The organism is Variovorax sp. P2_H12 (assembly GCF_056403395.1).
Genome location: NZ_JBFUFO010000018.1, coordinates 111,595 through 167,130 on the forward strand (window position 1 = coordinate 111,595; position 55,536 = coordinate 167,130).

The window sequence follows — 55,536 nt, forward strand, 5'->3', positions numbered from 1 at the left end:
GCTACGGGCTGCAGCGCATCGTGATCAACCGCGCCGGCCACGGCAAGGACGAGAACATCCTGCTGGTCACGCTCGGCATCGCGATCGTGATGGAGAACCTGGCGCTGCTGTTCTTCAAGTCGGACACGCGCAACATCGACACCGCCTATTCGCTCAGCACGGTCGCCATCGGCCCCGCGATGATCGCGGTGCCCAAGCTGGTGGCCTTCGCCGGTGCGCTGGTGGTGTCGGCGCTGCTGTTCTGGGTCATGGGCCGCACCGACCTGGGCCGCGCGATCCGCGCGGTCGCGAAGGAGAAGGAGGGCGCCAAGCTGATGGGCATCGACGTCGACCATGTCTACGCGATGAGCTTCGGCATCGGCCTGGCCTGTCTCGGCGCGGCCGCCTGCTTCCTGCTGCCGGCCTACTACGTGAACCCGCAGGTGGGCGGCGGCTTCGTGCTGGTGGCCTTCACGATCGTGGTGCTGGGCGGCATGGGCAGCTTCGTCGGCGCGCTGATCGGCGGCTTCCTGGTCGGCGTGGTCGAGTCGCTCGGCGGCCTGTACCTCGGCGAGTCGCTGGGGCAGATCGGCATCTTCGCGATCTTCATCGGGGTCGTCTTGTTTCGGCCGCAGGGCATGTTCGGAGCGAAGGAATGAGTGGTCCACGTCAACTGGTCGGTATTGCGCTCTTCACGGTGCTGGTGGCTTGCGTGCCGCTGGTCAGCCACTCGGGCGCGACCCTCAACTTCGTGATGATGGCGCTCTACGCCACGCTCATCGCGCAGGCCTGGAACATCCTGGGCGGCTTCGGCGGCCAGTTCTCCTTCGGCCATGCCCTGTTCTTCGGTTCCGGTGCCTACATCCAGGCGATTGCGCAACTGCAGGGCGGCATCAATGCCTGGGTCGCGCTCGGACTGGCGGTCGTCGGTGCCGCCTGCGTCGGCTTGTTCATCGGCGCGCTGACCTTCCGCTACGGGCTCAAGGGCTCCTACTTCGCGCTGGTCACGCTGGCGTTCGCCGAGGTCTTCCGCATCGTTGCGCTGTCGGTGCCCTTCACCGGCGGCGGTGTCGGCCTGATGCTGCCGCTGCGCGAGGCGCCGTCGAACCTGCAGTTCGCCTCGCGCGCCGGCTACCTGTGGGTGGTGCTGGCCTTCGTCACGGCGGCGCTGCTGGTCAGCTGGTGGCTGCGCAACGGACGCTTCGGCGCCTGGCTGCAGGCGGTGCGCGACAACGAGGACGCGGCGCGCGCGGTGGGCGTGAACCCGTTCCGCGTGAAGCTCGGCGCGATCGGCATCTCGGCCGCCTTCATGGGCGCGGCCGGTGCGTTCTACGTGCAGGTGTTCCAGTACATCGACCCCGGCATCGCCTACGGCCCGGCCACCTCGGTCGAGGCGCTGGTGGCGGCCATCGTCGGTGGCGTCGGCACCTTGTGGGGCCCGGTGCTGGGCGCGGTGGTGCTGCATCTGCTCGCCGACCTGACGCGCAACCTGTTCGGCGAGCTGCCCGGCATCAACATGGTGATCTACGGCACGGTGCTGGTGCTGATCGTGATCTTCCTGCCGCGCGGCATCGCGGGCCTGGGGCTCTCGGTGCGGCAACTGTGGGCGCAGGCGTTGGGAGGTCCCCGTGGCTGAACCGCTGCTCGTATTGAATGGCGTCTCGCGCTCCTTCGGCGGCCTGAAGGCGGTGCAGGACGTGAGCCTCTCGGTGTCCGAGGGCAGCCTCACGGCGCTGATCGGCCCCAACGGCGCCGGCAAGACCACGCTGTTTGCGCTGATGTCGGGCTTCTTGAAGCCCGATGCCGGCACGGTGCGCTTTGCCGGCCAGGACATCACCGGCCGCGAGCCGCATCGCAACGCCATGCTCGGCATGACGCGCACCTTCCAGATCGTGAAGCCCTTCGCGGCCCAGACCGTGCGCGAGAACATCGCGGTCGGCGTGCACCTGCACGAGCGCAGTCGCGGCGCGGCACTGCGGCGGGCCGATGAAGTGGCGCAGCGTGTCGGGCTCGCGGCGCAACTCGACAAGCCGGCCTCCGACCTCACGGTCGCCGGCCGCAAGCGGCTCGAACTGGCCCGTGCACTCGCCACCGAGCCGCGCCTGCTGCTGCTCGACGAAGTGCTCGCCGGCCTCAATCCGCAGGAGATCGCCGAGATGATGCCGGTGGTGCGCGGCATCGCCGACGGCGGCGTCACGGTGCTGATGATCGAGCACGTGATGCAGGCCGTGATGAACCTGGCCGAGCATGTCTGGGTGCTGGCGCAGGGCCAGCTGATCGCCGAGGGCAGTCCGGCCCAGGTGACGTCGAACGACAAGGTGGTCGAGGCCTACCTCGGCCACGGCACCGCGGCGCGGCTGCGCAAGGCGGCGGCCGCGAAGGGAAATCACGCATGACCGCCTTGCTTGACATCCAGGGCCTGCGCGGCGGCTACGGCCGCGTCGAGGTGCTGCGCGGCGTCGACCTGCAGGTGCATGCCGGAGAGATGGTCGCGCTGCTGGGCAGCAATGGCGCCGGCAAGTCGACCTTGAACAAGATGGTCTGCGGCCTCTGCCCGGCCTGGAGCGGCAGCGTGCGCTTCGACGGCAAGGACCTGAGCGGCGCGCACTACCGCGAGGTCGTCAAGGCCGGCCTGATCCAGGTGCCCGAAGGCCGCAAGGTGTTCCCGAACCTCAGCGTGCTCGAGAACCTCGAGCTCGGCTCCTTCACGCGGGCCCGCGAGCGCCGGGCCGCGAATCTCGACAAGGTGTTCGACATCTTCCCGCGCCTGCGCGAGCGCATCCGGCAGAACGCCGGCACCATGAGCGGCGGCGAGCAGCAGATGCTGGCCATCGGCCGCGGGCTGATGGCAGAGCCCGTGCTGCTGATCCTCGACGAGCCTTCGCTGGGCCTGTCGCCGCTGCTGGTCGAAGAGATGTTCACGCTGATCCGGCAACTGCGCGACGGCGGCCTGGCCGTGCTGCTGGTCGAGCAGAACGTCGGCCAGTCGCTGGAGATCGCGGACCGCGCCTACGTGCTGGAGAACGGCAGCGTGCGCTTCTCGGGCGCGCCGGATGACCTGCTCGGCAGCGACGAACTGCGCCGGGCCTACCTGGGCCTGTGAGCGCCGCCCGGATTGCCTTGTGAAACCCTCGGAGTGATCCAATGAAACGCAGAGACATCCTGATCGCATCCATGGCCGCACTGGCCGGCGCCGCCCAGGCCCAGGTCGGCAACGCGCCCGTTCGCATTCTGGTCGGCGCGCCGGCCGGCGGCTCGACCGACACCATCGCCCGCACGCTCGCTGCCGGCATGGGCCCGGTGCTGGGCCGCACCGTGATCGTCGAGAACCGGCCCGGCGCCGGCGGCAATATCGCCGCCGATGCGGTCGCCAAGGCGGCGCCCGACGGCAACACGCTGCTGATGAGCTTCACCAGCCATGCGATCAACGCCTCGCTCTATCCCACGCTGCCCTTCGACCCGGTGAAGGACTTCACGGCACTGACCTGCGTCGCGACCTCGCCGTCGATCCTGGTCGCCCATCCGTCGGTGCCGGCGAACAACGTGCGCGAGCTGATCGCGCTGGCCAAGGCGAAGCCGGGCCAGCTCAACTTCGCGATCGGCGCGCTGGGTTCCTCGCTGCACATGGCCGGCGAGGCCTTCAAGATGCAGTCGGGCGTGTACATCGTCAACATCCCGTACCGGGGCACCGCACCGGCCGTGCAGGACGTGCTCGCGGGCCAGGTGCAGCTGATGTTCGCGGCGGTCGGCAACGTGCAGCAGCACATCCTGGCCGGCAAGCTCAAGGCGCTGGGCGTGACCTCGGCCCGGCGCCTGCCCGAGTTCCCGGAGCTGCCGGCCATTGCCGAGACCCTGCCCGGCTACGAGTCGAGCGCCTGGTTCGGACTGTTCGGGCCGGCGCACATGCCGCCCGAGCTCACGCGCCGCGTCGCCGACGCGGCGCGTCAGGCGATCGGCGAGCCGGCGATGCGCAAGCGTTTCGCCAGCGAGGGCGTGATCCCGGTCGGCAATACGCCGGAGCAGTTCGGCCCCTTCGTCCAGAGCGAGATCAAGCGCTGGGCCCAGGTGGTCAAGTTTTCGGGAGCCAAGCCGGAATGAGCACTTCGACTTCCATCCAAACGGCTGCGCCGCCGCAAACGCTGGCGCAGAAGCTCATCGCCCGCGCCTGCGGCCGCGAGGCCGTCGCGGTGGGCGAGATCGTCACCTGCGCGGTCGACCTGGCGATGTTCCACGACTCCTCGGGTCCGCGCCGGCTGCAGCCCATGCTCGAGGAGCTCGGGGCGCAGCTCTGGGACCGCTCTCGCATCGTGCTGGTGATGGACCACTACGTGCCCGAACGCGACGACGACTCGCGCCGCATCGTGCGCATCGCGCGCGACTGGGCGCGCGACCAGCAGCTGCCGCACGTCTACGACAGCCAGGGCATCTGCCACGTGGTGGTGCCGCAGCACGGCCACATCCGCCCGGGCATGCTGTGCGTCGGCGGCGATTCGCATTCGCCCACCGGCGGCGCCTTCGGCGCCTACATGTTCGGCGTCGGCAGCACCGAGATGCTCGGGGTGGTGGTCACCGGCGAGATCTGGCTGCGCGTGCCCGAGACGATCCAGATGTGGTGGGACGGCGCGCTGCCCGCCGGCGTCACCGCCAAGGACATGATGCTGCACATGCTGGCGCGCTTCGGCATGAACGGCGGCCGCTACCAGGCGGTCGAGTTCTGCGGCCCGGCGGTGCGGGCGCTGTCGATGCAGGAGCGCATGACGCTGTCGAACATGAGCGCCGAGCTCGGCGCGCAGGCCGGCCTGATCGCGCCCGACGCGATCACCTCCGCGTTCCTGGCCGAGGCCGGTGCGCCACCGGTGGATACCGCGCCGTGGTTCACCGATGCCGACGCGGCGTTCACGCGCCACCGCTTCGACGCCTCCATGCTGGAACCCTATGTCGCGGCGCCGCACAGCCCGGCCAACGCCCATGGCGTGAGCCACTATGCCGGCACGCCCATCGACGTCGCCTACATCGGCGCCTGCACCGGCGCCAAGCTCGACGACCTGCGCGCCGCCGCGCAGGTGCTGCGCGGCCACAAGGTCGCCAGCGGCGTGCGGCTCATGGTGGCGCCGGCCAGCCTGCGCGACCAGGAACAGGCGCGCGATGAGGGCGTCCTGCAGGTGCTGCTCGATGCCGGTGCCGAACTCCTTCCCACCGCTTGCGGCGCCTGTTCCGGCTACGGCGATTCGATGGGAGACGACGTGACGGTCATCTCCACCACCGCGCGCAACTTCAAGGGCCGCATGGGCTCGCCGAGCGCGCAGGTGTACCTGGGCTCGCCCTATACGGTCGCGGCATCGGCGCTGCGAGGCCACATAGCGGATCCGCGCGAGGTGCTGCAATGAGTAGCCACGCAACGCACCGCGTCTGGCGCCTCGGCGCCGATGTCGACACCGACGTGCTCGCGCCGGGCCACGCGATGAAGTACGGCATCGAGACCATCGCGCAGCATTGCCTCGAATCCGTGCGTCCCGGGTTCGCGCGCGAGGTGCGCGCCGGCGACGTGATCGTCGCCGGGCCCAACTTCGGCATCGGTTCATCGCGCGAACAAGCCGCCGCCGTGCTGGTGCACCTGGGCGTGGACGCGGTGATCGCGCCGTCGTACGGCGGGCTCTATTTCCGCAATGCCTTCAACCTCGGGCTCCTGCTGCTGACGTGTTCCGAGGTCGAGTCGTTGAAGGACGGCGACCGCGTCGCCCTGGACGTGGCGCGGCCCTCGGTGTCGATCCCCGGCGGCCGGACACTGACTTGCGAACCCGTGCCCGATTTCCTGATGGACATGGTCCGCGCGGGCGGCCTCCTGAAGCAGCTCCGGCAACGCTTCGCCAAAGAAAGAACCGAACCATGAACGATTCACCGATCCCCTCGATGGACCCGGTCACGCTGGCCGTGCTGCGCGGCCGCCTGGAGCAGGTGGCCGACGAGATGGACGCGACGCTCTATCGCAGCGCCTTCAATCCGATCATCGCCGAGGCCCATGACGCCTGCCACGGCCTCTACGATGCCGCGAGCGGCGACACGCTGGTGCAGGGCAAGTCGGGCCTGCCCGTGTTCGTCGGCGCGATGGCCTTCGCGGTGCGCGCGACCGCGGCCGCGGCGGCGCCGCGCGGCGGCATGAAGGACGGCGACATCTGGATCAGCAACGACCCCTACGACGGCGGCACCCATGCCAACGACTTCAAGCTGGTGCGGCCCTTCTTCCGCGACGGCAATCTCTATTGCTACATGGCCTCGGCCGCGCACTGGCATGACGTCGGCGGCGCGGTGCCCGGCAACTACAACCCGGCCGCCACCGAATGCTGGCAGGAGGCGGTGCAGATCCCGCCGGTGCGCATCGTGCGCGACGGCGTGCTCGACCCCGACGTGCTGGCGATCCTGCGCGCCAACACGCGGCTGCCCGAAAGCCTGTGGGGCGACCTCAACGGCCAGCTCGCCGCGCTCGAACTCGGCGCCAAGCGGCTGCACGGCCTGCTCGACGAATACGGCGATGCGCTGGTGCTGCAGGCGATGGGCGAGCTGCGCAGCCGCGCGCTGCGCCTGATGCGCTCGCACATCGCCTCGCTGCCGGACGGCCGCTACAGCTTCGAGGACGTGCTCGACAACGACGGCATCGTCAACGAGCCGCTGACCATCGCGCTCGACATGACGGTGGCGGGCGACCGCCTGCTGCTCGACTTCTCTCGCACCTCGCCGCAATGCGCAGGGCCGGTGAACATCTCGCGCGCCACCGCGATCGCGGCCTGCTACGTGGCGCTCAAGCATGTGTTTCCCGATGTGCCGGCGAATGCCGGCGTGCTCGACGCGGTCGATTTCCTGATCCCCGACCGGCTGGTGATCAGCGCCGAGCGGCCGCGTCCGGTCGGTGGCTACACCGAGACCATCCTGCGCATGATCGACGTGATCTTCAGCGCCACCGCGCAGGCCGATCCGTCGCGCGCCGTGGCGCAGGCCTACGGCACGATCAACGCGCTGTCGATCGCGGGTCACCGCAGCGACGGGCCCCGCCGTGGCCAGCGCTGGGTGATGTTCAGCTTCTTCGGCGGCGGCCACGGTGGCCATTCGGGCGGCGACGGGCTCTCGCATGCCAACGCGCCGATTTCGACCGCGACCATCCCACCGCTGGAAATCCTCGAGGCCGCCTACCCGGTGCGCTTCACCGAATGGGCGCTGCGCCCCGGCTCCGGCGGCGACGGCCAGTTCCGCGGCGGCCTGGGCGCGATCTACGAGATCGAGCTGCTCGAGAAGGAGGCCGAGGTCTATGTCTTCGGCGAGCGCGGTAGTTCGCCGCCCAAGGGCATCGCGGGCGGCGGTTCGGGCGCGGTCAACGTCTTCAGCTACGAGAACGACGGCGCCTGGCACCGGCCGCCGATGGTGTCGAAGATGCACGGCATCCGGCTGGCGCAGGGCGAGCGCCTGCGGCTCGAGACACCGGGCGGCGGCGGCTGGGGCGCGCCGGCACGGCGCAGCGCCGCGCAGCGCGCACAGGATCTGGCCATGGGCTATGTGAACAACGGCGAAGCAACGGACAAGAAGGCCGCGCAATGACAGCAGCAGCACACACGGAAAAGGCCCCTGGCCGGCTGGTCGTCGGCGTCGACGTCGGCGGCACCTTCACCGACCTCTTCGTGCTCGACGAGCACGAGGGCACGGCGCGCATCGTCAAGGTGCCGTCGACCCGCGGCGAGGAAGCCCGCGGCTTCATGAACGGCGTGGCGCGCGTGGCCGATTCGGCTTCGGCCATCGCGACCATCGTGCACGGCACCACGGTCGGCACCAACGCGCTGCTCGAGCGCAAGGTGGCGCGCACCGGCATCATCACCACCCGCGGCTTTCGCGACGTGCTCGAGATGCGCCGACGCGACCGGCCCGAGACCTGGGGCCTGCGCGGCAGCTTCGTGCCGGTGGTGCCGCGCGACCTGCGGCGCGAGGTCGACGAGCGCGTGCTGGCCGACGGCACGCTGCACACGCCGGTCGACCTCGACCAGGTGCGGGCCGAGGCACGCGCGCTGCTGGAGGCCGGCTGCGAGGCGGTCTGCGTGTTCTTCATCAACACCTACGCCAACCCCGAGAACGAGCGCCTCGCGGTCGCCGCGGTGCGCGCGCTGTGGCCGAACGCCCATGTCACTTCGGCTTGCGAGGTGCTGCCCGAGATCCGCGAGTTCGAGCGCTGCTCGACCGCCACGCTCAACGCCGCGCTGCAGCCCGTGGTGGGCAGCTACCTCGAACGCCTGGAATCCGACCTGCGCGCGCAGGGCTTCGAGGGCGAACTGCTGGTGGTGCAGAGCAACGGCGGCGTGATGTCGCGCCAGACCGCGAGCGACCTGCCGGTGCGCACCGCGCTGTCGGGCCCGGCGGCCGGCGTGATCGCCTGCGCGGCCATCGCGCGCGCGGCAGGCTTTCCGAACGCGATCACCGGCGACATGGGCGGGACCTCCTTCGACGTCTCGCTGGTCGCCAACGGCGAGGCGGCGCTGGCGGCTCAGACCGCGATCGAATTCGGCATGGTGATCCGCTCGCCGATGATCCAGATCGAGACCATCGGCGCCGGTGGCGGCTCGATCGCCTCGGTCGACGCCAGCGGCATGCTGCAGGTCGGCCCCGAGTCGGCCGGCAGCATCCCCGGGCCGGCCTGCTATGGCCGCGGCAACATGCGCCCGACGGTGACCGATGCCAATGTGCTGCTCGGCCGCATCGCCGCCGACCGGCCGCTCGGCGGCGGCTTGCTCGCGGCGCTCGATGCCGAGAAGTCGTTCCAGGCCATCGACGCGCATGTCGCCAAGCCGCTGGGGCTCGACGTCTACCAGGCGGCGGAGGCGATCCTCACGGTGGCCAACGCGCGCATGGCCGGCGCGATCCGGCTGGTGTCGATCGAGCGCGGGCATGATCCGCGGCGCTTCGCCTACATGCCCTTCGGCGGCGGCGGTGCGCTGCATGTGTGCGCGATGATGCGCGAGGTCGGCGTCGCCATCGGCATCGTGCCGCGCTACCCCGGCGTGACCTCGGCGCTGGGCTGCGTGATCGCCGACATGCGGCACGACGCGGTGCAGACCCTCAACCGCCCGCTCGACGAACTCGATGTCGCGCAACTGGGCCGGCGCATCGCCGAACTCGCCGAGGCCTGCCAGCAGCGGCTCGATTCGTCGGGCGTTCGCTTCGACGAGGTGCGCGAGGTGATCGCGCTCGACATGCTCTATGCGGGCCAGACGCACACGCTGCCGGTGCTGCTGCCGGCAGCCACGGCGCAAGCCTTGACGCGTGAAGCCATCCGCACCGCCTTCGAGTCCAGCTACGGCGCTGCCTTCGGCCGTGTGCTCGACGGCATCGGCATCCGCGTGATGAACCTGCGCTATGCCCGCATCGGCGTGCGGCCCAAGTTCGATCTGGCTGTGCTTGCGCCGGTCGGCGAGGGCAGCAGCGCGCCGCTGGGTACGCAGCGCGTGTTTCACGACGGGCAATGGCGCGAGGCGCTGCGCTATGCGCGGCTCGAGCTGCCGGTCGGCGCACGCATCGACGGGCCGGCGATCCTCGAGCAGGCCGACACCACCGTCTGGCTCGAACCCGGCTTCCAGGCCGAGGTCGATGCGCACGGCAACCTGCTGGTGAGGCTGTCGTGAGCGCAGCGCCGGTCCGCGGAGCGACCACGGCGCTGGTCGTGATCGACCTGCAGAACGACTTCCTCGACGGCCAGGGCGCCTATGCCCGCGGTGGCGACAGCAACCCGCCCGCGCTGCTGCTGCCCGACCGCGTGGCGACCGTGGCGCGCGCCCTCAAGGCCGCCGGCGGGCTGGTGGCGGCGAGCCAGTTCACGCTGTGGCCCGATGCGGCCGGCGAGCCGATGGTGTCGCCGCACCTGAAGGCGCTGCGTCCGTACCTTCGAAAGGGCGATTTCGCGCCCGGCAGCTGGGGCCAGGCGAACGTCGACGCGCTGGCCGGCCTGGTCGACGTCGCGGTCAGCAAGGTCGCCTACTCGGCCTTCTTCAACACCCAGCTCGACTGGGTGCTGCGCCGCGCCGGCATCGACACCGTGGCGGTGTGCGGCATCGTCACCAACGGCGGCGTGGCGAGCACGGTGCGCGACGCCCACATGCGCGACTACCGCACGCTGGTGCTGGCCGACGGCTGCGCGGCCTTCGGCGAGGAGCGGCACCAGACCTCGCTGGCCGACATGCGCAACGTGGCCGAGGTGGTGGACTGCGCGGCCTTCGTGCAGTTGCTGGCATGACGATTCAATCGGATAGGGGTCCGGTGCGCCGCATTCGACGTGCTTCGCACATCGAGGCCGAGATGCACGTGCCGGTGGCGATCATCGGCGCCGGCGCCTGCGGGCTCACGGCGGCGCTGATGCTGCACGACGCCGGCATCGAATGCGTGCTGCTCGAGCGCGATGCCGTGCCGAGCGGCTCGACCGCGCTGTCTTCGGGCTTCATCCCCGCACCCGGCACGCACGCGCAGCGCCAGAAAGGAATCCAGGGCGACAGTCCCGCGCGCTTCGCGGCCGACATCCAGGCCAAGGCCCACGGCCGCGCCGCGCCGGACCTGGTGCTGGCATATGCCGGGGCCATCGGGCCGGCACTCGATGCCCTGCAGGCCAGGCACGGCCTCGACTGGATCGTGCTCGACGGCTTCCTCTATCCCGGCCACAGCATTCACCGGATGCATGCCCTGCCGCAGAAGACCGGTGCGGCACTGATGGCGCGGCTGCAAGCGGCGGTGGAAACGGCAGGCATCCCGGTGCTGACGCAGGCGCTGGTCGACACGCTGTGGTGCGACGACGCCGACCGCGTGATCGGCATCGGCTACCGCCGTCCCGATGGCCGCGAGGAAACGCTGGCTTGCGACGCCCTGCTGCTGGCCTGCAACGGCTTCGGCGGCAATGCGGCGATGGTCCGCGCGCTGCTGCCCGAGATGGCCGAAGCGGCCTTCGGCGGCCATGTGGGCAACGACGGCAGCGCCATTCTCTGGGGCCAGGCGATCGGCGCCCGATTGCGCGACCTCGGCGGCTATCAGGGGCATGGCTCCTGGGTCACGCCGCAGGGCGCGCTGATGTCCTGGGCCGTGATGATGGAAGGCGGCGTGCAGATCAACCGCGAGGGCCGGCGCTTCCACGACGAGACGCAGGGCTATTCCGAAGCCGCGGTGCATGTGCTGGCGCAGCCAGGCGCTGTCGCCTGGAACGTGTTCGACGCGCCGTTGCTCGAACTGGCGCGCGGCTTCCCCGATTTTCGCGAAGCGGAGGCTGCGGGCGCGCTCAGGCGCTGCGACACCGTGGCCGATCTCGCGGCCTGCATCGGCTGCGATGCGGCGACGGTGCAGTCGACCCTCGATGGGCTGCAAACCGGCGTGCCGCAGTCCGATGGCCGCGTCGTCCAGCGCGCGCTGGCCGCGCCGTACTTCGCGGTCAAGGTCACGGGCGCGCTGTTCCACACGCAAGGCGGACTCGACATCGCGCCGGATGCGCGCGTGCTGCGGCAGGACGGCTCGCCGCTGCCGAACCTGCTGGCGGCCGGCGGCGCCGCGGGCGGCGTCTCGGGCGACCAGGTCTGGGGCTATCTGTCGGGCAACGGCCTGCTGAGCGCAGTCGCAGGCGGCTCTATCGCGGCGCGCACCGCCGCCGCGCTGATCAAGGAAAGGAAGGCATCCCATGGCCGATGAATCATTCAAGTCGCGCCTCGCGCGCAACGACATCGTGCTGGCGCCGGGCGTCTACGACGCACTCAGCGCCCTGGTGGCGGAGCAGGCCGGCTTCGAGGCGCTGTACCTCTCGGGCGCCTCGATCGCCTACACGCGGCTCGCGCGCTCCGATGTCGGGCTCACCACCTTCACCGAGGTGGAGGACACGCTGGCGCGCATCACCGAGCGCGTCGGCCTGCCGGTGATCGTCGATGCCGACACCGGCTTCGGCAACGCGCTCAACACCCAGCGCACCGTGCGCGGCTTCGAGCGGGCCGGCGCGGCGATGATCCAGATCGAGGACCAGGGGTTCCCGAAACGCTGCGGCCATCTCGACGGCAAGACCGTGGTGCCCGAGCGCGAGATGGTCGGCAAGCTGAAGGCGGCGCTGGACGCGCGGGCTTCCGACGCCACGCTGATCCTGGCACGCACGGACGCGCTCGCGGTCGAGGGGCTCGACGCCGCGCTCGACCGCGCGGAGGCCTACCTGGAGACCGGCGTCGACGCCCTGTTCGTCGAGGCGCTGCGTTCGCCTGAGCAGATGGATCGGGCCTGCAAGCGATTCGCGCACCGCGTGCCGCTGCTGGCGAACATGGTCGAGGGCGGCAAGACGCCGGTGCAGGACGCGGATGCGCTGCAGGCGCACGGCTTCCGCATCGCGATCTTTCCGGGCGGCACGGCCCGCGCGGTGGTGCATGCGCTGCAGGGCTACTACGCGAGCCTGCAGGCGCATCGCACGACGCTGCCGTGGCGGGATCGGATGCTGGACTTCGATGGACTCAACGAAGTGATCGGGACGCCGCAGCTGATGGCGCAGGGCCGGCGGTACGAGTGAGCCGCGCGCCTGCGGAGCAGGACCGTGCGCATGAGACGACGTTGAATGCCGGCCGCGCCGCCGGTTGCCGCCCCGCGGCTGGGCCGCCCGCGCCGACGCGGCGCGGGGACCGGACTCAGGCCGACATGTCGATCACCACGCGGCCCTGGATCTGCCCCTTGTGCATGCGGGCGAACACCGCGTTGATGTTCTCCAGCTTCTCGGTCGACACGGTGGCCTTGACCTCGCCGCGGGCGGCGAACTCCAGCGATTCCTGCAGGTCGAGCCGCGTGCCCACGATCGAGCCCCGCACCGTGATGCCGCGCAGCACCATCGAGAAGATCGGCAGCGGGAAATCTCCCGGCGGCAGGCCGTTGAGCGAGACCGTGCCGCCGCGGCGCACCAGCCCCAGCCCCTGCTCGAAGGCCTTGGGCGAGACCGCCGTGATCAAAGCGCCATGCGCGCCGCCGATCTCCTTCTGCAGATAGGCGACCGGGTCGGTGGTGCGCGCGTTCACCGTGACGGCGGCGCCGAGCTTCTTCGCCAATTCGAGCTTGTCGTCCTCGACGTCGATCGCGGCCACGTTCAGGCCCATGGCCCGCGCGTACTGCACCGCCATGTGGCCGAGCCCGCCGATGCCCGAGATCGCGACCCAGTCGCCGGGCCGGCAATCGGTGACCTTCAGGCCCTTGTAGACCGTCACCCCGGCGCACAGCACGGGCGCAATCTCGACGAAGCCGATGTGCGCCGGCAGGTGGCCCACGTAGGCGGGGTCGGCCAGGGTGTAGTCGGCGAAGCCGCCGTTGACCGAATAGCCGGTGTTGGTCTGCGCTTCGCACAGCGTCTCCCAGCCGCCCAGGCAGTGCGTGCAGTAGCCGCAGGCCGAGTGCAGCCACGGCACGCCCACCCGGTCGCCCTCCTTGACGTGCTTCACGTTGCGGCCGATGGCGGCCACGAATCCCACGCCCTCGTGGCCCGGGATGAACGGCGGATTGGGCTTGACCGGCCAGTCGCCTTCGGCGGCATGCAGGTCGGTGTGGCAGACGCCCGAGGCCTCGATCTTGACCAGGATCTGGTTGTCGTCCGGCACCGGCACCGGCACTTCTTCCAGCGTGAGCGGCTTGCCGAATTCGCGGACCACGGCCGCGCGCATCGTCTTTGGAATCATCGAAAAGTCCTTTCGTCTTCAGAAAAAACCCATCGGGTGCTGCGATTCGCTCACCAGCAGATTCTTGGTCTGCGGGTGGTGGTCCAGCATTATCTTGTGATTCTCGCGCCCGATGCCCGATTGCTTGTAACCGCTGAATGCCGCATGCGCCGGGTATTGGTGGTCGCAGTGGGTTCACATCCGCCCGGCCTGGCCACGCGCTTCAGGGCGCGCTCCATGAAGCGGTCGTCGATCGAGCGCCACTGCCCTCGGGCGGCCTACACTGGCCGCCTTTTTCAGCCAGTGCGTCTGCCATGAGAACCACCCGCCGTTCATTTCTTCTGTCTTCAGCGGCCTTCGGCCTCGCCGCCGTCTGGCCCTTCGCCGCCCACGCCGACAACCGCGACACCCAGCCGATCCGCCTCGTCGTGCCCTTCGGTGCCGGCGGCGTCGCCGACCTCACGGCCCGGGTGGTCGGCAAGGCGATGGCGAGCCAGCTCGGCCAGCCGGTGGTGGTCGACAACCGCCCCGGTGCCGGCGGCGTGGTGGCCGGCACGACGGTGGCCAGCGCGGCGCCGGATGGCCTCACGCTGCTGCTCATGAGCAACGGCACGGCCGTAAGCGAGGGCCTGTTCCAGCGCCTGCCCTTCGACACCCGCAAGGACTTCGCACCGATCTCGCTGCTGGGCTACTTCGACCTCGCGATCGTGGTGCCCGAGGCTTCGCCGCTGCGCAGTCTGGAGGATCTCGTGGCGGCGGCCAAGGCGCGGCCCGGAAAACTGAACATCGGCACGGTCAACATCGGCAGCACGCAAAACCTCGCGGCGGAACTGTTCAAGAGCCGGGCCGGCATCGACGTCCAGGTGGTGCCCTTCAACGGCACGCCGGCCGTGGTGACGGCGCTGCGCAGCGGCCAGATCGACGCCGGTGTCGAGATCCTCTCGCCGGTCATGCCTCAGATCTCGGGCAAGGCGCTGCGCGCGCTCGCCGTGATGGGCGAGCGACGCAACCCGGCCCTGCCGGCCGTCGCCACGGTGGGCGAGGGGGCCGGGCTGAAGGATTTCGACGTGCGCTCCTGGAACGCGCTGGCCGCGCCCGCCAGGACGCCGCGCGAGCGCATCGACCGGCTCAACCGCGCGGTTCGCGCCGCGCTGGCATCGGCCGAAGTGCAGCAGCAACTGGCGGCGCTGAACGTGCAGCCGCGCGCCGGCAGTCCCGAGGAACTGGCCGCGCTGCTCGACGGCGAGATCCGGCGCTGGAGCGGCGTGATCGCCGCCGCCGGCATTCCGCGCCAGTAGTTTTTTCAGATGAGGACAGACATGCAACTCGAACACATCGGCCTGATCGGCTATGGAGAGGTGGGCAAGACCTTCGCGCTCGGCCTCAAGGACAAGCCCGGCGTCCGGACGGTGGGCGCCTGGGACCTGAAGTTCATCGACCCGGCGCGCCAGGCGAGCGAGCAGGCGCACGCGGCGCAGGCCGGCGTGGTGGCGCACCCGTCCATGGGCGCGCTGTGCCAGGCCAGCACGCTGGTGATTTCCGCCGTCACCGCCTCGAACACGCTGGGCGTGGCGCAGGAGGCGGCGCCGCAGCTGCGCCCGGGCACCGTCTTCCTCGACCTCAACTCGGCCTCGCCCGGGACCAAGCAGCAGTGCGCGGCGCTGGTCGAAGCCGCCGGCGCGCATTACGTCGAAGCCGGCGTGATGACCTCCGTGCCGCCTTACGGCATCCGCGTGCCGATGCTGCTCGGCGGCGAGCGAGCGGCCGCATTGGCCGAGGCCCTGTCCGCCTGGGGCCTGGACACGAAGGCCGTGAGCGAGCGCCTGGGCGTCGCCAGCGCGATCAAGATGAGCCGCAGCGTGATGATCAAGGGCCTGGAGGCACTGGTCATCGAAAGCTACGCCACGGCGCGCGCCTACGGTGTGGAAGACCATGTGCTGCCGACCCTGCAGGAGACCTTCCCGAGCATCGACTGGAGCCGCCAGGGCGCCTACTTCTTCAGCCGCGTGGTGCAGCACGGCCAGCGCCGGGCCGAGGAAATGCGGGAAGCCGCCAACACGGTGCGCGAGGCCGGCTTCGCGCCGACCATGACGGCGGCCATCGCCGACAAGCAGCAGTGGGTGGCCGACCAGGCCAGGGCCGGGGTGTTCGACGGGCTCGACGCGCAGTCGCCCTGGCAGGACTACGCCGACCGCCTGCTGGCCGCGCGCAAGGACTGAGCCCCCACGCTCGTCACTTCGTGTACTCGCTGCCCCCCGAGGGGGCGCGGTCCGCCTTGGGGCGGCCCGGCGGCGGACTGAGGCCTTTTCAGCCCTTGAGAAGGGACTCGCCGGTCTTGCGGATCAGGTCCAGCGTCGCCTGCTGCGTCAGCGTCGCGCGCCGCAGCGCGCTGACCGCGGTGAAGACCGGGATGCGCAGCGGCGGCGACACGATCTCGCGCAGGGTGTAGGCCGAGGGGTTGATCGAGCGGATCACCGCGTTGCGCGACAGGATCGCGAAACCGGCACCGTCGGCGACCAGGTCGAGCATCGCCGACACGCCATCGATCTCGAGCGCCACATGCGGCGTGCAGCCGATGCCGGCCATCTCGGATTCCACGTACATCCGGATCGCATTGGGCCGGCTCGGGATCACCAGCGGCAGCCGGGCCACCTCGGCCAGCGCCATCGGTGCCGGCGGCGGGTCTTCCTGCAGCCCGGGCGGGCGGCGCCCGACCAGCAGCAGCGACTGCTCCAGCAAGCGCTGCACATCCAGCCCCGGCATCGGCCGGGCGTCGTAGAGCACCGCGATGTCCAGTCCGCCGTGCAGCACCTGGTCCTGCATCGCGGTCGAGAGGTTTTCGCTGATCGACAGCTGCGCCTGCGGCATCTGTTCGCGGAAGGCGCGGGTGAGAGGCACCGTCAGCACCCGCGCGATGCTGGGCGGCAGGCCGACCGCCACCCGGCCGGCCAGCGAGCCGCGCACGCGGTCGAGCTCTTCGCGGGCGCGCTCCACCTGATGGAGGATGCCGCGCCCATGGGCCAGCAGCACCTGCCCGGCCTCGGTCGGCGTGGCGCCGCGGCCATTGCGCACCAGCAGGTTCTGCCGCAGTTCGACCTCGAGCAGGCGCACCTGCCGGCTCAGCGCCGGCTGCGCCACTTTCAGCGCCACGGCGGCACGCGTGAAGCTGCCCAACTCGGCGACGCGAACGAAATACGCCAGCTGTTTCAGGTCCACGGGGCTTCTCCAGGCTCAGCCGCTGATGATATGCCGATTTGTTCTAGCTGCTAGTGGCTTATGGCAAATCTCGCAGGGCCATACCGCCGCAAAATCCGCTCAATCGAGCCGGCCGCACCGGCATTGGAGACAAGGCGAAAAGCATGCAGAAGACCGCGATCAAGGGGATTTCGTCGATGGCCACCCGCCAGGTGCTGGCCGATCTGGTCGCCGCTTTCGAGCAGCGCTCGGGGGCCTCGGTCACGATCGAATCGGTCGGCGGCGTCGATGCCGCCAAGCGGGTGCTGGCCGGCGAGCCCTTCGACGTGGTCGTGCTGGCTTCCGACGCCATCGACAAGCTGATCGCCGCCGGCCGCATCGAGGCCGGCAGCAAGACCGACCTGGTGCGCTCTGGCGTCGCGGTGGCCGTGAAGGCGGGCGCCCCGCATCCCGACATCGGCTCCGAGGAAGCGCTGCGCAGCGCCGTGCTGGCCGCCCGCAGCCTCAGCTATTCGACCGGCCCGAGCGGCGTCGCGCTGGCCGCGCTGTTCGAGCGCTGGGGCATCGCCGAGCAGATCAAGGCGCGCATCGTGCAGGCGCCCCCGGGCGTGCCGGTCGGCACCCTCGTCGCGCGCGGCGAGGTCGAGCTGGGCTTCCAGCAGCTCAGCGAACTGATCCATGTCGAGGGCATCGACCTGCTGGGCCCGATGCCGCCCGCGATCCAGATCGTCACCATTTTTTCCGCTGGTGTCGGCACCGGATCGGCCCAGGCCGAGACCGTGCGCGCCATGCTGGCCTTCATGGCCTCGCCCGAGGCCGACGCCGCGAAGCGCGCGCAGGGCATGGACCCGGCCTGAGCCACCCGTACCAAATCGCAGGGATCATGAAACAAGCAAACAACACGCCGCTGGACGTCCAGGCGTTCTTCAATTCGCAGGGCTTCTCCGGCTATCAGTGGCTGATCTTCGGCCTGTGCTTCCTGGTGGTCCTGCTCGACGGCTTCGACACCGCCGCCATCGGCTACATCGCGCCTTCGCTGATCGGCGAGTGGGGCGTGTCCAAGCCCGCGCTGGCGCCGGTGCTGAGTGCGGCACTGTTCGGGCTGGCAGCGGGCGCCCTGAGCGCCGGCCCGCTGGCCGACAGGTTCGGCCGCCGGGCGGTGCTGACCGCATCGGTGCTCGTGTTCGGCCTGGCGAGCCTGGCGTCCAGCTTCGCCGGCAGCCTCGAGGGCCTCACGGCCCTGCGTTTCGTGACCGGGCTGGGCCTCGGCGCGGCCATGCCCAATGCCGTCACCCTGACCAGCGAATACTGCCCGGACAAGCAACGCTCGATGCTGACCAACGCGATGTTCTGCGGCTTTCCGTTGGGGGCGGCTTTCGGCGGCTTCCTGGCCGCCTGGATGATTCCGCATTGGGGCTGGCGCAGCGTGCTGCTGCTGGGGGGCATCGTGCCCGTGGTGCTGGCGCTGCTGATGCTCGTGGTGCTGCCGGAATCGGTGCGCTACATGGTGGCCCGGGGACAGCCGAGCGAACGCATCCGCCGCGTGCTGGTGCGCATTTCCGCCACGGCCGCAACGGCGACCTCCTTCGTCCTGACCGAGCGGCAGGCCGGCCCGGTGGCGGGCAGCGGGCTGGCGCTGGTGCTGGGGCGCAGCCACCGCATCGGCTCCTTCATGCTCTGGCTGGCTTACTTCATGGGCCTGGTCATCTTCTATGCGCTGATCAACTGGATGCCGATCCTGCTCAAGGACGCCGGCATGGATCCGCACAAGGCCGTGCTGGTGGCGGCGCTGTTTCCGCTGGGGGGCGTCGGTGCCGTGTTCTGCGGCTGGCTGATGGACCGCTTCAATGCCAACCGGATCATTGCCGTCGGCTATGCGCTGACCGCCCTGTCGGTCTACCTGATCGGCCAGACCGTGGGCAACGACGGCTGGCTGGTGGTGATGGTGTTCGTCGCCGGCACCATCATGAACACGGCGCAGTCGTCGATGCCCGCGCTGGCCGCGGTCTTCTACCCCACGCAGGGCCGGGCCACCGGCGTCGCCTGGATGCTGGGCATCGGCCGCTTCGGCGGCATCGCGGGCTCGTTCCTGGTGGCCGAGCTGGCGGCCCGCAGCCTGGGCTTCGACCGCATCTTCACCATCGTGGCCATTCCGGGCCTGATCGCCACCGCGGCCCTGGTCGTCAAGCAGTGGGTGCATCCGCAAGCCCCTGTGGGCCGGAGCCTGCGCGACCCCGCCGCGGAACCCGTGGCCCATTGAACCCCTCACCGTCATCGACCTTTCAGTCCCAGGAGCACACGACATGATCATCGACGTCCACGGTCACTACACGACCGCCCCTGCCGCACTCGGCGCCTGGCGCGACCTGCAGATCGCCGGCCTCAAGGACCCGTCCAAGGCGCCCAAGGCCAGCGACCTCCAGATCAGCGACGACGACATCCGCGAGACCATCGAGAGCAACCAGCTCAAGCTCATGAAGGAGCGCGGCTCCGACCTGACCATCTTCAGCCCGCGCGCCAGCTTCATGGCCCACCACATCGGCGACTTCGAGACCTCGTCGACCTGGGCCGCGATCTGCAACGAGCTCTGCTATCGCGTGAGCCAGCTGTTCCCCGACCACTTCATCCCGGCCGCGATGCTGCCGCAGTCGCCGGGCGTCGACCCCAAGACCTGCATCCCCGAGCTCGAGCGCTGCGTCAAGGAATACGGCAATGTCGGCATCAACCTGAACCCCGACCCGAGCGGCGGCCACTGGACCAGCCCGCCGCTGAGCGACCGCCAGTGGTACCCGATCTACGAGAAGATGGTCGAGTACGACATCCCCGCGATGGTCCACGTCAGCACCAGCTGCAACCCGGCCTTCCACACCACCGGCTCGCACTATCTCAACGCCGACACCACGGCCTTCATGCAGTGCCTGACCTCGGACCTGTTCAAGGACTTCCCGACGCTGCGCTTCCTGATCCCGCACGGCGGCGGCGCGGTGCCGTATCACTGGGGGCGTTTCCGCGGTCTCGCGCAAGAGCTCAAGAAGCCGCTGCTCGACGAGCACCTGCTCAACAACATCTACTTCGACACCTGCGTCTATCACCAGCCGGGCATCGACCTGCTGAACACCGTGATTCCGGTCAAGAACGTGCTGTTCGCATCGGAAATGATCGGCGCGGTGCGCGGCATCGACCCGACCACCGGCCACTACTACGACGACACCAAGCGCTACATCGAGTCGAGCAAGATCCTGAGCGATGCCGACCGCTTCCAGATCTACGAAGGCAATGCGCGCCGCGTGTTCCCGCGGCTCGACGCCGCCCTCAAGGCCAAGGGCCTCTGACCCCCATCTAGGAGACATGACCATGTACGAACTCGGAGTCGTCTATCGCAACATCGAGCGCGCCGACCGCGCCACGGCCGATGCCCTGGCCAAGCTCGGCTCGGCCACGGTGCACGAGGCCATGGGCCGCGTCGGCCTGCTCAAGCCTTACATGCGGCCGATCTATCCCGGCGTGCAGGTGTCGGGCACCGCGGTCACGGTGCTGCTGCAACCCGGCGACAACTGGATGATGCATGTGGCGGCCGAGCAGATCCAGCCCGGCGACGTGGTGGTGGCGGCGGTCACGGCCGAATGCACCGACGGCTATTTCGGCGACCTGCTGGCCACCAGCTTCCAGGCCCGCGGCGCCCGCGCGCTGATCATCGACGCCGGCGTGCGCGACGTGAAGACCCTGCAGGAAATGAACTTCCCGGTCTGGAGCCGCGCGATCTCGTCCAAGGGCACCATCAAGGCCACGCTCGGCTCGGTCAACATCCCGGTGGTCTGCGCCGGCATGCTGGTCACGCCCGGCGACGTCATCGTGGCCGACGACGACGGCGTGGTCTGTGTGCCCCGTGCAATGGCGGCCAAGGCGCTCGAAGCCGCCGTGGCGCGCGAAGCCAACGAAGGCGCCAAGCGCGAGAAGCTCGCCTCCGGCGTGCTGGGCCTCGACATGTACAAGATGCGCGAGCCCCTCGAGAAGGCCGGCCTGCGCTACATCGACTGAATCCCTTTCTACCTCTTCACCTGGTCCCAACATGCAAGTCACACGACGCTTCCTGGCTCAACGCGGCCTCGCCCTGGCCGCCGGCGCATTGACCGCCGCCGCGCTGCCGATGGGCGCCTTCGCCCAGCAATTCCCGACCAAGCCGGTGCGCATCATCACGCCGTTCCCGGTCGGCGGCGGCCCGGACGGCGTCGCCCGCCTGGTGGCCGACAAGCTGTCGCGTGCCTGGGGCCAGCCGGTGGTGGTGGAGAACCGCCCGGGCGGCAACGGCTTCATCGCCATCGACGCCTTCAAGCGCGGCGCCAAAGACGGCACCGACATGGTCGTGCTCGACAACGTGCACCTGGCCGCCTACCCGGCCCTGTTCAAGAAGCTGCCCTACGACCCGGTGAAGGACTTCGACACGCTGCTGCCGCTGTTCAAGACCTACTTTTTCTTCACGGTCGCGACCAACAGCAAGTACAAGACCGTCGGCGACATCATCGCGGACGCCAAGGCCAACCCGGGCAAGCTCAACTTCGGCTCCTGGTCGATCGGCAACCCGGTGCACCTGGGCTCCGAACTGTTCGCGAGCACCGCGGGCATCAAGATGGAGCACGTGCTCTACAAGGAAACCACCCAGCTCTACACCTCGGTGTCGACCGGCGAGCTGGCCTTCGCGCTGGGCAGCGCCGCCACGGCGGGCCCGCTGCAGCGCGCCGGCAAGCTGCGCTTCCTGGCCGTGACCGCGCCGCAGCGCAACGCCAGCTTTCCGGACGTGCCCACGGTGGGCGAGTCGGGCGGCCCGAAGGGCTTCGAGGTCACGGGCTGGAACGCGATCGCGGTGCCGCCGGGCCTGCCGCCGGCGGTCACCGACAAGATCAAGAAGGACATCGAGACCGCGCTGGCCAGCCCCGACGTGCTGGAGAAGTTCAAGAGCTTCGGCTATGAACCCTTCCCGCAGACGCGCGACCAGTTCAACCAGTTCGTCAAGGCCGAGACGCAGCGCTTCGGCGACGTGATCCGCAAGGCGAACATCTCCCTGGATTGAGACCATGACCGCATTCACCAAGACCCCGGGCTGGCTCGACTGGTACGCGGGCCCCTCGAAGCCCCGCTTCCAGGTGCCGGCCGGCAGCGTCGACGCGCATTGCCACGTGTTCGGCCCGGGCGACCAGTTCCCCTTCGCGCCCGAGCGCAAGTACACGCCCTGCGACGCCTCGAAGGACCAGCTGTTCGCGCTGCGCGATCACCTCGGCTTCGACAAGAACGTGGTCGTGCAGGCCACCTGCCACGGCGCTGACAACCGCGCCATGGTCGATGCGCTGAAGGCGTCGGGCGGGCGCGCCAAGGGCATCGCCACGGTCAAGCGCAGCATCAGCGACGCCGAGCTGAAGGAACTGCACGAGGCCGGCGTGCGCGGCGTGCGCTTCAACTTCGTCAAGCGGCTGGTCGACTTCACGCCCAAGGACGAGCTGCTCGAGATTGCGAACCGCATCGCGCCGCTCGGCTGGCACGTGGTGATCTACTTCGAGGCGGTCGACCTGCCCGAGCTGTGGGACTTCTTCACCGCCCTGCCGACCACGGTGGTGGTCGACCACATGGGCCGCCCCGATGTCAGCAAGCCGATCGACGGCCCCGAGTTCGAGCTGTTCCTGAAGTTCATGCGCGAGCACACCAACGTCTGGAGCAAGGTCAGCTGCCCCGAGCGCCTGTCGCTCACCGGCCCGAAGGCCCTGAACGGCGAGCAGGCGGCCTACCAGGACGTGGTGCCCTTCGCCCGCAAGGTGGTCGAGAGCTTCCCGGACCGCGTGCTGTGGGGCACCGACTGGCCGCACCCGAACCTCAAGGACCACATGCCCGACGACGGCCTGCTGGTCGATTTCATCCCGCAGATCGCGACGACCGCCGAGCTGCAGCGCAAGCTGCTGGTCGACAACCCGACGCGCCTGTACTGGCCGGAGATCAAGTAATGTCGCTCGAGAAACCCTACAAGGACGTGCCCGGCACGACCATCTTCGACGCCGAGCAATCGCGCCTCGGCTACCACCTCAACCAGTTCTGCATGTCGCTGATGAAGGCCGCCAACCGCGAGCGCTTCAAGGCCGACGAGCGGGCCTACCTCGACGAATGGCCGATGACCGAGGCGCAGAAGCAGGCCGTGCTGGCGCGCGACCTCAACCGCTGCATCGCGCTCGGCGGCAACATCTACTTCCTGGCCAAGATCGGCGCCACCGACGGCAAGAGCTTCCAGCAGATGGCCGGCAGCATGACCGGCATGACCGAGGAGGAGTACCGCGACATGATGATCCACGGCGGCCGCTCGATCGAAGGCAATCGCCGCATCGGCGAGGACGGCAGCGCGCAGGCGCATCGGCAGCCGCAAGGCGCCGCAGGCAAGAAGGCAATATGAAAAGCCCCCACGCTCATCACTTCGTGTATTCGCTGCCCCCCGAGGGGGCGCAGGCCTCCTTTGGGGCGGCCCGGCAGGAGACCTGACATGGCACGCATCACCGCATCCGTCTACACCTCGCACGTGCCCGCCATCGGCGCCGCACTCGACCTCGGCAAGTCGAACGAGCCCTACTGGCAGCCGCTGTTCGCGGGCTACGACTTCTCCAAGCAATGGATGAAGGACAACAAGCCCGACGTCGTGTTCCTGGTCTTCAACGACCATGCCACGGCCTTCAGCCTGGACATGATCCCGACCTTCGCGATCGGCACCGCCGATTCGTACCAGCCGGCCGACGAAGGCTGGGGCCCGCGCCCCGTGCCTACCGTGATGGGCCATGCGCCGCTGGCCGCGCACATCGCGCAGAGCGTGATCCAGCAGGACTTCGACCTCACCATCGTCAACAAGATGGACGTCGACCACGGCCTCACGGTGCCGCTGTCGCTGATGTGCGGCCAGCCTGAGGCCTGGCCCTTCCCGGTGATCCCGTTCGCGGTCAACGTGGTGCAGTACCCGGTGCCCAGCGGCCGCCGCTGCTTCATGCTGGGCCAGGCGATCCGCCGCGCGGTCGAGTCCTTCGACGAGGACCTGAACGTGCAGATCTGGGGCACCGGCGGCATGAGCCACCAGCTGCAGGGCCCGCGCGCCGGCCTGATCAATGCCGAGTGGGACAACAAGTTCCTCGACCGCCTGATCGCCGACCCCGACGATCTCTCGAAGATGCCGCACATCGACTACGTGCGCGAAGCCGGCTCCGAGGGCATCGAGCTCGTGATGTGGCTGATCGCGCGCGGCGCCATGTCCGACGTCGCCGGCGGCAAGCCGCCGAAGGTCGCGCGCCGTTTCTTCCATGTTCCCGCGTCCAACACGGCCGTGGGCCACCTCATCCTGGAGAACCAATGACCAAGACCATCAAAGTCGCCCTCGCCGGCGCCGGCGCGTTCGGCATCAAGCACCTCGACGGCATCAAGAACATCGACGGCGTGGAAGTCGTCTCGCTGGTCAGCCGCGAGCTCGACAAGACGCGTGAAGTGGCGGCCAAGTACGGCATCGGCCACGTCACGACCGACCTGGCCGAATCGCTGGCGCTGAAGGAAGTCGATGCCGTGATCCTGTGCACGCCGACGCAGATGCATGCCTCGCAGAGCATCGCCGCGCTCAAGGCCGGCAAGCACGTGCAGGTCGAGATCCCGCTGGCCGATTCGCTCAAGGACGCGCAAGCGGTGGTCGACCTGCAGAAGGAAACCGGCCTGGTCGCGATGTGCGGCCACACGCGCCGCTTCAACCCCAGCCACCAGTGGGTGCACCACAAGATCAAGGCCGGCGAGTTCAACATCCAGCAGATGGATGTGCAGACCTACTTCTTCCGCCGCACCAACATGAATGCGCTGGGCCAGCCGCGCAGCTGGACCGACCACCTGCTGTGGCACCACGCGGCCCACACCGTGGACCTGTTCGCCTACCAGGCCGGCAGCCCGATCGTGAAGGCCAATGCGGTGCAGGGCCCGATCCATCCGGCGCTGGGCATTGCGATGGACATGTCGATCCAGCTGCAGGCGGCCAACGGCGCGATCTGCACGCTGTCGCTGTCCTTCAACAACGAAGGCCCGCTGGGCACCTTCTTCCGCTACATCGGCGACACCGGCACCTACATCGCGCGCTACGACGACCTCTTCACCGGCAAGGAAGAGCCGATCGACGTCTCGAAGGTGGACGTGTCGATGAACGGCATCGAGCTGCAGGACCGCGAGTTCTTCGCCGCCATCCGCGAAGGCCGCGAGCCGAACTCGAGCGTGGCCCAGGTGCTGCCCTGCTACCAGGTGCTGCAGAAGCTGGAACAGCAATTGGCATGAAGCACCCCCGATGCGCCTGCGGCGCCCCGAGTCGCCGCCAGAGGCAGCGGCTCTTCGGGTCCGTCCAAGCCTGCCCATGCAGGCTTGGAGCCGCGGACCTCAGCCCCTCGAGGGGGCGATACCGGCGGCCCGGCAAAGCCGGTTCCGCGGTATCCCTGGACTTGGGGAGTGACGGTTTCGGGCGTCGCGGGTCACGCGATCGCGTGCTGGAGCACTAGGATGAAACACGCTATGCACAAGCGACAACTCGGCCCGTTTTCGGTCAGCGCCATCGGCCTGGGCTGCATGAACCTGAGCCATGCCTACGGCGTGCCGCCGTCGGCGGCGCAGGGCGAGCGGCTGCTGCTGGCGGCGCTCGACGCCGGCGTGACCCTGTTCGACACCGCAGCGCTCTATGGCTTCGGCGCCAACGAGGAGCTGGTCGGGCGCGTGCTCAAGCCTCACCGCAGCGCCTTCACGCTGGCCAGCAAGGGCGGCATGGCCGGCGTGCGCGGCGACGACGGCACGGTGCGCCGGGTGATCGACGGCCGTCCGGCCACGCTGCGCAGCAATTGCGAGGACAGCCTGCGCCGCCTGCAGACCGAGGTCATCGACCTCTACTACCTGCACCGCTGGGACAAGTCGGTGCCGATCGAGGACTCGGTCGGCGAGCTGTCGCGGCTGGTGGAAGAAGGCAAGGTGCGCGCGCTAGGCCTGTCGGAAGTCTCGGCGGCCACGCTGCGCCGCGCGCATGCGGTGCACCCGATCGCCGCGGTGCAGAACGAGTATTCGCTCTGGAGCCGCAACACCGAGATCGGCGTGCTGCAGGCCTGCCGCGAACTGGGCGCGGCGCTGGTCGCGTTCAGCCCGCTGGCGCGCGGCTTCCTGTGCGATGTGCTGCATGACGTGTCGACTCTCGACGCCAAGGACATCCGGCGCGCAATGCCGCGTTTCTCGCCCGAGAACTATCCGCGCAACCTCGAACTGCTGCCGGCCTACACCGCGCTGGCGCGCGAGGCCGGCTGCACGCCGGCGCAGCTGGCGCTGGCCTGGCTGCTGGCGCGCGGCGAGCACGTCATCCCGATCCCCGGCACCACGAGCCTCGACCACCTGCATGAGAACCTGCAGGCCGCCGAGTTGCGGTTGACCCCTGAGCTGTTCGCACGGGTCGATGCGCTGATCAACCAGCGCACCGTGGTCGGTGAACGCTACGGCGCCCAGAGCAGTACCGAGGTCGATACCGAAGTCTTCGCGGATTGACGTCAGCGGCCTGGCCGCAAGCAGTTGCGCCAGGTCGGAGACGTTGACCTCTGAAGTCAGAAGCCCGTGAAGGCGCGACCAACCAAAAGCGCAGCCAACACCATCATGGTCAGGCCAACCAGACCGTCCAGCATCTGCCAGGCTCGCGGACGAGCAAACCAGGGTGCGAGCCAGCGCGCGCCATAGCCTAGAAGTCCGAACCAGAGCATGCTGGCCGTGCTTGCGCCGGCGACGAACCACCCGCGTAGCGCCCCGGGCTGCTGCGCGCCGATGCTGCCGACCAAGAGCACGGTGTCCAGGTAGACATGCGGGTTGAGCAGCGTGAAAGCAGCGGCCTGCGCCACGGCTGCACCCCGGCCGAAAGCCGCATTCCCTTCCGCTACCCGCAACTGATGCGGTTGACGTGCACGGCGAAGCGCCTGCGCCCCATAGACTGCCAAGAAGACGGCGCCAGCCAGCGCAAGCGCTCGCGCCAGCCCGGGACGTTCACCCAAGGCCTGCGCCATGCCCAAGACCCCAGCGGCAATCAGCGCCCCGTCTGCCACCGCGCAGAACAACACAACGGGTCCCACATGCTCGCGGCGCAGCCCCTGGCGCAGAACGAAGGCGTTCTGGGCACCGATGGCAACAATGAGCCCCAAACTCAGGGCCAGGCCCTGGATGAAGACCGGAAGCGCGAGCGAACCGGCGTCTGAAAAGTTCAGCATGGGCGAAGCTTGCCTGTGTGAGTCAATGAAGACAAACTATCTTTCCTAAGCTCGCTTTAGAGAAATTTACTTCATGTTGGACTATTCGGCGCTTTCCGCACTTTCCGCAGTCGTGCGAGAGGGGAGCTTTGAGCGCGCCGCCCGCGCCCTGAATGTGACGCCGTCGGCCGTCTCGCAGCGCATTCGGCTGTTGGAGGAGCGTATCGGTTGCGCGCTGGTAGTGCGGGAACAGCCGTGCCGTGCTACGGAAGTCGGCCGGCGCCTATGCCAGCACGTGGACCGCGTTCGCCTGCTGGAGCAAGACCTTGAAGGAGCTGTTCCAGCGCTGGCACCGGAGGGGATTGCACGGGTGCCGCTGCCCGTTGCGGTAAACGCCGACAGTCTGGCCACATGGTTTGCTCCGGCCGTTGCCGCCTTCGCGGCAAAAGCGCCGGTGCTCATGGAGATAGTGGTGGATGACCAAGACCATACGGCGGAATGGCTGCGCAGCGGCGCCGTGCTGGCTGCCGTGACCGGCAGCAGCCGTGCCGCCACCGGATGCAACAGCCGGCCATTGGGCTCAATGCGTTATCTGCCCGCCGCCAGTCCGGATTTCATGGCCCGTCATTTTGCCGACGGCGTCGGGGCGGGTAGTCTGGCCCGCGCGCCCAGCCTCGTGTTCAACCCAAAGGATGAGTTGCAGGCCCAGTGGGCACAGCGCCTGTGCCATCGGCACGTGGAACTGCCGCGGCACATCCTTCCGTCTTCCCAGGCCTTCGTGACCGCGACCTTGGCCGGCATGGGCTGGGGCCTACACCCGCAGGCGTTGATTGCGCCGCACTTGAAGGACGGCTCGCTCGTCGAGCTGGTGCCGAAGACACCGCTGGACGTCCCATTGCACTGGCAGCATGCGCGTGCAGCCTCAGCGCTTCTTGATGGCTTGACCCAGCACCTCGTCGCAGGCGCCCGGCGGGCTTTGTCGCCGCCCTGAATCGGCCCAGCTGATGATTCGCTTAGATCGTCTCGAAATGATCCCTGGTCGCATGGATCCTGAACTTCATCCCCGAGGGTTTCGCCCATTCGAGCAGCCCTTCCATTAGATCGCGAGATGTCGCCTCGTCCAGAATCAACTCGTACGGCCACAGTCCCACCGTCCCGTCGCTGATTGGCAGGTCCTCGCACGGAATCGAGCGCGTTTTTCGCCCAGGCGGAGCTCGACCGCCGGCTCAAGGCCTGAAGGACTTCATCGACAGGCGGGCTTGGCTGCCGCACATCCGCTGGCACTTGACCGAAAGGTGACCGGAATTTTCCGAGTGTTTGGATAAGAGACCAGTCGCTGCTCGTTTCCCACCTTGCCCACGGTAGCCTCCGAACCGGTTCGATCGAAAAAGGAGGCGTCCATGGCGACGGCAGCAAGCGGCAGCGACGAAGACGGATTTCAGAGGTGGAAAGAAGGCATCAACCGGGCCGGCAGCGATTGGGACGACTACGACCCGGAACTAAGGCGAGTGGTCCTGGAATACAACATCCATCTTCGTGACACGCCGCGCTTCGTGAATCTCGATTGGCGACTGGTCAAGGCCATGATGTGGGTCGAATCAGGGCCGCAGGAAGGCGCCTGGAAGGCCAAGCCGCTGCAAATTGGCGTAGCGGGCGATCCCGGCCTCCGGGCGCTCCTCTTCGGCGACGAAGGGAGCGAACTCATTGTGCCTCCGTGCTATGTGCTGAACGCCTCCAACGTGACGAAAAATCCGCGTATGAACATCGCCGCTGCCGTCGGCTACTTGCTCATGCGCATGGCCGACTATGGCTTCACCACGGTGCCCGACGACGCCAACGTATTTGACGTAACGGCGGGCGCAGGGGACAGCTTCAGTACGCTGGCACGAAGGAACCGCAGCACTGTCGAGACCATGCAGAAGCTGAAGGGATTCATGGCCTCAGAGTGGGACAGGTGCTGAAATGCCAGAGGGCGTCGATACGGAAGATCGTTGTTGACTGGAAGCCTTGGACCTTCTCAATGGTGGCAAGGCGCTACAACGGCAACGGCCAACCGAAGGGCGATCCGAGATATTCGATGAAGCCTGAATACGCGATGAATGCAGTCAGGCAGAGAGGTCCACGATGAAGGCCCTCTTCTCGGCATGCGTCGCCGCTCTCGCGTTGGGGTTCACGTCAGCTGCGCTCTCCGGTCCGCCTTGCGCGGGAAGCTATCCGAGTTGGGGGCGCGCATGTTACGGCCGTGTCAACATCACTGCCAAGACAATCGAATGGCAGGCGCAGTTCAGCGTCTGCAAGGCGAGCCCATACGAAGTCATCGCGAGCGACCTCAAGGGTGAAAAGCCCTTCGTCGCCTACAGGTTCAAGAAGCGCAGCAAGGCCTGTCTGTACGAGGTCATGGAGATCGCAAAGCAAGGCGGGGACCACTGGGCCGCGATTGGTTATCAAAGCGTCGAGGATTACCACCAGCGCCATGACGATCCGGGCGCTTCCGACTACTGCCCTCTGGGCCCGATGCCGTCGCAGCGCTGCAATCTCCCCTTCGTGCAAGAGAGCAAATAGCGAAGGCGGATCGCTTGAGCCAGGCACAACCCGAAGTCATCGTGCACCGCTGGGACAAGTCGGTGCCGATCGAGGACTCGGTGGGCGAGCTGTCGCGCCTGGTGGAAGAGGGCAAGGTCCGGGCGCTGGGGCTGTCGGAAGTCTCGGCGGCCACGCTGCGCCGCGCGCATGCGGTGCACCCGATCGCCGCGGTGCAGAACGAGTATTCGCTCTGGAGCCGCAACACGGAGCAGCTGGCGCTGGCCTGGCTGCTCGCACGCAGCGGCGACATCATCCCGATCCCCGGCACCACGAGCCTCGATCACCTGCACGAGAACCTGCAGGCCGCCGAGGTGCGGTTGACCCCTGAGCTGTTCGCACGGGTCGATGCGCTGATCAACCAGCGCACCGTGGTCGGTGAACGCTACGGCGCGCAGAGCAGTACCGAGGTCGATACCGAAGTCTTCGCGGATTGAGGCCGCGGCTCTCGGGCGGCAACGCTGGAGGGGCTCGGGCGCCATCGACGGGTGGACGAAGTCGTTCGGGCTGGCGCTTGGCGCACGAGCCCCTAGAATTCGCCCCCCGCCGATCTTTCGCCGCGCACCGCGGGCGCTTCGCCACATGCCTCACATCCTCGTCGACCGCCTCGTCAAGACCTACCGCATCTCCGAGCGCGATCCGGGCGTGATCGGCGCGATCCGGGGCGTGCTGCATCGGCGCCATCGGACGGTCGAGGCCTTGTCCGGCGTGTCGTTCGCGCTGGAGCGCGGCGAGCTGCTCGGCTTCATCGGCCCGAACGGCGCCGGCAAGTCGACCACCATCAAGATCCTCGCCGGCATCCTGCGCCCCGATGGCGGGCAGGTGGAGGTCGACGGGCGCGATCCGTTCCACGACCGCGAGCGCCACGTCGGCCGCATCGGCGTGGTGTTCGGCCAGCGCACCCAGCTGTGGTGGGACCTGCCGGTGGGCGAGGGCTTCGACCTGCTGCGCGACATCTACCGGGTCGAGCCGGCGCGCTACCGTCGCACGCGCGACGAACTGGTGGCGCTGCTCAAACTCGAGCGGCTGCTCGACCAGCCGGTGCGCCAGCTGTCGCTCGGCCAGCGCATGCGCGCCGAGATCGCGGCGGCGCTGCTGCACGAGCCCGACCTTCTGTTCCTCGACGAACCGACCATCGGGCTCGACGCACCGTCGAAGCTCGCAGTGCGCGACTTCGTGCGGCGCGCCAATCGCGAGCGCGGCACCACCGTGCTGTTGACCACCCACGACATGCACGACATCGAGGCGCTGGCCGAGCGCGTGATCGTCATCGGCCACGGGCGCGTGCTGACCGACAGCCCGATCGAGGCGCTGCGCGCCCAGGTGCTGGCCGATCGGCGCCTGGTGGTGGACTTCGCGGGCGCCGCGCCGGATCAGATCGACCTGCCCGGCGTCGGCCTGCTGTCGCGCGACGGGCGCACGGCGGTGCTGGGCTTCGATCCGGCGCGCGTGACCCCGCAGGCGCTGATCGCACGCATCGCCGCCGACCATGCGATCGAGGACATCCGGCTCGAAGGCCTGGCGATCGAGGAGATCATCGCGCGCTTCTACGCGATGCACGGAGCGGCCGAAGCATGAGCCGCCGGAGATGCCAATGACCTGGCGCGACATCGTCCGGCCTTACACCGCCGCCTTCGCCTCGCGCTTCCTGCAAATGCTGCAGTACCGCACGGCCGCGCTGGCCGGCTTCGGCACGCAGTGCTGGTGGGGCGGCATCAAGGTGATGGTGCTGGCGGCCTTCTACGCCGGCGCCGCGGCGGACCCGCTGCCGATGACGCTGGCGCACGCCATCACCTACACCTGGCTCGCGCAGGGGCTGCTCACGCTGCTGCCCTGGGCTGGCGACCCGGAGGTGGCACAGGCGGTGCGCAGCGGCTCGGTCGCCTACGACCGGCTGCGGCCGGTCGATGCCTATGCGCTCTGGTACGTGCGCAGCGCGGGCTGGATCGCTGCGCGGATGCTGCCGCGGCTGGCGCTGATGGCGGGCTTCGCGGCGGTGGCGCTGCCGCTGCTCGGATGGGGCGAATGGGGCTGGCAGCTGCCGCGCGACATCGGCGCCGGCGCGGGCTTCGTGCTGTCCGCCGCGCTCGCATGGCTGCTGTCGGCGTCGATGGTCATGCTGCTCAACGTGGCGGCCGTGGCGGCGCTGAACGAGCGTGGCATCAATGCGCTCGCGGTGCCGGTGGTGGTGGTGCTGTCGGGCAACCTGCTGCCGCTGGCGCTGCTGCCCGACGCCTGGCAGACGGCGCTGCTGCTGCAACCGCTGGCCGGCCTGCTCGACATTCCGATGCGGCTTTATTCGGCGCAGTTCACCGGGTGGCAGGCCCTGGGCGGCCTCGCGCTGCAGGTCTTCTGGATCGTGGCCCTGATCGCGCTCGGCCGGCTCGCCCTGGCGCGCACCATGCGCCGGCTCGAAGTGCAGGGCGGATAGGATGGAACACCCCCGAAGCGCCTGCGGCGCTGCCCCCTCAAGGGGGCGATACCGGCGGCCCGGCGAAGCCGGTTCCGCGGTATCCCTGGACTTGGGCTGCGCCGGTTTCATGTTTCGCGGGTCACGCGATGGCGTCGTGGACCACTGAGATGAACGGCGTGTCGCTTTTCTTCCGGTTCGTTGCCGCATCGGTCAAGGGCCAGGCGCGCTATCCGATGTCGGCGCTGCTGGTGACGCTGTCGCAGTTTCTCGCGACCGGCATCGAGGTGGTCGCGATCTGGGCGCTGTTCGATCGCTTCGGCGAGGTGAAGGGCTGGCGCATCGGCGAGGTGGCCCTGTTCTACGGCCTGGTCCACATCATGTTTGCGCTGGCCGATGCGCTGGGCCGTGGCTTCGACGTGCTTGGCACCGAGCTCCTGCGCACCGGCGCCTTCGACCGGTTGCTGCTGCGGCCGCGGTCGCTGGCGCTGCAGCTGATGGGGCACGACGTTCGCCTCAGCCGCTTCGGCCGGCTGTTTCAAGGCCTGCTGGTGCTGGTCTTCGCCACCCTCCAGGGCGGCATCGACTGGACGCCGCAAGCCGTGGTGCTCGCGCTGTTCGCCATCGCGGGCGGCGTGGCGCTGTTTCTCGGCATTCTGGTGCTGCAGGGCACGCTGGCTTTCTGGACCGTCGAAAGCCTGGAGGTCGCCAACGTCTTCACCTATGGCGGGGTGGAAGCCGGCCAGTTCCCGATGGCGCTCTACGCGCGCTGGTTTCGCCGGCTGCTGACCTTCGTGGTGCCGCTGGCCTGCGTGGTCTATTACCCGGGTCTGTCGATCCTCGGGCGGGTCGACCCGCTCGGCGCGCCGGCCTGGGTCGGCTGGGTGTCGCCGCTGGCGGGGTTCGCGTTCCTGGGGGCTTCATTCGCCGTCTGGCGGGTGGGCGTGAGGCACTACGCGTCGAGCGGGAGCTAGGGGTGTGCGGCGAACCACTTGTCGTGGATGCGCTCGTAGCTCCCGTCCCGGTAGATCTCGAGCAGGGCCTCGTTGATCCGTTTGCGCAGCGGGTCGCCGAGCGCCACCACGATGCCGTACTTCTCGGGCCTGAACACGGGGCCGACGACCTCCAGCGCGCCGTGGTCCGACCGGGCCGCCCAGTACCGCAAGGTGGGCGCGTCGAAGACCATGGCCTGCACGCTGCCACCCTTGAGAAGCTCGATGCCGGCGGCCGGGCTGGCAACCTCCACGAACGGCAGCTGCAGATGCGTCAGGTAATCGGCCGCGACGGTGCCGGGGACGGTCGCGACCGTCTTTCCTGGCAGGTCGCCCGGCCCGGCAATGCTCGAGCGCAGGCGTTGCACGGTCTGCGACGAGGTCACGGTCGCAGTCAACTGCGTGATCAGCACGATCCCCATCAGCCACACGCATGCGATCACGATGCGCCTGAACGTGCCCGGATCGCTGCGCTCGCCGTGCTCGCCGGTGGCGATGATCAGCACCGTGTTCCATATCTCGTTGCCCACTCCCGCCAGGTAGCCCTTGCCGAGATTGGGCTTGAAGGTTCGCTCGATGATCCAGAGCACGTTCGCCCACAGGAACACCAGGACGATCGCCGCCGCGAACAGCTTCCCGATGGCCATCCAGGGGATGGCTTGCAAGGTCGCGAGGATCGGGCCCTCCTCCTCGGCGCGGACCATGATCTGCAGGCCCGAATCGAAATACGACTGCGAGAAGTCGGCGACCTGCTCGCGTTCCGGCGTCATCACGATGGCCGAGATGGCGACGTCGGCGTCGCCGCGGCGCACGCTCTCCAGCTGGTCGGCGCGCGACCCTGCGTCGACCCAGGCAAACTCGACGCGCATCCGGCGCGCCAGCTCGCTCCAGAGGTCGGCGCTGAATCCCGTCACCTGATCCTCCCGCACGAACACGAAAGGCGCCACCGCGCCCGTCGCCACGCGCAGCGGACGGGGGTGTTCTGCCGCGGGCTCGGCGGCGAACGAAGGCGCGGCGCACAGCCACAGCGCCGCCCCGAGGAGTGCGAGGCCGGTGCATCGGCGCAGGCCCACCCCACCGCCGGGGCCGCTTCGGCTGCCACGGTCGATCGCTACGACCTTCTTGCATCCCTCTGACGGCGTTGGCATGTGGGACCACCTGGGTTGGAACGATGAACCGCGCACAGGGCGCCCTGGGCTCGCCCATGGATTTCATCATCGCGAGGAGGCGGGCGCAAGGCAATGGCCCGAAGAGGCGGTCCCGTGATGCCCGGAGGCTTCAGGCCGCTCAGGCGGGATAGGTCGCGAACACCGTCTCGCGGCCCTTGCGATCGACGAGGATGACCTGGTAGCGGTCCTTGCGGTCTCCGTATTCCATGCCTGGCGAACCGACCGGCATGCCCGGCACGGCCAGCCCGACGGCCTGCGGTTTCGATGCCAGCAGCCGCTTGACGTCGGCGGCCGGGACATGCCCTTCGAGCGCGTAGCCTTCCACGATGCCCGTGTGGCACCCGGCCAGGCGGTCCGGCATGCCCAGGCGCTTGCGCACCGGCGCGGTGTCGTCGACCTCCGTGACGTCGACGGTGAAGCCGGCGGCCTTCAGGTGGTCGACCCATGCCGTGCAGCATCCGCAGCTCGGGTTCTTGTACACCTGGACCTTCGATGCCGCCTGGGCGGGGAGTGTCTGCAGCAGCGGCAGCGTGGCGAGCGCGCCGAGGAGGGAGCGTCGATTCATGGGACGGGAACCTTTCATTTGCATTTGGCGAGTGTGCCTTGATCCAGTGCAATGCGGCGCGATCCAGAGCTGGCAGACTGGCGGGATGACTTCTCACTTCGACCAGCTTCTCCAAGCCGCGCGCCAGCAGCGTGAACCGCAGCGCCTGTTGTTCGTCTTTGCCGACGCCGAGCTGCCCGACGATGCCGACGAGGCGCAGCGCGCCGGCTTCGAGGCCGGCCGCGGTGGTGCCCTGGCGCCGCGCGCCTGCGTGGAGAAAAGCGTTGCCGAGCTCAGTACCTTCGAGGCCCTGGCGCTCGAGTCGCGCCGCACCGGACTGCCCTGGCGCGTGGTGTTCGTGGCGGCGCTGGCCGGGACCCATGGCCAGCCGCCGTCGCAGGTCCGCATCGACAGCGCGCTGGAGGCCATGGTGGAGAACGTGCGCCGCGGTAGCTTCGGTGGCTATCTGGCGCTCGACACCCAGGGCCAGCCGGTTCAGTTCGACTGAGGCGGCAGTGCGATGTCCAGTTCGGTGACGTAAAGCCCGCTGCCTGGCCGCACCGGTGCCGGTCGGTGCGCCAGCACGGTGCCGAGGCTGACGAAGCACAGCGGCTCCTCCGTGGGGTCGAGCGCGAACAGTGCGCGCAGGCTGGCCGATGACAGCGCCTTGCCCGTGGTCAGTGCCGAGCCGTAGCCGAGCGCGGTCGCCATCAGCAGCATGTTCTGGATCGCGCAGCCGGCCGACAGCAGCCGCTCGGTGGCCGGGATGTCCTCTTCGGCGGGGCCCAGGCGGGCGATCGCCAGCATCAGCAACGGGGCGCGGAAGGCCTTCTCGCGTGCCTGCCCGCGTTGCTGCGGCGTGGCCGCAGCGTCGCGCTCGACCAGCGAGCGTTCGAACACGTCGGCCAGCCGCCCGCGCGAATCTGCCGGGACGATGACGAAGCGCCACGGCCTCAGCCGACCATGGTCGGGCGCCGAAGCGGCCGCCTCCAGGATCTGCCCGAGCTCGGCGGGGCCCGGCCCCGGCGCGCCGAGGCGCTTGGGCAGCACGGTGCGGCGCGCTTCCAGCAGAGCGGCCAGGTCATCCGGTGCCAGTGCGCTCATCCGCAGCTGCCCAGGTGGCCGCAGGAGGTGCAGTGGTCGCAGCCGTCCTTTCTGATCATGGCGCGCGCGCCGCATTCGGGGCACTTGGCGCCGGGCAACGGCGCCGGATCGCTTCCCGCGGCGGGCGGACCCGCCAATGCAGGGCCGCTGCGCCGCGCAATCAGCGACTGCACCGCGTAGGCGATGGCGGCGACTTCCGAGTCGTGCCACATCGGGACCTGCGTGCCATCGGCCTTGGCGTAGCTGCCCAGGCGAACCGGACCGCGGTCCCACGCCACCTTGCGCATGTCGGCCAACGCGCGGTCGAGGAAGCCTCCGCGCGCGGCCAGCGACAGCAGCCGCATGCTGGAGGTGATCCACTGCTGCGATTCGCCGCTCTGGCCGACCGGCATGAAGAACTCGATGGCCCGCTCCTGGCCACCCGCCACCGGCAGGAAGGAGACGATCAGGTAGAGCGTGTGACGCCCCTGCTGGGTCCAGTAGTCGACCTTCTCGGCCACCGCGGCGAGCTCGCCCTGCGGCCGGCTTTCGATCACCGCACGCATCGGGTCGACCGCTATCGGCTGCGATGTCGTATCGGCCTGCGGCGCCGGCGCGGCGTCCAGCACCGAGCCCAGGATGGCGTTGGGCCGGTAGGTCGCCAGGCCCTTGAGCCGTGCGCGCCAGGCCTGCAGGTAGAGCCCCTTGAAGTCGTCGTAGGGGAAGTCGGCCGGCACGTTCACCGTCTTCGAGATCGCGGTGTCGACGAAGGGCTGAACCGCCTCCATCATGGCCAGGTGGCCCTCGGCCGGCATGGCGAGCGCCGAGACGAAGTAATCCGGCAATTGCGCCACGTCGCCGCCGAGCGAACGGTAGAGCCGCCAGGCATGGTCCTCGACCTCGTATTCGCTCGTGCTGCCGTCGGCTTCGCGCTTCTTGCGCCGGTAGCTCCACGAGAAGGGCGGCTCGATGCCGTTGGAGGCGTTGTCGGCGAAGGCCAGGCTGACGGTGCCCGTCGGCGCGATCGACAGCAGGTGGCTGTTGCGGATGCCGTGCTGGCGGATGGCCGCCTGCTGCGCGGCGTCGAGCCGGCTGGCGAAGCCGCCCGGAGCGAGGTAGCCCTCGACATCGAGGGCCGGGAACGGGCCTTTCTCCTGCGCCAGTGCCACCGAGGCCGCGTAGGCGGTGTCGCGCATGCTGCGCGCGATGCGCACCGCCATGGCACGCCCTTCGGGCCGGTCGTAGCGCAGGCACAGCATCGCCAGCGTGTTGCCCAGGCCGGTGAAGCCGACGCCGATGCGCCGCTTGTCCATGGCCTCGGCACGCTGCTGCGGCAACGGCCAGAAGGTGAGGTCGAGCACGTTGTCGAGCGCGCGCACCTGCAGGGCGACCGACTGCTCGAACGCGGCGAAGTCGAACGCCGGTTCGCCGCCGATGCCGAAGGGCCGGCGCACGAAGCGCGTCAGCACGATCGGACCGAGGTCGCAGCAGCCGTAGGGCGGCAACGGCTGCTCGCCACAGGGATTGGTGGCCGCGATCGTCTCGCAATAGCGCAGGTTGTTGTCCTCGTTGATGCGGTCGAGGAACAGGATGCCGGGCTCGGCGAAATCGTAGGTCGAGCGCATCACCGTGTCCCACAGCGCGCGCGCGGCGACGCTGCGATAGACCCACAGGCCGTCGTCGCGGCGAAAGGCGCCCTCCGCCAGCTGGCCCTCGCCCGGGGGCGCGCGATGCACCAGCTGCCAGTCCTGTCCGGCGGCCAGCGCCTCCATGAAGGCGTCGGTCACGCCGACCGAGACGTTGAAGTTGTTCCAGCGCCCCGGCGAGCGCTTGGCCGTGATGAACTCCAGGACGTCCGGATGGTCGATGCGCAGCACGCCCATCTGCGCGCCGCGACGCGCACCCGCGCTCTCGACGGTGGCGCACGACTGGTCGAACACGTTGATGTAGCTGCAGGGGCCCGAGGCCATCGACGCGGTGCCCTTGACCTGTGCGCCGCGCGGGCGGATCCGCGAGAAGTCGTAGCCCACGCCGCCGCCACGCCGCATCGTCTCGGCCGCCTCGCGCAGGGCCTCGTAGATGCCGGGGCAGCCCTCGTCGTCCTGGCCCTGGATGCAGTCGCCGACGGGCTGGACGAAGCAGTTGATGAGCGTGGCCTGGATCGCGGTGCCGGCCGCGCTCATGATGCGGCCGGCACCGATGGCGCCGGCATGCAGGTTGTCGAGGAAGAGCGCCTCGTACTTCGCCTGTTGCGCCTGCGGCTCGACCGAAGCCAGCGCGCGAGCCACGCGGCGGTAGAGATCCTCCACGCTGCTCTCGCCGGCCTTGAGGTATTTCTCGCGCAGCACGTCGTCGCTGATGGGTTGGCCGGGCAGGGCGGGGGGATTCGCCGCCACGGTGCGCATGCCACGCGGCGCGCGCGGCAGCGCCGTGACGTTGTCGCCGACGAGAGTTTCAGTCTTCAATGATTTGTCCATCGTGTTCCACATAGGCCAGGTAGGGTCCGGTTCCGCTGTTGGAGGCTACGGACGCCGCCACGAAGCCGCCTTGTTGCGCATCAAAGACATGGACTTCTCCTTCCTCGATGACGTAATGCCAGCCGTGCAGGGTGAGTCGGCCGCGTTCGACCTGGCGGCGCACCATCGGGTAGTCCATCAGGCGCTCGAGTTGCAGCACGACGGCGCGTTGTTCGCTGCGCAGCAGGGCCTCCGGACCGGCCTGCACGGGCAGCAGCGCCTCGGTCGCCAGGCGCAACCATGCCTGCAGCGCGACGGCCTCCTCCGGCACGCCCTCGTAGGCCGCGCGGATGGCGCCGCAGTGACTGTGGCCGCAGACGATGATGCTCTCTACCTCCAGACTCAGCACCGCGAACTCGATCGCCGCCGTCGTACCGTGCAGCCCGTGCGAGCCGTCGTAGGGCGGTACGAAGGCGCCGACGTTGCGCACGATGAACAGCTCCCCGGGTCCCGCGCCGGTCAGCAGGTAGGGCACGAGACGCGAGTCCGAGCAGCCGATGAAAAGCGTCTTGGGATGCTGGCCGCCGGCCACCAGATCCTCGAAGCGTTGCTGGTGCAGCGGGAAGTAGTCCGACCTGAAACGGCGCAGCCGCAGCAGCAGTTCGTCGTCCGCAGGAGGAGGGGTCATTGCACCAGGGGCGTGTCCGTGGCGTCGAGCGCCACGCCCTCGACCTCGGCCTCGCCGGCCAGCACCTGCAGGCACTGGCGCAGCGCGGTCACCCAGGCCTGTTGCCGCAGCGCCAGGCGCACGGCGCCCTGGACCGCCGCGAAAGGCTGCGCCGTGCCGGCTTCGCGCGCGAGGACCTCGACCACATGCAGGCCGAAGCGGCTGTGGACCAGGCGCGGCAGCACGCCGACCTCCGCATGGCCGAACAGTTCGCGTGCGAATTCCGGTGCGCAGTCGGCGGCGACGAGCCAGTCGAGTTCGCCGCCGCGCTCGCCGCTCGGGCAGTTGGACAGCTCGCGCGCAGCCTTGCCGAAGCTGCCGTCGGCACTGCCGTCGTGGCAGCGCACGTCGAGCAGGCAGGCCTCGGCGCGATTGCGCAGCGCCACCACGTCCATGCCGGGGGTCACGGCAAACAGGATGTGGCGCGCCCGCACGCGTTCGCCCGTTCGATAGCGCGCGGCGTGCGCGGCATGGTGGCGCCGGCAGGCTTCCTCCGACGGCTCGGGCAGCTGCAGCTCGCGCTCCAGCCAGGCGTCGATGGCCTGCGACGCGGCTTCGCTGACCACGCCGTCGTCCGTGCGCGCGTCGGCCGCATCGAGCAGGCCGTCCCGCTGGGCCGCCTGGCGCAGAAGCTCGGTGCAGGCGCGCTGGCGCAGGGCGTCCGGACCCAGCGCTTCGGTGGCGAGGTTCAGCGGCACGCCGTTGATGCGCGCCACCACGGCGCAAGGTGCTGCAGATTCGATTTGCATGGCCGTCACCTGGTGAATCTCAGACGCCGGCGCCGGGCTGGCGCGGCTGGTTGTGGTCCGCCGGCAGGCTGAGGCGCCGGCTGCGCACCACCTGGTGCGGGCGGAACAGGAAGCCCACGGTGGCGAAGCCGCTCCACACGTGCACCAGACGGCTGAACGGGAACAGCAGGAAGATCGTCATGCCGAACACGATGTGGACCTGATACGGCCAGGGCAGCACGGCCAGTGCGGACGCATCCACCGGCCGCAGCGTGACGATGCGCTGCGCCCAGTCCGCCAGGATCATCATCGTGCTGCCGTCGGCGTGTTGCCACGAGAACGGGAGCGTGATCAGGCCGATCACCAGCTGCACCCACAGGATCAGCAGGATCGCGATGTCCGTGCGGTGGCTGGTCAGGCGGATGCGCGGATCGAACACGCGCCGGTACAGCAGCATCGACAGGCCGACGAAGCAGAATGCGCCTGCGATGCCGCCGGCCACCACGGCCAGCATCTGCTTGGTGCCGGCGCTGATGAAGATGCCGTACACCGAGTGCGGCGTGAACAGCCCGACCATGTGGCCGAAGAACAGGAACAGGATGCCGAAGTGGAACAGGTTGCTGCCCCAGCGCAGCAGGCCGGCGCGCAGCAGCTGCGACGAATCGCTTTTCCAGGTGTACTGGTTCTGGTCGAAGCGGATCAGGCTGCCGAGCAGGAACACGGCGAGGCAGACGTAGGGATAGACCTGGAAGAGGAAACCGTGGACGCCGTTCATGACGATGCTCCTTGTGGCATGTTGTTCTTGCGTACGATCCGTACCGGCTGCGCCTCGCCGGGCCGGGCCTGGCCCTTGGACGAGCAGCCGTCGAACACGATGGGTTCGGCCCAGCTGTCGTCGAGCGCCTCCTCGGCCGGCGGCTGGACCGGCCGGGCCTTCTCGCCCGCCAGCTCCAGCAGCGCGCCGAGCACGCTGGCATAGGCGCTCTCGCGGTGCTGCAGGGCGCCGAAGATGGCGTTGAAGATGTGCGTCATCTCGCCGAGGAAGGCGCGCGCCTCGCGCACCGGCTGGGTCGAGACGAACTCGAGCACCGCGGGAAGGTAGTCGGGCAGTTCGCCTTCGGCGAGAACCAGGCCGGCCTGCTCGTAGGTCTGGCCCAGGTCGATCATGGCCGGCCCGCGCTCGCGCGAGTCGCCGTGCACGTGCTCGAACAGGTGCAGCGAGGTGCCGCGCCCGCGGTCGAAGAGTTCGACGTAGTCGGATTCGGCGTCCAGCGGATCGGCGCCCAGCAGGGCGTCGATCAGAGCGGCGAGCTCATCGATGCGCGCCGGCGGCAGCGCGCCTTCGCTGCGCAGCAGCACGCGCATTTCCGGCAGGTGGGCGCGCATCGGCGCGTCGGGGTAGTCGAGCAGCGCGGCGAGCACGCGCAGGCTGGTCGACATGGGACGGGTGGCGTTCAGCGTGAACATGGTCAGATCTCCGCCCGGATCGGGATGGTGCGTTTCTTCTCGCTGCCGAACAGGCTGCCTTCGCTGCTGCCTTCGGAGCAGCCGTTGCCGAAGCTGAAGCCACAGCCGCCGCGCACGTTGAAGGTGTTCTCGGCGTATTCGCGGTGGGTGGTGGGGATCACGAAGCGGTCCTCGTAGTTGGCGATGGCCATCACGTGGTACATCTCCTCCACCTCGGCCTGGGTGATGCCGACCTGCTTGAGCACGGCCTCGTTGATCCGCCCGTCGACGTGCTTCTCGCGCTGGTAGGCGCGCATCGCCAGCATCCGTTCGAGCGAGCGCACGACGGGCGCGGTGTCGCCCGCCGTCAGCAGGTTCGCCAGGTAGCTGACCGGGATGCGCAGCTGGCTCACGTCCGGAATCTCGCCGTTGGCGCCGACGTGCCCGGCGTTGGCCGCGGCGCTGATGGGCGACAGCGGCGGCACGTACCAGACCATCGGCAGCGTGCGGTACTCGGGGTGCAGCGGCAGCGCCACTTTCCACTGCACCGCCATCTTGTAGACCGGGCTGTTGCGCGCGGCTTCCATCCACGCATCGGGGATGCCATCGATCCGCGCCTGGGCGATCACCTTCGGATCGTTCGGGTCGAGGAAGATGTCGAGCTGCGCCTGGTAGAGATCACGGTCGTGTTCGACGCTGGCGGCTTCCTGGATGCGGTCGGCGTCGTACAGCAGCACGCCGAGGTAGCGGATGCGCCCGACGCAGGTCTCGCTGCACACGGTCGGCTGGCCGGCCTCGATGCGTGGATAGCAGAAGATGCACTTCTCGGCCTTGCCGCTCTTCCAGTTGTAGTAGATCTTCTTGTAGGGGCAGCCCGAGACGCACATGCGCCAGCCGCGGCACTTGTCCTGGTCGATCAGCACGATGCCGTCTTCCTCGCGCTTGTAGATCGAGCCCGACGGGCACGAGGCCACGCACGCGGGGTTCAGGCAGTGCTCGCACAGGCGCGGCAGGTACATCATGAAGGTGTTCTCGAACTGGCCGAGCATGTCCTTCTGCATCTCCTCGAAGCCTTCGAGGTTCCTGTCCTTGCTGCGGTTGCTGAACTCGCCCCCGAGGATCTCCTCCCAGTTCGGACCCCAGACGATCTTGTCCATCTGCTTGCCGGTGATCAGGCTGCGCGGGCGCGCGGTCGGCGTGGCCTTCATCTCGGGCGCCGACTGCAGATGCCCGTAGTCGAAGGTGAAGGGCTCGTAGTAGTCGTCGATCTCGGGCAGGTTCGGGTTGGCGAAGATGCGCATCAGCAGCTTCCACTTCGCGCCCTGGCGCGGCTCGATCGTGCCGTTGGCCTTGCGCACCCAGCCACCGTTCCACTTGTCCTGGTTCTCCCATTCCTTCGGGTAGCCGATGCCGGGCTTGGTCTCGACGTTGTTGAACCAGGCGTACTCCATGCCCGGACGGCTGGTCCAGACGTTCTTGCAGGTGACCGAGCAGGTGTGGCAGCCGATGCACTTGTCGAGGTTGAGCACCATGCCGATCTGGGCGCGGATCTTCATGCGACTTCTCCTTGTGCCTGGACCTTGGCGATGAGTTCGTCGGCGACGGGGGTGTCCAGCCAGTCGACCTTGTTCATCTTGCGGACCACGACGAACTCGTCGCGGTTGGTGCCGATGGTTCCGTAGTAGTTGAAGCCGTAGCTGAACTGCGCGTAGCCGCCGATCATGTGGGTCGGCTTGAGCACGATGCGCGTCACCGAGTTGTGAATGCCGCCTCGCGCGCCGGTGATCTCGGAGCCCGGCGTGTTCACGATCTTCTCCTGGGCGTGGTACATCATCACCATGCCGGGCTTGACGCGCTGGCTCACCACCGCGCGCGCCGCGATGGCGCCGTTGAGGTTGAACAGCTCGATCCAGTCGTTGTCCACGATGCCCGCGCGCTTGGCATCGTCCTCGCTCAGCCACACGCAGGGGCCGCCGCGGCTGAGCGTCAGCATCAGCAGGTTGTCGGTGTAGGTCGAGTGAATGCCCCACTTCTGGTGCGGCGTGATGAAGTTCAACGCGATCTCGGTGTTGCCGTTGGGCTTGATGCCCTGGATGCCCGAGGTAGTCTTCAGGTCGACCGGCGGGCGGTAGCTGGTGAAGCCCTCGCCGAAGGCGATCATCCACGGGTGGTCCATGTAGAACTGCTGGCGCCCGGTCAGCGTGCGCCAGGGAATCATCTCGTGCACGTTGGTGTAGCCGGCGTTGTACGAGACGGTCTCGCTCTCGATGCCGCTCCAGGTCGGCGAGCTGATGATCTTGCGCGGCTGGGCCTGGATGTCGCGGAAGCGGATCTTCTCGTCCTCGCGGTGGATCGCCAGGTGGGTGTGGTCCAGTCCGGTCTGCTTGCCCAGGGCTTGCCAGGCCTTGACCGCCACATGGCCGTTGGTCTCGGGCGCGAGCTGCAGGATCGTCTCGCAGGCATCGATGTCGGTCTCGATCCGCGGCATGCCGCAGGTCACGCCCTCGGCGCTGACCAGGCCGCTCAGCTCGCCGAGCTGCTTCACCTCGGTCTGGGTGTTCCAGGCGATGCCCTTGCCGCCGTTGCCGACCTTGTTCATCAGCGGGCCGAGCGCGGTGAACCGCTTGTAGGTGTTCGGATAGTCGCGCTCGACGACCAGCATGTTCGGCGCGGTCTTGCCGGGAATCAGCTCGCACTCGCCGCGCTTCCAGTCCTTGACGTCGAAGGGCTGCGCCAGCTCCGACGGGCTGTCGTGCATCAGTGGCGACAGCACCAGCTCGCGTTCGACGCCCAGGTGGCCGACGCAGAGCTCGCTGAATTTCTTCGCGAAGCCCTTGTAGATGTCCCAGTCGCTGCGCGATTGCCAGGCCGGGTCGACCGCGGTCGACAGCGGGTGGATGAAGGGGTGCATATCGCTGGTGTTGAGGTCGTTCTTCTCATACCAGGTGGCCGTGGGCAGCACGATGTCGCTGTACAGGCAGGTGGTGCTCATGCGGAAGTCGAGCGTGACCAGCAGGTCGAGCTTGCCTTCGGGCGCCTTGTCGTGCCATGCCACTTCGGTGGGCTTGGCCTCTTCCGCCCCCAGGTCCTTGCCCTGCACGCCGTTGCTCGTGCCCAGCAGGTGCTTGAGGAAGTACTCGTGGCCCTTGCCGCTGGAGCCCAGGATGTTGGAGCGCCACACGAACATGTTGCGCGGCCAGTTGTCCGGATGGTCGGGGTCGGTGCAGCTCAGCTGGAGGCTGCCGTCCTTCAATCCCCGCACGGCGTAGTCCTTGGGGTCCATGCCCGCGGCGGCGGCGTCGCGCACCACCCGCATGGGATGGGTCTGCAGCTGGGGCGCCGACGGCAGCCAGCCCATGCGCTCGGCGCGCACGTTGTAGTCGATCATGCTGCCGCCGTAGAGCTTCTTGTCGGCCAGCGGCGAGAGCACCTCTTCCATGCCCAGCTTCTCGTAGCGCCACTGGTCGGTGTGGGCGTAGAAGAAGCTGGTGCTGTTCATCTGCCGCGGCGGGCGCACCCAGTCGAGCGCGAAGGCCAGCGGCGTCCAGCCGGTCTGCGGGCGCAGCTTCTCCTGGCCCACGTAGTGCGCCCAGCCGCCGCCGGACTGGCCGATGCAGCCGCACAGCATCAGCATGTTGATGACGCCGCGGTAGTTCATGTCGCTGTGGTACCAGTGGTTCATCGCGGCGCCGATGATCACCATCGACTTGCCCTGCGTCTTGTGCGCGTTCTCGGCGAACTGCTGGGCCACCGCGATCAGCTGCGCGCGCGGCGTGCCGGTGATGCGCTCCTGCCAGGCCGGCGTGTAGGGCGTGTCGTCATCGAAGTCCTTCGCGGCCATCTCGCCGGCCAGGCCGCGGGCCACGCCGTAGTTCGCCACCTGCAGATCGAACACGGTCGCGACCAGCGCCTCGCGGGCTTCACCGGCCTTGCCCAGCGAAATGCGCCGGACCGGGACCGTGCGCACCAGCACATCCGTCTGCACGTTGTTCGGGAAGTTCTCGCTCGCGATGCCGCCGAAGTACGGAAAGCCGACCTTGGCCGTCTCGCCGCTCGGTGCGTCGCCCTCGAGCACCGAGAGCTGCAGCCGCACTTCCTGGCCGTGGCGCGCCTCCTTGGCTTGCAGGTTCCACTGGCCTTCGTCGGCGCGCCCATCCGGGCCCCAGCGGAAGCCGATCGCCCCGTTCGGCAGCACCACCCGCCCAGCCTCGTCGAAGGCCACGGTCTTCCATTCGGGGTTGTTGGCCTGGCCCAGGTTTCCGTTGAAGTCGGAGGCCCGCAGGTAGCGGTCGGGCACGGTGACGACCTCGCCGCTGGGCAGCGTGTGCTCCTTGAGCATGACCAGCATCGGCATGTCGGTGAAGCGGCGCACGTACTCGTCGAAGTAGGCGCTGCGCTCGCCGCGGTCGGGAAAGTAGAACTCCTTCAGGATCACGTGGCCCATCGCCATCGCGACGGCGGCATCGGTGCCCTGCTTCGGGTTCATCCAGATGTCGGCCAGCTTGGCGACCTCGGAATAGTCGGGCGTCACCGCCACCGTCTTGGTGCCCTTGTAGCGGACCTCGGTGAAGAAGTGGGCATCGGGCGTGCGCGTCTGCGGCACGTTGGAGCCCCAGGCGATGATGAAAGTGGAGTTGAACCAGTCGGCCGATTCCGGCACGTCGGTCTGCTCGCCCCAGACCTGCGGGCTGCTCGGCGGCAGGTCGCAGTACCAGTCGTAGAAGCTCATGCAGACGCCGCCGATCAGGCTCAGGTAGCGGCTGCCCGCCGCATAGCTGACCATCGACATCGCCGGGATCGGCGAGAAGCCGATGATGCGGTCGGGGCCGTGCTTCTTGATCGTGTGGACGTTGGCCGCCGCGACGATCTCGTTGACCTCGTCCCAGCTCGAGCGCACGAAGCCGCCGAGCCCGCGGATCTGCTGGTAGTCGCGCCGCTTCGCGTCGTCCTCGACGATGCTGGCCCAGGCGGCCACCGGCTCGTGCGACAGGCGCGCCTCGCGCCAGCTCTTGAGCAACCGGCCGCGCACCATCGGGTACTTGACCCGGTTGGCGCTGTAGAGATACCAGCTGTAGCTGGCGCCGCGCGCGCAGCCGCGCGGCTCGTGGTTGGGCATGTCCCAGCGGGTGCGCGGATAGTCGGTCTGCTGGGTCTCCCAGGTCACGATGCCGCCCTTGACGTAGATCTTCCAGGAGCAGGACCCGGTGCAGTTCACGCCGTGCGTGCTGCGCACGATCTTGTCATGCGCCCAGCGGTTGCGGTAGGCGTCCTCCCAGGTGCGGTCTTCGGCGTTGGTCACGCCGTGGGCGCCCGAGAACGCCTCGCGTGGCCTCGAGAAATAGGTCAGTCGATCCAGAAAATGGCTCATGGAGAGTCTCCGTAAATTCGCGGGTGGGTGTGCGGCTCAGGGGTTCTTCACATACGCGTTCTTGCGCAGGTAGAACCACCAGTTGAGAACCAGGCACAGCGCATAGAACACGGCAAAGCCGTACATGGCGTATTGCGGCGTGGCGGCCTTGATCTGAGCGCCGATGACCACCGGCGCGATGAAGGCGCCGTACGCGGCCACCGCCGAGGTCCAGCCCAGCACCGGGCCGGCTTGCTGGCGGTCGAAGATCACGCCGATGGTGCGGAAGGTGCTGCCGTTGCCGATGCCGCTGGCGGTGAACAGCAGCACGAAGAGCGCCATGAACGGCAGGAAGTACTGCTCGGGCGTGGCCGACTGGTAGGCCAGCAGCATCACGTAGCCCACCGCCACCGACGCCACCACCATCACCGCGGAGATGATCTGCGTGACGACCGAGCCGCCGAAGCGGTCGGAGATCCAGCCGCCGATCGGGCGCACGCCGGCGCCGACGAAGGGGCCGATCCAGGCGTAGGTGAGCGCCGAGGGCGCGTTCGGGTTCTTCAGCGTGTGCTGCAGCACACCGGCCGCATCGGGCACGTGGCTGATGCCGAAGATCACCGTGATGGCCAGCGGCAGCGCCATCGAGAAGCCGATGAAGGAGCCGAAGGTGACCATGTAGAGCAGCGTGAGCGCCCAGGTGTGCCTGTTCCTGAAGATGGCGAACTGCGCGGCGATGTTGTCCTTCATGGTGCCGAAGGCCGTGAGCTTCATCACGCCCAGGGTGCCGACGATGATCAGCGGCATCGCCACCCACATGTTCAGCAGCCCCAGGCCGGTCGGCGCGGGCAGGTACAGGTACAGGCCCAGGCCTGCGGGCAGGAACGACAGCGTGTAGAGCCAGATGATCTTGAGGAACGCCGCGATCGTGCCCCCGGTGTTCGGCGACACGTTCTTGAGGTTGTTCATCCCGAACCAGCACAGCGCCGACAGCGGCACCAGGGACAGCAGCCAGGCGAAGCCTGCGTTCTGGATGTAGGTCGGCGTGCCGGCCAGGATCTTCCCGAGGATCCAGCCGCTGTCCTTCACCAGCGTCATGGGCTCGCCGCCGAAGCTGCCGAACAGGCCCACCGTCATCACCAGCGGGATGACGATCTGCATCGTGGTGACGCCGAAATTGCCGAGACCGGCGTTCAGGCCGAGCGCGGTGCCCTGCAGGCGCTTGGGGAAGAAGGTGCTGATGTTGGACATCGAGCTGGCGAAGTTGCCGCCGCCCACGCCCGACCACAGCGCCATCAACTGGAAGGACCACAGCGGCCAGTCCTTGTGCTGCAGCACGATGCCGGTCCCGAGTGCCGGGGCCAGCAGCATCGCGGTGGTCAGGAAGATCGTGTTGCGGCCACCGGCCAGGCGGATCAGGAACGAGGCCGGGATGCGCATCGTGGCGCCGGCCAGGCCTGCGATGGCCGTGAGCGAGAACAGCTCGGCCTGGCTGAACGGAAAGCCCAGGTTCAGCATCTGCACCGTGATGATTCCCCACATGCCCCAGATCGCGAAGCCGCACAGCAGGGCGGGCACCGAGATCCACAGGTTGCGGTAGGCGATCCGCCTGCCGGAGGATTCCCAGAACGCCTCGTCTTCAGGGCGCCAGTCGGCGATGTCGGCGCCGCTGGCGGATGCGGGTGCGGGAGATGCCGCTCGAATGGATTCGGTCATGTCAGTCCTTGCAGGGTCGGATGTCTGGCTAGCCACCGAGGTTGAACGCGGGGGCGTTGCGGCCCATGACTTCGGTGCGGCGCACTTCGGTCCAGTACATCCAGATGAGCGACACCCAGACCACGCCGTACATGAGCATGAAAGCGCTGGAGCGGATGCCGGTGAGGTCCATCAGCACGCCGAACAGGATCGGCAGCACGAAGCCGCCCATGCCGCCGGCCAGGCCGACGATGCCGCTGACGGTGCCGATGTTTTCGGGGTAGTCGTCGCTGATGTACTTGAAGACGCTGGCCTTGCCGAATGCGAAGGCGATGCCCAGCAGGAACATCAGGGCGGTGAAGGCATAGACGTTCAGCCCGAGGTGGAAGCTCCTGGGGCCATTGACGGTGAGCACCGTGAAGTCGGTCTGCGGGTACGACAGCAGGAACAGGCAGATCCAGCTGACCCACAGCACCCACCAGGTCACGCTGTGCGCGCCGTACTTGTCGGACAGCCAGCCGCCGCCGGCGCGCAGCACGCCGCCGGGAAGCGAGAAGCAGGCGGCCAGCAAGGCGGCGGCGCGAATGTCCAGGCCGAACTCGCCGACGTAGTACTGCACCATCCACAGCGACAGCGCGACGTAGCCGCCGAACACGATGCTGTAGTACTGGCAGTACTTCAGCACCTTCGGCTCCTTCAGCATCTTCAGCTGGTCGGCGAACTTCGTGTTGGAGGGCACCCGATGCGCCGGGTCGCTGGCGCTGAACATCCAGAACAGCACCAGGGTGCCCAGCATGATGGCCGCGTAGGCCATCGGAACCATGGTCCAGCCGAAGGCCACCATGAGCGCCGGTGCGACGAACTTGTTGACGGCAGCGCCTGAGTTGCCCGCACCGTACACGCCCATCGCGAAGCCCTGGCGGTTGCGAGGAAACCAGCGCGCGACATAGGGCGTGCCCACCGAGAAGGAGCCGCCGGCCAGGCCGACGAACAGGCCGATGACCAGGAAGTGCCAATACTCGGTGGCGTAGCTCATCAGCCAGATGGCCGGCACGGTGACCGCCATCAGCACGGCCATCACGATGCGGCCGCCGTATCTGTCGGTCCAGATGCCCAGCGGCACGCGGATCAGCGAGCCCGTGAGCACCGGCATGGCCGTCAGCAGGCCGAACTCGGTGGCGTTCAGGCCCAGCATCTTCTTGATCGGGATGCCGATCACGCCGAACATCATCCACACCATGAAACACACGGTGAAGGCCAGCGTGCTGACCAGCAGCACCGCGAGTCCTTGGCTCTTTTTCGTCATCCTGCAGTCCGCTCATCAGTCATGAACCGACTGTAGGAATTCGGTGCCCGTCGCGGAATCCTTCGGGAGGAGGGCCGGCCGACGGCAGAGGAACGATGGGCGCGCGGCCGGCATCGTCCTGAAGAACTACGCGCGCGAAAAAAGAGCGCGCGCTTGCGCTGGATCAACCCAGGTTGTGCTCGCTTGCGATCACGGCGGCGTGCACCCGCGAGCTCACGCCGAGCTTGCGCAGGATGTGCTGCACGTGGATCTTCACCGTGGTCTCGGCGATGCCGAGCGATCGCGCGATCTCCTTGTTGGCCCCGCCGCGGGCGATGCCCTGGAGAATTTCCTGCTCGCGCGGAGACAGCAGGTCGAGCCTGGAGCCCGCCGCGGCCGGCGGTTCGGGCGGCTGCGCAGCGGGTGCCGCCGCGTCGCGGTAGGCGGCCACCAGCTTGCCCGTCATCTCCTCGGAGACCACGCTCTCGCCGCGCACGGCGCGCCGGATCGCCTTCGACAGCGCATCCCCCTCGATGGTCTTGAGCAGGTAGCCGCAGGCGCCGCCGCGCAGTGCGGCCGAGAGGTCGCGCTCGTCTTCGCTGACCGTCAGCATCAGCACGCGCGCGGCTGGAGCCACCTCGTGCAGCGCCGGCAGGGCGTCGACGCCATGGACGCCCGGCAGATGGTTGTCGAGCAGGATCACGTCGGGCTGCAGGTCCCCGGCGCGGCGCTGGGCTTCGCCGGCATCGCCGGCGTCGCCGACCACCTCGAACTGCGGATCGCGCTGCAGCAGGGCCGTCAGGCCGCGCCGGAACAGCGTGTGGTCGTCGACCACGAGGATGCGGATGCGGGGGGTGGAATCGGTCATGGCAGGGCGGCAGCGAATGGTGGGGTGGAGGGCAACGCAGGCGGAGTCTCCGGTGTCGCGGGACGAAGCGCCGGAAGAGTCAGGATGACGGACGTGCCGGAATGCGGCGTCGATCGCACCTCGAGTGCGGCATCCAGCCGCGCGGCGCGCTCGGCCATGATGTCGAGCCCGACGTGGGTTTCGTCCAGCCGGCCGGCAGGGCGGTCGAAGCCGACGCCGTCGTCGCGCACCTCGAAGCGCCAGCGCGGCTGCTGCTGCACGTCCAGCCAGACCCGCGTCGCGCCCGCATGCTTGCGCACGTTCGAGAGCGCTTCCTGCACGATGTGCAGCACCTGGATCTGGATGTCGGGCGCCAGCGGCATGCCATGGCCCTGCATCCGCAGCGTCGCCTGGACGCCGGTCTGGTGCTCGAACTTGCGCAGGGTCGTGAGCAGCGCGGGTTCGATGTCCTCGTCATTGGCCCGCGTGCGGAAGTGGAGCAGCAGTTCGCGCACGTCGCCGTAGCTCTCGCGCACGCCGAGGCCGATCTCCCCGAGCACGTGCTGGGCCTGGGCGGCGTTGCCCGCGTCGAGCGCATCCTGCATGAGCTGAACCTGGATCTTCAGGAACGCCAGCGACTGGGCGATGGAGTCGTGCAATTCGGACGCCAGCAGGCTGCGCTCCTGCGAGACGGCTTCCTCGCGCTCCAATGCGCTGAGGCGCAAGCTCTCCATGGCGCCGGCCAGATGCACCGTCATGGCTTCCAGCAGCGATCGCTCGGCATCGGTGATGCCGACTTGCGCGTGGAAGAACAGGTCCACCTCGCCCATCAGGCGATCGTGCAGCCGGATCGGGATCGACACCACGGTCTCGAAGCCGGCCTGCGCGCAGTTGCGCATGCGCGCCGGTTGCATCGACCGGATCGGGATCACCCGCGCGCCGTGCGGTGCCTGCGGTGAGCCGCAGTGGCAGTCCCCGGCCATCAGGCAGTGCTCCGCCTCGACCATCGATTCGGGCAGGCCTTGAGAGGAAAGCATCAGGTAGCGCCGGTTGGTCTGGTCCGACCAGCGCAGCGCGACCCCGTCGGCGTGCGCGATGCCGGCGATGCTGCGGGTGAAGCCCTGCGCCAGCGCCTCGAGCGTGGTGGCCTGGCTCGCCAGCTTGGTAACCTCGTACAGGCTCTCGAGCCGGCCGCGTTTCTCCTCGAGTTCGGCAGTCTTCTCGCGCACCCGGGCTTCCAGGTTGCGGTACATCGCCTGCAACTGGCTCGCCATGCTGTTGAAGCCCTCGGCCAGGGTGCCGAATTCGTCGTGGGTCTCGCATTCGACGCGCGCGTCCAGGTTGCCGGCCTGCACGCTGCAGATCGCCCGGTAGAGCAGGCCGACCGGTTCCAGCACGAACAGGTAGCCGGTGAACAGGAGCGCCGCGGTGCCGACCAGCGCCAGCCCCATCATGGCGATCTGCAGCAGATACATCAGCGCGCTCCAGCGCGCCATGTGCGCCTCGATGCCCCGTACGAACACGTCGATGTGGCGCACGAACACCGAGGCCGCGTCGGCGTCCGCCGCGACGGATGCGGGGGCCTGCGGCTCGTGCGGCGCCGCGAGCCGCTCGCGCAACGCCGCCCATTCCTGCTCGACCACGGCGAAGCTGCTGCGCACGCCCGCATCCCAGGGCACGAACAAGGGCCGCTCGGGGTCGCCGTCGCGCAGCAGTTGCACGCTGCGTTCGAATTCCGCCACCTGCCGCGGCAGGTCTTGCGTCTGTCCGGTGCCAGCCGCCAGCAGCATGCGGTAGGTCTGCATGCGCATGCGGCCCGCTTCGTTGACGGCCGCGGCGCCGCCTTCGAGCTGCACCGACATCCAGACCAGCGCGGCGATGGCGCCCAGCGACAACGCGAGGAACGGCGCGGCCACCAGCATCAGCTTGAGGCCGAGCGGCCAGCGTCGCCAGCGTGGAATTTTCGGCGCCATGCGATGCATCATGCGGCGAAACGGCAGGGCGCCACGCGGCGCGGCGCACGGCGGCGGGGAGACGAGCGCGAAGTGAATGACATGGTGTGAGCTCGCGGGGGAGGACGCGGCGTTGGCGCCGCGCGTTCAGCGTTCACGGTAGCAGTCGCCGCGAACGTCTTGTTGATGCATCGCAAGCGAATGCCGATTCGATGCGAAATTCGATCGAACGAACACCCTCGGCCTCGCCGGCCTCTGGTGGCCTTGGAAGAACCTGCAGGCGCCGGCCCGGGAGGCCGGCTTCGCGATGCCGACCATCCACGCGGCCAACCATCCGAAAGACCCGCAGTTCGCGTGGGTCTTTTGACTTTGGCAACCCGGAAATTTCCTGCAAAATAGCACGACCGTTCGTTTTATTCCAATTCCCCCGATGCCCGACACCGCCGCTCCTGCCAAGCCCGTCCGCGCGCCCGCGAAAGGCCAGCAGACCAAGGCCGTCATCATTGACGCAGCCCTGAACCTGGCCGCCCAGATCGGCCTCGAAGGCCTGTCGATCGGCGCGCTGGCCGACGTCACCCAGATGAGCAAGTCGGGCGTCTTCGCCCATTTCGGCTCGCGCGAAGAGTTGCAGATCTCCGTGATCCGCGAGTACCACGCGCGCTTCGAGCAGGAAGTCTTCTACCCGGCGCTCAAGGCCGCGCGCGGCCTGCCGCGCCTGCGCGCGATGTTCGCCAACTGGATGAAGCGCACCTCGACCGAGATCGATTCGGGCTGCATCTACATCAGCGGCGCCGTCGAATTCGACGACCGCACCGGCCCCGTGCGCGACGCGCTGGCCGACTCGGTCAAGACCTGGCTGGCGGCGATGTACCGCGCCGTGGTGCAGGCCAAGGCCGAAGGCCATCTGCGCGAGGATGCCGACGAGAAGCAGATCGCGTTCGAGATCCACGCGCTGATCCTGGCGCTGCACTACGAGGCCCGCTTCCTGCGCTCGCCCGACTCGCTGGCTCGCGCCAATGTGGGCTTCGACAACATCCTGCGCCGCAGCGGCGCGACCGACATGCAGCCCGCCGCCGGCAGCCCGGCGCCACGGCGGCTCAAGGCCGCGCGCTGAACGCGCACGGCTCGATTCCCTTCGTTTTCTTCTTTTCCACCTTCCCTCCGGAGACCTTTCCATGCCCGCCTACACCCCGCCTCTGCGCGACATGCAGTTCGTGATGCACGAAGTGTTCAACATCACCGAGGAACTCAAGGCGCTGCCCAAGCACGCCGAGGTCGATGCCGACACCATCAACGCGATCCTCGAGGAAGGCGGGAAGTTCGCCTCCGAGGTCACCTTTCCGCTCAATATCAGCGGCGACGAGGAAGGCTGCGTGCTCGACAAGACCACGCACGAGGTGAAGACGCCCCAGGGCTTCAAGGATGCCTACGCGAAGTTCGTCGAAGGCGGCTGGGCGGCGCTCTCCTGCGACCCGGCCTATGGCGGCCAGGGCCTGCCCTATGTCGTGAACCAGTGCGTCTACGAGATGCTCAACTCGGCCAACCAGGCCTGGACCATGTACCCGGGGCTGTCGCACGGTGCCTATGAGGCGCTCGCGGCGCACGGCACCGACGAACAGAAGAAGACCTACCTGCCCAAGCTCACGAGCGGCGAGTGGACCGGCACCATGTGCCTGACCGAGCCGCATTGCGGCACCGACCTCGGCCTGCTGCGCACCAAGGCCGAGCCGCAGGCCGACGGCAGCTACAAGATCACCGGCAACAAGATCTTCATCTCGGCCGGCGAGCACGACATGGCCGACAACATCATCCACCTGGTGCTGGCCCGCCTGCCGGACGCGCCCAAGGGCAGCAAGGGCATCAGCCTGTTCGTGGTGCCCAAGTTCAACGTCAAGGCCGACGGCTCGCTGGGCAGCCGCAACGGCATCTACTGCGGCGGCCTCGAGCACAAGATGGGCATCCACGGCAACGCCACCGCGCAGATGGTGATCGAAGGCGCCACCGGCACGATGGTCGGCCAGCCCAACAAGGGCCTGGCGGCGATGTTCGTGATGATGAACGCCGCCCGCCTGGGCGTCGGCAACCAGTCGCTCGGCCTGACCGAAGTCGCGTTCCAGAACGCGCTGGCCTACGCCAAGGACCGCACCCAGATGCGCTCGCTGTCGGGCGTCAAGGCCAAGGACAAGGACGCCGATCCGATCATCGTCCACCCTGACGTGCGCAAGATGCTGATGACCGCCAAGGCCTACGCCGAAGGCGGCCGCGCGATGGCGATCTACTGCACGCTGCTGCTCGACAAGGAGCACAACCACCCCGACGAGAACGTGCGCAAGGACGCGGGCGAGATCGTCGCGCTGCTGACGCCGGTCGTGAAGTCCTTCCTGACCGACAACGGCCACACCGCGACCAATGCCTGCATGCAGGTCTTCGGCGGCCACGGCTTCATCAAGGAATGGGGCATGGAACAGTTCGTGCGCGACAACCGCATCAACATGATCTACGAAGGCACCAACACCATCCAGTCGCTGGACCTGCTGGGCCGCAAGGTGCTGGGCAACAACGGCGCGACGCTGAAGAAGTTCGGCAAGCTGGTGGGCAAGCTGGTGGAGGAAGAGGGCGTCAACGAGAAGATGAGCGAATTCATCACGCCGGTGGCGGTGCTGGGCGAGCAGCTCACCAAGTTCACGACCGAGATCGGCTTCAAGGGCTTCCAGAACCCCGACGAAGTCGGCGCCGCCGCGGTGGACTACCTGCGGGTCGCCGGCCATTTCGTGTTCGGCTACATGTTCGCGCTGATGGCGCGCACCGCGCTGCGCCAGATCGCGGCCGGCAACACCGACCCGTTCTACGTCGCCAAGCTGCAGACCGCGCGCTTCTACTTCGCCAAGCTGTTCCCCGAGACCGCGACGCTGATGCGCACCGCGCGCGCCGGCAGCGCCCCGCTGATGAACACCGACGCCGCGCTGGCATAAATATGCTCACCCCCGAATCTCCGCGCACTTCGTGTCGCTTCGGATTCCCCCTCAAGGGGGCACTGCCTGCGGCCCGGCAAAGCCGGTTCCGCGGCAGTTCCCGAACGGGCTTCGCTGCGCTTGCCGCAGTGCTTGTATTGGCAAGCGGCAGCGCCTTTGCCCAGATGAGCCCCGTGGGTGTCTGGCGCAGCATCGACGACAAGACCGGCGAG

At 68.5% G+C, this 55,536-nt stretch carries 51 protein-coding genes and 2 pseudogenes (2 of these 53 cut by a window edge); 35 read left to right on the plus strand and 18 right to left on the minus strand.

All coding sequences use genetic code 11. The annotated features are described in order from the left end of the window. The 12 genes in view from AC1DYK_RS14805 to AC1DYK_RS14860 are tightly spaced (at most 41 nt apart) and all read left to right on the plus strand, a layout consistent with a single transcriptional unit that may run on beyond the window. Positions 1-638 carry the 3' portion of a branched-chain amino acid ABC transporter permease gene (locus tag AC1DYK_RS14805; protein WP_478167021.1) on the plus strand. Its footprint begins 235 nt before the window's first position, so the window shows 638 of its 873 coding nt (coding positions 236-873); its start codon lies beyond the left edge, outside the window; its stop codon occupies positions 636-638. Continuing rightward, entirely contained in the window at positions 635-1,615 is a 981-nt protein-coding gene (locus AC1DYK_RS14810) for a branched-chain amino acid ABC transporter permease (protein ID WP_478167022.1), read from the plus strand. Before AC1DYK_RS14805 ends, AC1DYK_RS14810 begins: the two co-directional genes overlap by 4 nt. Next, a complete protein-coding gene (locus tag AC1DYK_RS14815) occupies positions 1,608-2,375 on the plus strand; it encodes an ABC transporter ATP-binding protein (protein ID WP_478167023.1) in 768 nt (255 codons plus the stop codon). Before AC1DYK_RS14810 ends, AC1DYK_RS14815 begins: the two co-directional genes overlap by 8 nt. After that, positions 2,372-3,082: an ABC transporter ATP-binding protein gene (locus AC1DYK_RS14820; protein WP_478167024.1), complete on the plus strand. Its 711-nt coding sequence runs from the start codon at positions 2,372-2,374 to the stop codon at positions 3,080-3,082. The genes AC1DYK_RS14815 and AC1DYK_RS14820 overlap by 4 nt, the downstream gene beginning before the upstream one ends. A 41-nt stretch (positions 3,083-3,123) precedes the next feature. After that, positions 3,124-4,077, plus strand: coding sequence for a tripartite tricarboxylate transporter substrate binding protein (locus AC1DYK_RS14825; protein WP_478167025.1), 954 nt, complete (start codon positions 3,124-3,126; stop codon positions 4,075-4,077). Next, entirely contained in the window at positions 4,074-5,366 is a 1,293-nt protein-coding gene (locus AC1DYK_RS14830; RefSeq protein WP_478167026.1) for a 3-isopropylmalate dehydratase large subunit, read from the plus strand. Before AC1DYK_RS14825 ends, AC1DYK_RS14830 begins: the two co-directional genes overlap by 4 nt. Continuing rightward, positions 5,363-5,869 (plus strand): LeuD/DmdB family oxidoreductase small subunit, encoded by a 507-nt coding sequence (locus AC1DYK_RS14835; RefSeq protein ID WP_478167027.1) that lies wholly within the window; start codon positions 5,363-5,365, stop codon positions 5,867-5,869. The genes AC1DYK_RS14830 and AC1DYK_RS14835 overlap by 4 nt, the downstream gene beginning before the upstream one ends. After that, positions 5,866-7,566 (plus strand): hydantoinase B/oxoprolinase family protein, encoded by a 1,701-nt coding sequence (locus AC1DYK_RS14840; protein WP_478167028.1) that lies wholly within the window; start codon positions 5,866-5,868, stop codon positions 7,564-7,566. The genes AC1DYK_RS14835 and AC1DYK_RS14840 overlap by 4 nt, the downstream gene beginning before the upstream one ends. Further along, the gene (locus AC1DYK_RS14845) at positions 7,563-9,635 is read left to right on the plus strand and encodes a hydantoinase/oxoprolinase family protein (protein WP_478167029.1); all 2,073 of its coding nucleotides are present in this window, start codon (positions 7,563-7,565) and stop codon (positions 9,633-9,635) included. The genes AC1DYK_RS14840 and AC1DYK_RS14845 overlap by 4 nt, the downstream gene beginning before the upstream one ends. Then, complete coding sequence (locus AC1DYK_RS14850; protein WP_478167030.1) at positions 9,632-10,243, plus strand: cysteine hydrolase family protein; 612 nt, start codon at positions 9,632-9,634, stop codon at positions 10,241-10,243. Before AC1DYK_RS14845 ends, AC1DYK_RS14850 begins: the two co-directional genes overlap by 4 nt. After that, positions 10,240-11,673, plus strand: coding sequence for an FAD-dependent oxidoreductase (locus AC1DYK_RS14855; RefSeq protein WP_478167031.1), 1,434 nt, complete (start codon positions 10,240-10,242; stop codon positions 11,671-11,673). Before AC1DYK_RS14850 ends, AC1DYK_RS14855 begins: the two co-directional genes overlap by 4 nt. Continuing rightward, entirely contained in the window at positions 11,663-12,526 is an 864-nt protein-coding gene (locus tag AC1DYK_RS14860; protein WP_478167032.1) for an isocitrate lyase/PEP mutase family protein, read from the plus strand. The genes AC1DYK_RS14855 and AC1DYK_RS14860 overlap by 11 nt, the downstream gene beginning before the upstream one ends. Positions 12,527-12,641: 115 nt before the next feature. On the opposite strand, the gene adhP is transcribed toward AC1DYK_RS14860, so the two are convergent. Then, a complete protein-coding gene (adhP, locus tag AC1DYK_RS14865) occupies positions 12,642-13,673 on the minus strand; it encodes an alcohol dehydrogenase AdhP (protein WP_478167033.1) in 1,032 nt (343 codons plus the stop codon). An 18-nt stretch (positions 13,674-13,691) separates the two neighbouring features. Then, positions 13,692-13,847 (minus strand): annotated as a pseudogene (locus tag AC1DYK_RS14870) (aldehyde dehydrogenase); the annotation flags it as partial. Between the two features lie 119 nt (positions 13,848-13,966). On the opposite strand from AC1DYK_RS14870, the gene AC1DYK_RS14875 reads away from it, so the two are divergent. Beyond that, positions 13,967-14,950, plus strand: a complete 984-nt coding sequence (locus tag AC1DYK_RS14875) for a Bug family tripartite tricarboxylate transporter substrate binding protein (protein WP_478167034.1) — start codon at positions 13,967-13,969, stop codon at positions 14,948-14,950. Between the two features lie 21 nt (positions 14,951-14,971). Beyond that, positions 14,972-15,871, plus strand: coding sequence for an NAD(P)-dependent oxidoreductase (locus AC1DYK_RS14880; protein ID WP_478167035.1), 900 nt, complete (start codon positions 14,972-14,974; stop codon positions 15,869-15,871). Between the two features lie 88 nt (positions 15,872-15,959). Here AC1DYK_RS14880 and AC1DYK_RS14885 read toward each other — a convergent pair whose 3' ends face one another. Beyond that, complete coding sequence (locus AC1DYK_RS14885) at positions 15,960-16,868, minus strand: LysR substrate-binding domain-containing protein (RefSeq protein ID WP_478167036.1); 909 nt, start codon at positions 16,866-16,868, stop codon at positions 15,960-15,962. Positions 16,869-17,011: 143 nt separating this feature from the next. Here AC1DYK_RS14885 and AC1DYK_RS14890 point away from each other — a divergent pair, with 143 nt between their 5' ends. The 10 genes from AC1DYK_RS14890 to AC1DYK_RS14935 all read left to right on the plus strand — a co-directional run bounded on the left by AC1DYK_RS14890 (position 17,012) and on the right by AC1DYK_RS14935 (position 26,408). Beyond that, positions 17,012-17,704, plus strand: a complete 693-nt coding sequence (locus AC1DYK_RS14890) for a substrate-binding domain-containing protein (RefSeq protein WP_478167037.1) — start codon at positions 17,012-17,014, stop codon at positions 17,702-17,704. Between the two features lie 26 nt (positions 17,705-17,730). Next, entirely contained in the window at positions 17,731-19,107 is a 1,377-nt protein-coding gene (locus AC1DYK_RS14895) for an MFS transporter (protein ID WP_478167038.1), read from the plus strand. Between the two features lie 43 nt (positions 19,108-19,150). Next, positions 19,151-20,179 carry an amidohydrolase family protein gene (locus AC1DYK_RS14900; RefSeq protein WP_478167039.1) on the plus strand — a complete coding sequence of 343 codons (1,029 nt, stop codon included), beginning with the start codon at positions 19,151-19,153 and terminating at the stop codon, positions 20,177-20,179. Between the two features lie 22 nt (positions 20,180-20,201). Next, complete coding sequence (gene ligK / locus AC1DYK_RS14905) at positions 20,202-20,885, plus strand: 4-carboxy-4-hydroxy-2-oxoadipate aldolase/oxaloacetate decarboxylase (protein ID WP_478167040.1); 684 nt, start codon at positions 20,202-20,204, stop codon at positions 20,883-20,885. 31 nt (positions 20,886-20,916) lie between these two features. Further along, entirely contained in the window at positions 20,917-21,915 is a 999-nt protein-coding gene (locus AC1DYK_RS14910) for a Bug family tripartite tricarboxylate transporter substrate binding protein (RefSeq protein WP_478167041.1), read from the plus strand. A 4-nt stretch (positions 21,916-21,919) separates the two neighbouring features. After that, a complete protein-coding gene (locus tag AC1DYK_RS14915; protein ID WP_478167042.1) occupies positions 21,920-22,837 on the plus strand; it encodes an amidohydrolase family protein in 918 nt (305 codons plus the stop codon). Then, complete coding sequence (ligA, locus tag AC1DYK_RS14920; RefSeq protein WP_478167043.1) at positions 22,837-23,277, plus strand: protocatechuate 4,5-dioxygenase subunit alpha; 441 nt, start codon at positions 22,837-22,839, stop codon at positions 23,275-23,277. The genes AC1DYK_RS14915 and ligA overlap by 1 nt, the downstream gene beginning before the upstream one ends. Before the next feature lie 87 nt (positions 23,278-23,364). Continuing rightward, positions 23,365-24,219: a class III extradiol dioxygenase subunit beta gene (locus AC1DYK_RS14925; RefSeq protein WP_478167044.1), complete on the plus strand. Its 855-nt coding sequence runs from the start codon at positions 23,365-23,367 to the stop codon at positions 24,217-24,219. Further along, positions 24,216-25,169 (plus strand): Gfo/Idh/MocA family oxidoreductase, encoded by a 954-nt coding sequence (locus tag AC1DYK_RS14930; protein WP_478167045.1) that lies wholly within the window; start codon positions 24,216-24,218, stop codon positions 25,167-25,169. Before AC1DYK_RS14925 ends, AC1DYK_RS14930 begins: the two co-directional genes overlap by 4 nt. Before the next feature lie 231 nt (positions 25,170-25,400). Next, positions 25,401-26,408, plus strand: a complete 1,008-nt coding sequence (locus AC1DYK_RS14935) for an aldo/keto reductase (RefSeq protein ID WP_478167084.1) — start codon at positions 25,401-25,403, stop codon at positions 26,406-26,408. A 56-nt stretch (positions 26,409-26,464) separates the two neighbouring features. Here AC1DYK_RS14935 and AC1DYK_RS14940 read toward each other — a convergent pair whose 3' ends face one another. Then, entirely contained in the window at positions 26,465-27,115 is a 651-nt protein-coding gene (locus AC1DYK_RS14940; protein ID WP_478167046.1) for a LysE/ArgO family amino acid transporter, read from the minus strand. A 73-nt stretch (positions 27,116-27,188) separates the two neighbouring features. Between AC1DYK_RS14940 and AC1DYK_RS14945 the strand changes: the two genes are divergently transcribed. From AC1DYK_RS14945 to AC1DYK_RS14975, 7 genes and pseudogenes are all read left to right on the plus strand, one after another. Next, positions 27,189-28,085 (plus strand): LysR family transcriptional regulator ArgP, encoded by an 897-nt coding sequence (locus AC1DYK_RS14945; RefSeq protein WP_478167047.1) that lies wholly within the window; start codon positions 27,189-27,191, stop codon positions 28,083-28,085. 409 nt (positions 28,086-28,494) lie between these two features. After that, positions 28,495-29,055, plus strand: a complete 561-nt coding sequence (locus tag AC1DYK_RS14950; RefSeq protein WP_478167048.1) for a LysM peptidoglycan-binding domain-containing protein — start codon at positions 28,495-28,497, stop codon at positions 29,053-29,055. 163 nt (positions 29,056-29,218) lie between these two features. Further along, a complete protein-coding gene (locus AC1DYK_RS14955) occupies positions 29,219-29,656 on the plus strand; it encodes a hypothetical protein (protein WP_478167049.1) in 438 nt (145 codons plus the stop codon). Positions 29,657-29,664: 8 nt separating this feature from the next. After that, positions 29,665-30,111: pseudogene (locus tag AC1DYK_RS14960) on the plus strand (aldo/keto reductase); the annotation flags it as partial. 145 nt (positions 30,112-30,256) lie between these two features. After that, on the plus strand, positions 30,257-31,252 hold the full coding sequence (locus AC1DYK_RS14965) for an ABC transporter ATP-binding protein (protein ID WP_478167050.1): 996 nt from the start codon (positions 30,257-30,259) through the stop codon (positions 31,250-31,252). Positions 31,253-31,268: 16 nt separating this feature from the next. Then, on the plus strand, positions 31,269-32,105 hold the full coding sequence (locus AC1DYK_RS14970; RefSeq protein ID WP_478167051.1) for an ABC transporter permease: 837 nt from the start codon (positions 31,269-31,271) through the stop codon (positions 32,103-32,105). A gap of 149 nt (positions 32,106-32,254) precedes the next feature. Next, positions 32,255-33,058, plus strand: a complete 804-nt coding sequence (locus AC1DYK_RS14975) for an ABC transporter permease (protein WP_478167052.1) — start codon at positions 32,255-32,257, stop codon at positions 33,056-33,058. Here the strand turns inward: AC1DYK_RS14975 and AC1DYK_RS14980 are convergent. Further along, the gene (locus AC1DYK_RS14980) at positions 33,055-34,224 is read right to left on the minus strand and encodes a transporter substrate-binding domain-containing protein (protein ID WP_478167053.1); all 1,170 of its coding nucleotides are present in this window, start codon (positions 34,222-34,224) and stop codon (positions 33,055-33,057) included. The two genes, AC1DYK_RS14975 and AC1DYK_RS14980, sit on opposite strands and share 4 nt — an antisense overlap. A 139-nt stretch (positions 34,225-34,363) precedes the next feature. Then, the gene (locus tag AC1DYK_RS14985) at positions 34,364-34,810 is read right to left on the minus strand and encodes a DUF411 domain-containing protein (protein ID WP_478167054.1); all 447 of its coding nucleotides are present in this window, start codon (positions 34,808-34,810) and stop codon (positions 34,364-34,366) included. Between the two features lie 85 nt (positions 34,811-34,895). Here AC1DYK_RS14985 and AC1DYK_RS14990 point away from each other — a divergent pair, with 85 nt between their 5' ends. Further along, on the plus strand, positions 34,896-35,297 hold the full coding sequence (locus tag AC1DYK_RS14990; protein ID WP_478167055.1) for a ribonucleotide reductase subunit alpha: 402 nt from the start codon (positions 34,896-34,898) through the stop codon (positions 35,295-35,297). Here AC1DYK_RS14990 and AC1DYK_RS14995 read toward each other — a convergent pair. The 12 genes from AC1DYK_RS14995 to AC1DYK_RS15050 form a co-directional block, all read right to left on the minus strand. Next, entirely contained in the window at positions 35,285-35,893 is a 609-nt protein-coding gene (locus tag AC1DYK_RS14995) for a nitroreductase family protein (protein WP_478167056.1), read from the minus strand. The two genes, AC1DYK_RS14990 and AC1DYK_RS14995, sit on opposite strands and share 13 nt — an antisense overlap. Beyond that, positions 35,890-38,277, minus strand: coding sequence for an adenosylcobalamin-dependent ribonucleoside-diphosphate reductase (locus AC1DYK_RS15000; RefSeq protein ID WP_478167085.1), 2,388 nt, complete (start codon positions 38,275-38,277; stop codon positions 35,890-35,892). Before AC1DYK_RS15000 ends, AC1DYK_RS14995 begins: the two co-directional genes overlap by 4 nt. Positions 38,278-38,326: 49 nt before the next feature. Continuing rightward, positions 38,327-39,016, minus strand: a complete 690-nt coding sequence (locus AC1DYK_RS15005; protein ID WP_478167057.1) for a carbonic anhydrase — start codon at positions 39,014-39,016, stop codon at positions 38,327-38,329. Further along, positions 39,013-39,804 carry a peptidylprolyl isomerase gene (locus AC1DYK_RS15010; RefSeq protein WP_478167058.1) on the minus strand — a complete coding sequence of 264 codons (792 nt, stop codon included), beginning with the start codon at positions 39,802-39,804 and terminating at the stop codon, positions 39,013-39,015. Before AC1DYK_RS15010 ends, AC1DYK_RS15005 begins: the two co-directional genes overlap by 4 nt. A gap of 19 nt (positions 39,805-39,823) precedes the next feature. Further along, the gene (narI, locus tag AC1DYK_RS15015) at positions 39,824-40,558 is read right to left on the minus strand and encodes a respiratory nitrate reductase subunit gamma (RefSeq protein ID WP_478167059.1); all 735 of its coding nucleotides are present in this window, start codon (positions 40,556-40,558) and stop codon (positions 39,824-39,826) included. Next, positions 40,555-41,250, minus strand: a complete 696-nt coding sequence (gene narJ / locus AC1DYK_RS15020; RefSeq protein ID WP_478167060.1) for a nitrate reductase molybdenum cofactor assembly chaperone — start codon at positions 41,248-41,250, stop codon at positions 40,555-40,557. The genes narI and narJ overlap by 4 nt, the downstream gene beginning before the upstream one ends. Positions 41,251-41,252: 2 nt before the next feature. After that, positions 41,253-42,785, minus strand: a complete 1,533-nt coding sequence (gene narH, locus AC1DYK_RS15025; RefSeq protein WP_478167061.1) for a nitrate reductase subunit beta — start codon at positions 42,783-42,785, stop codon at positions 41,253-41,255. Continuing rightward, positions 42,782-46,597 (minus strand): nitrate reductase subunit alpha, encoded by a 3,816-nt coding sequence (locus tag AC1DYK_RS15030; protein WP_478167062.1) that lies wholly within the window; start codon positions 46,595-46,597, stop codon positions 42,782-42,784. Before AC1DYK_RS15030 ends, narH begins: the two co-directional genes overlap by 4 nt. Before the next feature lie 36 nt (positions 46,598-46,633). Then, on the minus strand, positions 46,634-48,289 hold the full coding sequence (locus AC1DYK_RS15035; RefSeq protein WP_478167063.1) for an MFS transporter: 1,656 nt from the start codon (positions 48,287-48,289) through the stop codon (positions 46,634-46,636). A 28-nt stretch (positions 48,290-48,317) separates the two neighbouring features. Beyond that, positions 48,318-49,574 (minus strand): MFS transporter, encoded by a 1,257-nt coding sequence (locus tag AC1DYK_RS15040; RefSeq protein ID WP_478158122.1) that lies wholly within the window; start codon positions 49,572-49,574, stop codon positions 48,318-48,320. 163 nt (positions 49,575-49,737) lie between these two features. Continuing rightward, positions 49,738-50,421 (minus strand): response regulator, encoded by a 684-nt coding sequence (locus AC1DYK_RS15045; RefSeq protein ID WP_478167064.1) that lies wholly within the window; start codon positions 50,419-50,421, stop codon positions 49,738-49,740. Beyond that, on the minus strand, positions 50,418-52,373 hold the full coding sequence (locus tag AC1DYK_RS15050) for a type IV pili methyl-accepting chemotaxis transducer N-terminal domain-containing protein (RefSeq protein WP_478167065.1): 1,956 nt from the start codon (positions 52,371-52,373) through the stop codon (positions 50,418-50,420). Before AC1DYK_RS15050 ends, AC1DYK_RS15045 begins: the two co-directional genes overlap by 4 nt. Before the next feature lie 409 nt (positions 52,374-52,782). On the opposite strand from AC1DYK_RS15050, the gene AC1DYK_RS15055 reads away from it, so the two are divergent. From AC1DYK_RS15055 to AC1DYK_RS15065, 3 genes are all read left to right on the plus strand, one after another. Continuing rightward, positions 52,783-53,466, plus strand: a complete 684-nt coding sequence (locus AC1DYK_RS15055; protein ID WP_478086665.1) for a TetR/AcrR family transcriptional regulator — start codon at positions 52,783-52,785, stop codon at positions 53,464-53,466. 61 nt (positions 53,467-53,527) lie between these two features. Continuing rightward, positions 53,528-55,324, plus strand: a complete 1,797-nt coding sequence (locus AC1DYK_RS15060; RefSeq protein ID WP_478167066.1) for an acyl-CoA dehydrogenase C-terminal domain-containing protein — start codon at positions 53,528-53,530, stop codon at positions 55,322-55,324. Between the two features lie 164 nt (positions 55,325-55,488). Further along, on the plus strand, positions 55,489-55,536 hold the 5' portion of the coding sequence (locus AC1DYK_RS15065) for a DUF2147 domain-containing protein (protein ID WP_478167086.1). The gene runs 327 nt beyond the window's last position; the window shows 48 of its 375 coding nt (coding positions 1-48); its start codon is at positions 55,489-55,491; its stop codon lies off the right edge, out of view.

Excerpts from the sequence above, each read along its gene's own strand:
- AC1DYK_RS14980 (WP_478167053.1), bottom strand. The coding sequence starts at position 34,224 with ATGCCAACGCCGTCAGAGGGATGCAAGAAGGTCGTAGCGATCGACCGT.
- AC1DYK_RS14965 (WP_478167050.1), top strand. The coding sequence starts at position 30,257 with ATGCCTCACATCCTCGTCGACCGCCTCGTCAAGACCTACCGCATCTCC.
- AC1DYK_RS14845 (WP_478167029.1), top strand. The coding sequence starts at position 7,563 with ATGACAGCAGCAGCACACACGGAAAAGGCCCCTGGCCGGCTGGTCGTC.
- AC1DYK_RS14995 (WP_478167056.1), bottom strand. The coding sequence starts at position 35,893 with ATGAGCGCACTGGCACCGGATGACCTGGCCGCTCTGCTGGAAGCGCGC.
- AC1DYK_RS15040 (WP_478158122.1), bottom strand. The coding sequence starts at position 49,574 with ATGACGAAAAAGAGCCAAGGACTCGCGGTGCTGCTGGTCAGCACGCTG.
- AC1DYK_RS14825 (WP_478167025.1), top strand. The coding sequence starts at position 3,124 with ATGAAACGCAGAGACATCCTGATCGCATCCATGGCCGCACTGGCCGGC.
- narI (WP_478167059.1), bottom strand. The coding sequence starts at position 40,558 with ATGAACGGCGTCCACGGTTTCCTCTTCCAGGTCTATCCCTACGTCTGC.
- AC1DYK_RS14835 (WP_478167027.1), top strand. The coding sequence starts at position 5,363 with ATGAGTAGCCACGCAACGCACCGCGTCTGGCGCCTCGGCGCCGATGTC.
- AC1DYK_RS14930 (WP_478167045.1), top strand. The coding sequence starts at position 24,216 with ATGACCAAGACCATCAAAGTCGCCCTCGCCGGCGCCGGCGCGTTCGGC.
- AC1DYK_RS14975 (WP_478167052.1), top strand. The coding sequence starts at position 32,255 with ATGAACGGCGTGTCGCTTTTCTTCCGGTTCGTTGCCGCATCGGTCAAG.
- AC1DYK_RS15035 (WP_478167063.1), bottom strand. The coding sequence starts at position 48,289 with ATGACCGAATCCATTCGAGCGGCATCTCCCGCACCCGCATCCGCCAGC.
- AC1DYK_RS14950 (WP_478167048.1), top strand. The coding sequence starts at position 28,495 with ATGGCGACGGCAGCAAGCGGCAGCGACGAAGACGGATTTCAGAGGTGG.
- AC1DYK_RS14880 (WP_478167035.1), top strand. The coding sequence starts at position 14,972 with ATGCAACTCGAACACATCGGCCTGATCGGCTATGGAGAGGTGGGCAAG.
- AC1DYK_RS14810 (WP_478167022.1), top strand. The coding sequence starts at position 635 with ATGAGTGGTCCACGTCAACTGGTCGGTATTGCGCTCTTCACGGTGCTG.
- AC1DYK_RS14855 (WP_478167031.1), top strand. The coding sequence starts at position 10,240 with ATGACGATTCAATCGGATAGGGGTCCGGTGCGCCGCATTCGACGTGCT.
- AC1DYK_RS14935 (WP_478167084.1), top strand. The coding sequence starts at position 25,401 with ATGCACAAGCGACAACTCGGCCCGTTTTCGGTCAGCGCCATCGGCCTG.
- adhP (WP_478167033.1), bottom strand. The coding sequence starts at position 13,673 with ATGATTCCAAAGACGATGCGCGCGGCCGTGGTCCGCGAATTCGGCAAG.
- AC1DYK_RS14990 (WP_478167055.1), top strand. The coding sequence starts at position 34,896 with ATGACTTCTCACTTCGACCAGCTTCTCCAAGCCGCGCGCCAGCAGCGT.
- AC1DYK_RS14925 (WP_478167044.1), top strand. The coding sequence starts at position 23,365 with ATGGCACGCATCACCGCATCCGTCTACACCTCGCACGTGCCCGCCATC.
- narJ (WP_478167060.1), bottom strand. The coding sequence starts at position 41,250 with ATGTTCACGCTGAACGCCACCCGTCCCATGTCGACCAGCCTGCGCGTG.
- AC1DYK_RS15055 (WP_478086665.1), top strand. The coding sequence starts at position 52,783 with ATGCCCGACACCGCCGCTCCTGCCAAGCCCGTCCGCGCGCCCGCGAAA.
- AC1DYK_RS14830 (WP_478167026.1), top strand. The coding sequence starts at position 4,074 with ATGAGCACTTCGACTTCCATCCAAACGGCTGCGCCGCCGCAAACGCTG.
- AC1DYK_RS15030 (WP_478167062.1), bottom strand. The coding sequence starts at position 46,597 with ATGAGCCATTTTCTGGATCGACTGACCTATTTCTCGAGGCCACGCGAG.
- AC1DYK_RS14940 (WP_478167046.1), bottom strand. The coding sequence starts at position 27,115 with ATGCTGAACTTTTCAGACGCCGGTTCGCTCGCGCTTCCGGTCTTCATC.
- AC1DYK_RS15050 (WP_478167065.1), bottom strand. The coding sequence starts at position 52,373 with ATGGCGCCGAAAATTCCACGCTGGCGACGCTGGCCGCTCGGCCTCAAG.
- AC1DYK_RS14900 (WP_478167039.1), top strand. The coding sequence starts at position 19,151 with ATGATCATCGACGTCCACGGTCACTACACGACCGCCCCTGCCGCACTC.
- AC1DYK_RS15010 (WP_478167058.1), bottom strand. The coding sequence starts at position 39,804 with ATGCAAATCGAATCTGCAGCACCTTGCGCCGTGGTGGCGCGCATCAAC.
- AC1DYK_RS14895 (WP_478167038.1), top strand. The coding sequence starts at position 17,731 with ATGAAACAAGCAAACAACACGCCGCTGGACGTCCAGGCGTTCTTCAAT.
- AC1DYK_RS14915 (WP_478167042.1), top strand. The coding sequence starts at position 21,920 with ATGACCGCATTCACCAAGACCCCGGGCTGGCTCGACTGGTACGCGGGC.
- AC1DYK_RS14860 (WP_478167032.1), top strand. The coding sequence starts at position 11,663 with ATGGCCGATGAATCATTCAAGTCGCGCCTCGCGCGCAACGACATCGTG.
- AC1DYK_RS14945 (WP_478167047.1), top strand. The coding sequence starts at position 27,189 with ATGTTGGACTATTCGGCGCTTTCCGCACTTTCCGCAGTCGTGCGAGAG.
- AC1DYK_RS15000 (WP_478167085.1), bottom strand. The coding sequence starts at position 38,277 with ATGCGCACCGTGGCGGCGAATCCCCCCGCCCTGCCCGGCCAACCCATC.
- AC1DYK_RS15060 (WP_478167066.1), top strand. The coding sequence starts at position 53,528 with ATGCCCGCCTACACCCCGCCTCTGCGCGACATGCAGTTCGTGATGCAC.
- AC1DYK_RS14875 (WP_478167034.1), top strand. The coding sequence starts at position 13,967 with ATGAGAACCACCCGCCGTTCATTTCTTCTGTCTTCAGCGGCCTTCGGC.
- AC1DYK_RS14820 (WP_478167024.1), top strand. The coding sequence starts at position 2,372 with ATGACCGCCTTGCTTGACATCCAGGGCCTGCGCGGCGGCTACGGCCGC.
- AC1DYK_RS14890 (WP_478167037.1), top strand. The coding sequence starts at position 17,012 with ATGCAGAAGACCGCGATCAAGGGGATTTCGTCGATGGCCACCCGCCAG.
- ligA (WP_478167043.1), top strand. The coding sequence starts at position 22,837 with ATGTCGCTCGAGAAACCCTACAAGGACGTGCCCGGCACGACCATCTTC.
- AC1DYK_RS15045 (WP_478167064.1), bottom strand. The coding sequence starts at position 50,421 with ATGACCGATTCCACCCCCCGCATCCGCATCCTCGTGGTCGACGACCAC.
- AC1DYK_RS14840 (WP_478167028.1), top strand. The coding sequence starts at position 5,866 with ATGAACGATTCACCGATCCCCTCGATGGACCCGGTCACGCTGGCCGTG.
- ligK (WP_478167040.1), top strand. The coding sequence starts at position 20,202 with ATGTACGAACTCGGAGTCGTCTATCGCAACATCGAGCGCGCCGACCGC.
- AC1DYK_RS14910 (WP_478167041.1), top strand. The coding sequence starts at position 20,917 with ATGCAAGTCACACGACGCTTCCTGGCTCAACGCGGCCTCGCCCTGGCC.
- AC1DYK_RS14955 (WP_478167049.1), top strand. The coding sequence starts at position 29,219 with ATGAAGGCCCTCTTCTCGGCATGCGTCGCCGCTCTCGCGTTGGGGTTC.
- AC1DYK_RS14970 (WP_478167051.1), top strand. The coding sequence starts at position 31,269 with ATGACCTGGCGCGACATCGTCCGGCCTTACACCGCCGCCTTCGCCTCG.
- AC1DYK_RS15005 (WP_478167057.1), bottom strand. The coding sequence starts at position 39,016 with ATGACCCCTCCTCCTGCGGACGACGAACTGCTGCTGCGGCTGCGCCGT.
- AC1DYK_RS14985 (WP_478167054.1), bottom strand. The coding sequence starts at position 34,810 with ATGAATCGACGCTCCCTCCTCGGCGCGCTCGCCACGCTGCCGCTGCTG.
- narH (WP_478167061.1), bottom strand. The coding sequence starts at position 42,785 with ATGAAGATCCGCGCCCAGATCGGCATGGTGCTCAACCTCGACAAGTGC.